Annotated in this window: 39 protein-coding genes, 2 tRNA genes, 3 rRNA genes and 2 riboswitches (1 of these 46 running past the window's edge); of the genes, 28 read left to right on the top strand and 16 right to left on the bottom strand. The window is 63.4% G+C overall.

Annotated features, from left to right (window positions below; translation table 11 throughout):
- From brxC to BB334_RS00165, 8 genes are all read left to right on the top strand, one after another.
- Positions 1-2,657, top strand: partial view of a BREX system P-loop protein BrxC gene (gene brxC, locus BB334_RS00200; RefSeq protein ID WP_068803137.1) — the 3' portion only. The gene continues 805 nt to the left of window position 1, outside the view; only the last 2,657 of its 3,462 coding nucleotides appear in the window; its start codon lies beyond the left edge, outside the window; the stop codon is at positions 2,655-2,657.
- Positions 2,654-3,349 carry a hypothetical protein gene (locus BB334_RS00195; protein ID WP_068803135.1) on the top strand — a complete coding sequence of 232 codons (696 nt, stop codon included), beginning with the start codon at positions 2,654-2,656 and terminating at the stop codon, positions 3,347-3,349. Before brxC ends, BB334_RS00195 begins: the two co-directional genes overlap by 4 nt.
- A complete protein-coding gene (locus BB334_RS00190; protein ID WP_198531149.1) occupies positions 3,301-6,750 on the top strand; it encodes an Eco57I restriction-modification methylase domain-containing protein in 3,450 nt (1,149 codons plus the stop codon). Before BB334_RS00195 ends, BB334_RS00190 begins: the two co-directional genes overlap by 49 nt.
- Positions 6,750-8,438, top strand: coding sequence for an AIPR family protein (locus BB334_RS00185; RefSeq protein ID WP_043743624.1), 1,689 nt, complete (start codon positions 6,750-6,752; stop codon positions 8,436-8,438). Before BB334_RS00190 ends, BB334_RS00185 begins: the two co-directional genes overlap by 1 nt.
- Before the next feature lie 69 nt (positions 8,439-8,507).
- Positions 8,508-10,817, top strand: a complete 2,310-nt coding sequence (pglZ, locus tag BB334_RS00180) for a BREX-1 system phosphatase PglZ type B (protein WP_068803132.1) — start codon at positions 8,508-8,510, stop codon at positions 10,815-10,817.
- Positions 10,818-10,858: 41 nt separating this feature from the next.
- Complete coding sequence (brxL, locus tag BB334_RS00175; protein WP_068803130.1) at positions 10,859-12,904, top strand: protease Lon-related BREX system protein BrxL; 2,046 nt, start codon at positions 10,859-10,861, stop codon at positions 12,902-12,904.
- Complete coding sequence (locus tag BB334_RS00170; RefSeq protein WP_158014325.1) at positions 12,904-14,343, top strand: DUF6880 family protein; 1,440 nt, start codon at positions 12,904-12,906, stop codon at positions 14,341-14,343. Before brxL ends, BB334_RS00170 begins: the two co-directional genes overlap by 1 nt.
- Before the next feature lie 65 nt (positions 14,344-14,408).
- Positions 14,409-14,993: a plasmid pRiA4b ORF-3 family protein gene (locus BB334_RS00165; RefSeq protein ID WP_068803126.1), complete on the top strand. Its 585-nt coding sequence runs from the start codon at positions 14,409-14,411 to the stop codon at positions 14,991-14,993.
- A 40-nt stretch (positions 14,994-15,033) separates the two neighbouring features.
- Here BB334_RS00165 and BB334_RS00160 read toward each other — a convergent pair whose 3' ends face one another.
- Positions 15,034-15,960, bottom strand: a complete 927-nt coding sequence (locus tag BB334_RS00160) for a DUF2726 domain-containing protein (RefSeq protein WP_068803124.1) — start codon at positions 15,958-15,960, stop codon at positions 15,034-15,036.
- A gap of 132 nt (positions 15,961-16,092) precedes the next feature.
- On the opposite strand from BB334_RS00160, the gene BB334_RS17320 reads away from it, so the two are divergent.
- Positions 16,093-16,350, top strand: coding sequence for a helix-turn-helix domain-containing protein (locus BB334_RS17320; RefSeq protein ID WP_083200208.1), 258 nt, complete (start codon positions 16,093-16,095; stop codon positions 16,348-16,350).
- Positions 16,351-16,813: 463 nt separating this feature from the next.
- Here the strand turns inward: BB334_RS17320 and BB334_RS18330 are convergent, their stop codons facing one another.
- Positions 16,814-16,981: a hypothetical protein gene (locus BB334_RS18330; RefSeq protein ID WP_198531148.1), complete on the bottom strand. Its 168-nt coding sequence runs from the start codon at positions 16,979-16,981 to the stop codon at positions 16,814-16,816.
- Positions 16,982-17,386: 405 nt separating this feature from the next.
- Positions 17,387-17,905, bottom strand: coding sequence for a retropepsin-like aspartic protease family protein (locus tag BB334_RS00155; protein WP_068803121.1), 519 nt, complete (start codon positions 17,903-17,905; stop codon positions 17,387-17,389).
- A 172-nt stretch (positions 17,906-18,077) separates the two neighbouring features.
- Here BB334_RS00155 and BB334_RS00150 point away from each other — a divergent pair, with 172 nt between their 5' ends.
- The 3 genes from BB334_RS00150 to BB334_RS00140 are packed head-to-tail and all read left to right on the top strand — an operon-like array spanning position 18,078 to position 22,297.
- Positions 18,078-18,575: a helix-turn-helix domain-containing protein gene (locus BB334_RS00150; protein WP_068803119.1), complete on the top strand. Its 498-nt coding sequence runs from the start codon at positions 18,078-18,080 to the stop codon at positions 18,573-18,575.
- Positions 18,572-21,052, top strand: coding sequence for a VIT and vWA domain-containing protein (locus BB334_RS00145; RefSeq protein WP_068803117.1), 2,481 nt, complete (start codon positions 18,572-18,574; stop codon positions 21,050-21,052). Before BB334_RS00150 ends, BB334_RS00145 begins: the two co-directional genes overlap by 4 nt.
- A gap of 48 nt (positions 21,053-21,100) precedes the next feature.
- Positions 21,101-22,297 (top strand): RtcB family protein, encoded by a 1,197-nt coding sequence (locus BB334_RS00140; RefSeq protein ID WP_068803114.1) that lies wholly within the window; start codon positions 21,101-21,103, stop codon positions 22,295-22,297.
- A 243-nt stretch (positions 22,298-22,540) separates the two neighbouring features.
- Here BB334_RS00140 and BB334_RS17315 read toward each other — a convergent pair whose 3' ends face one another.
- From BB334_RS17315 to BB334_RS00120, 6 genes are all read right to left on the bottom strand, one after another.
- Positions 22,541-23,839, bottom strand: a complete 1,299-nt coding sequence (locus BB334_RS17315; protein WP_157748567.1) for a TniQ family protein — start codon at positions 23,837-23,839, stop codon at positions 22,541-22,543.
- Positions 23,836-24,165, bottom strand: a complete 330-nt coding sequence (locus BB334_RS18560; RefSeq protein WP_158014324.1) for a helix-turn-helix domain-containing protein — start codon at positions 24,163-24,165, stop codon at positions 23,836-23,838. Before BB334_RS18560 ends, BB334_RS17315 begins: the two co-directional genes overlap by 4 nt.
- Before the next feature lie 419 nt (positions 24,166-24,584).
- Positions 24,585-26,378, bottom strand: a complete 1,794-nt coding sequence (locus BB334_RS17310; RefSeq protein WP_083200207.1) for a TnsD family Tn7-like transposition protein — start codon at positions 26,376-26,378, stop codon at positions 24,585-24,587.
- Positions 26,311-27,834: an AAA family ATPase gene (locus tag BB334_RS00130; RefSeq protein WP_108722481.1), complete on the bottom strand. Its 1,524-nt coding sequence runs from the start codon at positions 27,832-27,834 to the stop codon at positions 26,311-26,313. Before BB334_RS00130 ends, BB334_RS17310 begins: the two co-directional genes overlap by 68 nt.
- Positions 27,827-30,262 (bottom strand): hypothetical protein, encoded by a 2,436-nt coding sequence (locus BB334_RS00125; protein WP_158014323.1) that lies wholly within the window; start codon positions 30,260-30,262, stop codon positions 27,827-27,829. The genes BB334_RS00130 and BB334_RS00125 overlap by 8 nt, the downstream gene beginning before the upstream one ends.
- Complete coding sequence (locus BB334_RS00120; protein WP_043746815.1) at positions 30,262-31,125, bottom strand: PDDEXK family nuclease; 864 nt, start codon at positions 31,123-31,125, stop codon at positions 30,262-30,264. Before BB334_RS00120 ends, BB334_RS00125 begins: the two co-directional genes overlap by 1 nt.
- A gap of 408 nt (positions 31,126-31,533) precedes the next feature.
- On the opposite strand from BB334_RS00120, the gene BB334_RS00115 reads away from it, so the two are divergent.
- Positions 31,534-31,971: a helix-turn-helix domain-containing protein gene (locus tag BB334_RS00115; RefSeq protein WP_068803108.1), complete on the top strand. Its 438-nt coding sequence runs from the start codon at positions 31,534-31,536 to the stop codon at positions 31,969-31,971.
- On the top strand, positions 31,968-32,567 hold the full coding sequence (locus BB334_RS00110) for a hypothetical protein (RefSeq protein WP_068803106.1): 600 nt from the start codon (positions 31,968-31,970) through the stop codon (positions 32,565-32,567). Before BB334_RS00115 ends, BB334_RS00110 begins: the two co-directional genes overlap by 4 nt.
- A 462-nt stretch (positions 32,568-33,029) precedes the next feature.
- On the opposite strand, the gene BB334_RS00105 is transcribed toward BB334_RS00110, so the two are convergent.
- Positions 33,030-33,614: a superoxide dismutase gene (locus BB334_RS00105; RefSeq protein ID WP_068803104.1), complete on the bottom strand. Its 585-nt coding sequence runs from the start codon at positions 33,612-33,614 to the stop codon at positions 33,030-33,032.
- Between the two features lie 151 nt (positions 33,615-33,765).
- Positions 33,766-35,106: an exodeoxyribonuclease VII large subunit gene (gene xseA, locus BB334_RS00100; RefSeq protein ID WP_068803102.1), complete on the bottom strand. Its 1,341-nt coding sequence runs from the start codon at positions 35,104-35,106 to the stop codon at positions 33,766-33,768.
- A gap of 369 nt (positions 35,107-35,475) precedes the next feature.
- On the opposite strand from xseA, the gene BB334_RS00095 reads away from it, so the two are divergent.
- From BB334_RS00095 to BB334_RS00060, 8 genes are all read left to right on the top strand, one after another.
- Positions 35,476-36,084: a MotA/TolQ/ExbB proton channel family protein gene (locus BB334_RS00095; RefSeq protein WP_068803100.1), complete on the top strand. Its 609-nt coding sequence runs from the start codon at positions 35,476-35,478 to the stop codon at positions 36,082-36,084.
- Positions 36,085-36,096: 12 nt separating this feature from the next.
- Complete coding sequence (locus BB334_RS00090) at positions 36,097-36,513, top strand: ExbD/TolR family protein (RefSeq protein WP_068803098.1); 417 nt, start codon at positions 36,097-36,099, stop codon at positions 36,511-36,513.
- A gap of 10 nt (positions 36,514-36,523) precedes the next feature.
- Positions 36,524-37,543 (top strand): tetraacyldisaccharide 4'-kinase, encoded by a 1,020-nt coding sequence (gene lpxK / locus BB334_RS00085; protein WP_068803096.1) that lies wholly within the window; start codon positions 36,524-36,526, stop codon positions 37,541-37,543.
- Positions 37,524-37,718 carry a Trm112 family protein gene (locus BB334_RS00080; RefSeq protein WP_068803094.1) on the top strand — a complete coding sequence of 65 codons (195 nt, stop codon included), beginning with the start codon at positions 37,524-37,526 and terminating at the stop codon, positions 37,716-37,718. The genes lpxK and BB334_RS00080 overlap by 20 nt, the downstream gene beginning before the upstream one ends.
- Positions 37,719-37,744: 26 nt before the next feature.
- Complete coding sequence (kdsB, locus tag BB334_RS00075) at positions 37,745-38,530, top strand: 3-deoxy-manno-octulosonate cytidylyltransferase (protein WP_068804349.1); 786 nt, start codon at positions 37,745-37,747, stop codon at positions 38,528-38,530.
- 92 nt (positions 38,531-38,622) lie between these two features.
- Positions 38,623-39,276: an adenylate kinase gene (gene adk, locus BB334_RS00070; RefSeq protein WP_068803092.1), complete on the top strand. Its 654-nt coding sequence runs from the start codon at positions 38,623-38,625 to the stop codon at positions 39,274-39,276.
- A 108-nt stretch (positions 39,277-39,384) separates the two neighbouring features.
- The gene (locus BB334_RS00065; protein ID WP_068803090.1) at positions 39,385-40,662 is read left to right on the top strand and encodes a 6-phosphofructokinase; all 1,278 of its coding nucleotides are present in this window, start codon (positions 39,385-39,387) and stop codon (positions 40,660-40,662) included.
- Between the two features lie 22 nt (positions 40,663-40,684).
- Positions 40,685-42,022: an SLC13 family permease gene (locus BB334_RS00060; protein WP_068803088.1), complete on the top strand. Its 1,338-nt coding sequence runs from the start codon at positions 40,685-40,687 to the stop codon at positions 42,020-42,022.
- Positions 42,023-42,062: 40 nt separating this feature from the next.
- Here BB334_RS00060 and BB334_RS00055 read toward each other — a convergent pair whose 3' ends face one another.
- Positions 42,063-44,672, bottom strand: a complete 2,610-nt coding sequence (locus BB334_RS00055) for a glycosyltransferase (protein ID WP_068803087.1) — start codon at positions 44,670-44,672, stop codon at positions 42,063-42,065.
- A gap of 229 nt (positions 44,673-44,901) precedes the next feature.
- Between BB334_RS00055 and BB334_RS00050 the strand changes: the two genes are divergently transcribed.
- The gene (locus BB334_RS00050; protein WP_232756611.1) at positions 44,902-45,279 is read left to right on the top strand and encodes a hypothetical protein; all 378 of its coding nucleotides are present in this window, start codon (positions 44,902-44,904) and stop codon (positions 45,277-45,279) included.
- On the opposite strand, the gene BB334_RS00045 is transcribed toward BB334_RS00050, so the two are convergent.
- The 4 genes from BB334_RS00045 to gcvT all read right to left on the bottom strand — a co-directional run bounded on the left by BB334_RS00045 (position 45,235) and on the right by gcvT (position 51,501).
- Positions 45,235-46,854: a glycoside hydrolase family 17 protein gene (locus tag BB334_RS00045; protein WP_068804345.1), complete on the bottom strand. Its 1,620-nt coding sequence runs from the start codon at positions 46,852-46,854 to the stop codon at positions 45,235-45,237. The two genes, BB334_RS00050 and BB334_RS00045, sit on opposite strands and share 45 nt — an antisense overlap.
- A gap of 108 nt (positions 46,855-46,962) precedes the next feature.
- Positions 46,963-49,866 (bottom strand): aminomethyl-transferring glycine dehydrogenase, encoded by a 2,904-nt coding sequence (gene gcvP, locus BB334_RS00040; protein ID WP_068803085.1) that lies wholly within the window; start codon positions 49,864-49,866, stop codon positions 46,963-46,965.
- A gap of 68 nt (positions 49,867-49,934) precedes the next feature.
- The gene (gene gcvH / locus BB334_RS00035) at positions 49,935-50,321 is read right to left on the bottom strand and encodes a glycine cleavage system protein GcvH (RefSeq protein ID WP_068803083.1); all 387 of its coding nucleotides are present in this window, start codon (positions 50,319-50,321) and stop codon (positions 49,935-49,937) included.
- An 88-nt stretch (positions 50,322-50,409) separates the two neighbouring features.
- Positions 50,410-51,501: a glycine cleavage system aminomethyltransferase GcvT gene (gcvT, locus tag BB334_RS00030; protein ID WP_068803081.1), complete on the bottom strand. Its 1,092-nt coding sequence runs from the start codon at positions 51,499-51,501 to the stop codon at positions 50,410-50,412.
- A 62-nt stretch (positions 51,502-51,563) separates the two neighbouring features.
- A riboswitch (glycine riboswitch) is annotated at positions 51,564-51,700 on the bottom strand.
- A riboswitch (glycine riboswitch) is annotated at positions 51,701-51,784 on the bottom strand.
- 434 nt (positions 51,785-52,218) lie between these two features.
- Here gcvT and BB334_RS00025 point away from each other — a divergent pair.
- The 5 genes from BB334_RS00025 to rrf all read left to right on the top strand — a co-directional run bounded on the left by BB334_RS00025 (position 52,219) and on the right by rrf (position 57,412).
- Positions 52,219-53,757: ribosomal RNA gene (locus tag BB334_RS00025) — 16S ribosomal RNA — on the top strand.
- A gap of 74 nt (positions 53,758-53,831) precedes the next feature.
- Positions 53,832-53,908, top strand: a tRNA-Ile gene (locus BB334_RS00020).
- A gap of 29 nt (positions 53,909-53,937) precedes the next feature.
- Positions 53,938-54,013, top strand: a tRNA-Ala gene (locus BB334_RS00015).
- A gap of 289 nt (positions 54,014-54,302) precedes the next feature.
- Positions 54,303-57,188 (top strand): 23S ribosomal RNA (locus tag BB334_RS00010).
- A 110-nt stretch (positions 57,189-57,298) separates the two neighbouring features.
- Positions 57,299-57,412: ribosomal RNA gene (rrf, locus tag BB334_RS00005) — 5S ribosomal RNA — on the top strand.
- Together the 16S, 23S and 5S rRNA genes with 2 tRNA genes alongside form the textbook arrangement of a ribosomal RNA operon.
- Positions 57,413-57,671: the final 259 nt, after the last annotated feature.

Raw genomic sequence — 57,671 nt, 5'->3', positions numbered from 1 at the left:
AGCAATACATCGGTTCGGATGCCGAGAAAGCCTACAAGGTTCAGGAAGTCACCGAGTCCCTCTCCAAGCATTTCAACGGGCAGCTTCTGTTCGTGGGCACTGGCCAATCCGCGTTGTCGGGCATGCCCAACCTGCAGCGTCTGATGGGACGCTTCCCCGTGCAGGTCACCCTGGGCGATTGGGACGTCGAGAACGTCACCCGCAAAATCATCCTCGCCAAGAAGTCGACTGCAGTACCGGAGGTTGACCGTGTCTGGCGCGACAACCTAGGTGAAATTTCCCGCCACCTGCGTGGCACCAAGCTCGAGCACGTCACCGACGACGAGGCGTTCATCACTGCGGACTACCCCATCCTGCCCGTGCGCCGCCGCTTCTGGGAAAACGTCCTTCGCACCATCGACGCCACCGGCACCGTTGCCCAGTTGCGCAGCCAACTCCGGGTCGTCCATGAGGCTGCGCTCGAAACCGCCGAACTACCGCTTGGCCATGTCGTCTCCGGCGACTTTCTCTACGACCAGATTGCCGCCAACCTGGTCTCCACCGCCCAGCTCTCTCGCGAGATCTTCGATAGCGTGCAGCGCTTCGCTGCCGGCGATGGCCCGTCTCAGCTCAAGGCCCGACTGCTCAAGCTCATCTACCTCATCAACAAGCTGCCGCCCGAAAAGGCGATTGCAATTGGCCTCAAGCCCACCGAGGACGTCCTGGCCGACTTGCTGGTCACCGACCTCAAGAGCGGATCGTCCGAGCTTCGTAAGACCATCCCAACCTTGCTTGACGCGCTCCAGGAGAAAGACCACCTGGTGATGGCGCTCGACGGCCCCAATGGCGCCGAGTACCACCTGCAGACCCGCGAATCGAGCGCATGGTACGAAGAGTTTCGTGCGCAGGAGTCCCAGCTCAAGGCCTCCCCCCAGAACATCGAGGTCAAGCGGGCAGACTTCTTCAAAGCGCGTTTCCGCTCGGTGTTGACCAAGGTCCGTGCCGTCCAGGGCTTAGCCCCCGAGGTACGAACGCTGACCGCATGCTTCGACGAGTCGCTGCCGAAGGACAACGACAAGGCGCTTTACCTGTGGATTCAGGACGGCTGGCAGACAGATGAGAAATCGGTAATTGCCGAAGCCCGCGCGAAGAGTGCCGAGAACCCGACGCTCTTTGCCTTCATGCCGGCCCAGAGCAAAACGGACCTCGCCAACGCGATCGTCACCCTCGAGGCAGCAAAAGCCACGCTAAGCCGCAAGGGCACGCCGAACACGGAGGAGGGGCGTAACGCGCAGCGCTCGATGGAAAGCCGTCAGCGCAATGCCGAGAAGGAAATCGAGACGCTGCTCAACACCCTGTTCGCGGGTGTCCGCGTGTTTCAGGCTGGCGGGCAGGAAGTCACCCAGGGCAACGACTTGGCCGATCGCCTCAACACCGCCGTCAAGTCCTCGGTCATTCGGCTGTATCGCGAGTTCGATGTCGCCGACCAGAAGGGCTGGGACAAAGTGCTGGACGAGGCGCGCAAGGGCAACGCCGAGGCCATGCGGGCAATCGGGCACCTCCAGGAGCCAAAATCACACGCGGTTTGCCAGAAGGTTTTGAGCTTTCTAGGGGGGGGCAAGAAGGGCGCAGAGATTCGCGACAACTTCGAGTCGCCGCCCTACGGCTGGCCGCGCGACACCATCGACGGCGCGCTCTACATCCTGCTCACCACGGGCGAGCTCAAGGCGCGCGACATGGCCCACCGCCCGGTCGATGCCAAGTCGCTTGAGCGCAGCAAACTCACCCAAGCATTCTTCGAGCCTGAATCGGTCAATATCTCGCCGGTCCAGAAGATCAGGATTCGAGGTCTGTTCCAGAGCCTGGGCGTCGGCTGCCAGCCCAACGAAGAGCTGCTCAAGGCGCCAATCCTGATTGCCAAGCTCAAGGAGCTGGCGCTTTGTGCTGGTGGTCCTGCACCTCAACCCGAGCCCCCCAGGTCCGATGCCATTGTGGCGCTGGAACAGGCTTTGGGTAATGGTTTGCTCCTGGAGCTGTTCTCACGGGCAGAGGCGCTGATCGCGCTCGCCAAACAGTGGGAACAGACCGCCAAGCTCATCAAACAGCGCCTGCCGCTGTGGCACCAACTCGACGCGCTGCTGGAGCATGCCCGCGCGCTCGGCCCCTACGTCGAACTCAAGGCCGAGGTTGGAGCCATCACCGCGCAGCGTAGCCTGCTCGCCGAGCCTGACCCGGTCCGGCCGCTGCTGGAGCGCACCACCGACCTTCTGCGCCAAGCACTCAACGCCAAGCTCGACGCCTATCGCGCCGAGTATGAGCAGCAGATGGCCCAACTGGACGCTGACAGCAATTGGCAAAAGCTTGACGACGCTCAGCGTTCCGAGCTTATTCGCACACATCACATCGACGCACCCGCACGCCTCGACATCTCCACCGCCGACAAGCTCGCCGATGCCCTGGACGACTGCGACTTGCAGCGCTGGATCGAGCGCACCCAGGCGCTCACGACCCGCTTCGGGGCCGTCCGTATGGATGCGGCCAAGCTGCTCAAGCCGAATGTGGTTCAGGTGAAGCTACCGCAGCGGACCCTGAATGACGCGGGCGAGGTGAAGGCGTGGTTGATGGAGGTAGAGCGACTGCTACTCAAGGCGATTGAGAAGGGGCCTGTCGCACTATGACGGTGATGCCGTGGGATAAAGCGAAACTCTCCGAAAAGACCCTTGAGCTCAATTTCGCCAGCCAACTCAATTACGCTTGTGGTGGCAGGCTTCTGTGGTTCGGCCTCACTCAAATGCAAGAGGCAGAGCAGGGCTTTGACATCGCCACTCGTATTGGAAAGGGGCTTTTCATCGTACAGATGAAGGCTTCGACGCATGTGCTGAAATCAGGTGAGCGCCAGTTCAAGGCTCCGCATGAGCAGCTAGAGAACCTTCGCAAGCTTACAGTCAAAGGCGGAGGGGTAATACCAAAGGGCTGCATCTATTATGCATTCCCCGTCATTGGGACACCGGCCGAGCTGTCCAAGCACACGAGTGTCTTGGCCAATACTTGGTTGTGCGATGTCGCAGACATTCCGTCACTGGGAGCTCCAACCACCGCCAGAGGGAGTCTGCGGCAAGACGGAAATCATTACGTCAAGGTTTCGCCGGGAGTCGCTCCCTTGGATTCAAGCAAACCAGGGGTCGCCACTTTTCATTCGGACCCGGTAGACGTTGATGTCATCAATGGGGAGAAGCTCGTTTACGTCATTTCACGCGACGGAGCTTCGTCCGGCCTCCTGGATGCGATGACGCATAACCAGTTCCGTGATTTTTGGGACCTGTGTCAGCAGTTTCACCGCAAGGCTTTTGCGGTCGCTTTTCTGGGATAACCATGTCAGCTCTCGTCAAATCCCTGCGCACCCAACTCGAAAACACCGTCAAGTCCGCCCGCGACATCGCCGAGACCGCCGCCCGTGCCGCCCTCCAGCAACTCGCGGTGGGCGAGGGCCGGGTGCCGGACTACCTGAACGACGCCCAGCGTGCACTGCGTCGCCGCCTGCGCGCCCACGGTCGCAGCCTGGGCGATGCCAAGCATGGCGACGACACCCAGGAACTGCGCCGGCTGGTGTGGGAGGTGGCCTACGAGCATTGGCACCGCATGCTGTTCGCCCGCTTCCTCGCCGAGAACGGCTTGCTGCTGTGGGAGCCGGGCGCGGCGGTGTCGCTGCAGGACTGTCGCGAGCTGGTCGACCACCACCCCGAGATGGCGATGGGCGCGCGCAGCGAATGGGAGCTCGCCGGCAAGCTCGCCGCCCGTATGCTGCCGCAGGTGTTCAAGCCCCAGCACCCGGTGTTCGAGCTGGTGTTCGCGCCCGAGCATCAGCGCGAGCTGGAACGCCTGCTCGCCGCGCTGCCGCCCGAAGTCTTCCAGGCCAGCGACAGCCTGGGCTGGGTGTATCAGTTCTGGCAGGCGCGGCGCAAGGACGAGGTCAACGCCTCCGAGGTGAAGATTGGCGCCGATGAGCTGCCCGCCGTCACCCAGTTGTTCACCGAGCCCTACATGGTGGACTTCCTGCTGCACAACTCGCTCGGCGCCTGGTGGCTCACCCGCCACCCGGACACACCCTGCCCGGTGCCGCTCACCTACCTGCGCACGCTGGACGACGGCCTCCCCGCCCACTCGGGGGGCGGGGCTGGGGGTGGGGGCAAGACTCCCGCAGCCGGCAAGTTCGAGGGCTGGCCCGACACCCTGGCCGACTTCAAGCTGCTCGACCCCTGCTGCGGGTCGGGGCATTTTCTGGTGGCCGCCTTCCTGCTACTGGTGCCGATGCGGATGGCGGCGGAACACCTCACCGCCCGCGAGGCTGTGGATGCGGTGCTGCGTGACAACCTGCATGGTCTGGAACTGGACCCGCGCTGCGTGGAAATCGCGGTGTTCGCGTTGGCGCTTGCCGCCTGGCGCTTCCCGGACGAGGCTGGCCAGCCGCTGGGCGTGCGCGCGGACATGCCCGCGCCCAACATCGCCTGCTGCGGGCTGAAGGTGGCCGCGCGGGCGGCGGACTGGATGGCGTTGGTCCCCGACGAAGTGCCCAACGCCGCCTACCTGCGCCAGGAGCTGCGCCTGCTGCACGACAGCTTTTCGCAAGCGCCGCTGCTGGGCAGCCTGCTCGACCCGGCGCGCAGCCTGAAGAACGACCTCGCCACCACGAGCTTTGACACCTTGCGCGCGTTGCTGGAGCGGGCCCTGTCCACCGAGCGCCCGGCCACGCTGTGGGGCGAGGGCAACGAGGTGCAGGATGAGGCCTGGGACCATGCCCTGACCGCCCGCGGCCTGCTCGATGCGGCGCGGCTGCTGGATGCGCGCTACCACCTGGTGGTGACCAACGTGCCCTATCTGGCGCGCGGCAAACAGTCCGACGCGCTGAAGGCCTTCTGCGAAACCCATTACCCGGACGCCAAGAACGACCTCGCCAACGTGTTCCTTGAGCGCTGCCTGGAACTGTCGCAGCGCGGCGCGGGCGGTGTGGTGCAGATTGTGATGCCGCAGAACTGGCTGTTCCTCACCAGCTATAAGAAGCAGCGCGAAAGTCTGCTGAAGCGGGTGCAGTGGAACCTGCTGGCGCGGCTGGGGCCGGGCGCCTTCGAGACCATCAGCGGCGAGGTCGTGCAGGCCGTCCTGCTCACCCAGACCCATGCGCCGGCGGACGAGGCGTTTGCCTTGCGCGGCGTGGATGCCAGCGGGACTAAGGGGGCGGCGGAGAAGGCCGCGCTGCTGCGGGAGGGGGAAGTGGTGTCGGTGGCGCAGAAGGGGCAGTTGGGGAATCCGGATGCGAGGATTGTGCTTGAGAGCGGCAACGGTGGAGTCTTGCTCGCTAGCGTTGCATCGTCGCCGAATGGTATGCATGGGGGTGACTCACCGCGCTTCCGGATGCAGCACTGGGAGGTCGTTTTGCCGTCCGAAACCTGGGGGCTCTTTCAATCTCCAGTTGATGAGACGGTGCTGTTCGGCGGGCGCGACTCCGTTTTCTATTGGGCCTACCGGGGGGAGGTTCACCGAAATAATCCCAATGCTCGGATACAAGGTGAGTCCAGCTGGGGAAGACGAGGCGTTGTCGTGCGCGTTATGCGCGATTTGCCCTGCACAATTTACACAGGCGAAATGTTCGACATTAGCTGTTCCCCTGTTACGCCGAACGATGAGGCAAATCTGCCGGCTATCTGGTGCTTCTGTTCCTCCCCCGACTACAACGAAGCCGTCCGCCGGATAGACCAGAAGCTCAACGTCACGAACGCCACGCTGGTAAAGGTCCCCTTCGACCTCACCCACTGGCAACAAGTCGCCGCCGAACGCTACCCCAACGGCCTGCCAAAACCCTATTCCGACGACCCCACCCAATGGCTGTTCCACGGCCACCCGCAGCCCGCCACCGACCCGCTGCAGGTCGCCGTCGCCCGCCTGCTAGGCTACCGCTGGCCGGCCGAGACTGACGCGGATATGGAACTCGCCGATGAAGCCCGCCAGTGGATTGCGCACACCGACAAGCTCGCTGCCCACGCCGACGACGACGGCATCGTCTGCCTGCCCGCCGTGCGCGGTGAAAAGCCCGCCCACGAGCGCCTGCTCGCGCTGCTCATCGACGCTTGGGAAACCGTCACCCCCGGCAGCTGGAAAGCCTCCACCCTCGACCGTCTGCTGGCCGAGGCAGACTGCGCCGGCAAGAGTCTGGAAGTGTGGCTGCGCGAGAAGTTCTTCGAACAGCACGCCAAGCGCTTCCACCACCGCCCCTTCATCTGGCATGTGTGGGACGGCCTCAAGGACGGTTTCGGCGCGCTGGTCAATTACCACAAGCTCGACGCCCGCAACCTGGAGCGCCTCATCCACACCTACCTGGGCGACTGGATTCGCATCCAGGAAGCGGGCGTGGCCAGCGGCCTCGACGGCGCCCCGCAGCGGCTGGCCGCCGCGCAGGCGCTGAAGAGGAAGCTCGAAGCCATCCTTGAAGGCGAAGCGCCTTTTGATGTCTTCGTGCGCTGGAAACCGCTCGCCGAGCAGCCCATCGGCTGGAACCCCGACCTCAACGACGGCGTGCGCCTCAACATCCGCCCCTGGATGACCGCCGGCGTGCTGCGCCACAACAAAGGCCCGAAGCTCAACATCAAGTGGGACAAGGACCGCGGCAAGGACGTGGAAAGCGCGCCGTGGTTCGCGGTGTTCAGGGGCGACCGCATCAATGACTATCATCTAACGCTGGCGGAAAAGCGGGCGGCGGCAAGCAAGGAGAAGGAATAATGAATCTCAATGCATCTATCATCGATCAGCGTCTTAAGGGCGTGCAGGATGAAATCCGTGAATGGGCCAGGGATGAGCTGAAGCTGACCGATGAAGGCCGGTTGCGGTCGTTAGCATTTGTGTATCTGTGCGTGAAGACCATGCTCGACCTGGATGCACGCGAAGCATTCGATTGTGTGACCGATGGCAGTGGCGACTTTGGCGTGGATGCGATGCAGGTGACGGAGGAGGTGGACGGCGAGTTCGTCGTCACCGTTTTTCAGTCCAAGTACGCAACGAGGCTCGAGGCCGATGGCAATTTCGATGAGGGCGGCATCAAGGCGCTCATCAATGCGATCCGCCACATTTTCGATCCTCAAGCTGAACTGGGCACCATTAACGACAGGTTGCGGGTGCGGGTTGAGCAGGCGCGCGCGATGGTGCGCGACGGTTTCATCCCACGGGTGCGTGCGATTGCCTGCAACAACGGCCTGCGCTGGAACGATCAGGCTCAACGCCTGATCGAGCTGGCGGGGTTCGGCGAGCAGGTGACTTGGGAGCACGTCAATCACGATGTGCTTGTCGGCATTTTGCAGCGGCCCAAGCAGGTGGACGCGACCTTACGCCTGGTCGGGAAGGCCAATGTTGAGGACATGAACTTCAGCCGGGTGTGCGTGGGTCGCATGCCTGTGACCGAAGTGGGGGCCTTGATGAAGGCGCACGGCGAACGCCTGCTGGAGCGCAATGTGCGGCGCTATCTCGGCTTGCACGGTAACCGGGTGAACGAGGGCATCCGTGCCACCCTGCGCTCGAGCGCGCCGGAAAATTTCTACTTCTTCAACAACGGCCTCACCATCATCTGCGACCACTTCAAGTACAACGGGCTGCAGGGCGGGGATTATCAGGTGCAGGCGGAGAACCTTCAGATCGTCAACGGTGCGCAGACCTGCATGACGATCTACAAGACGCTGGACGAGATGGCAGAGCGTGGCGAATTCTTGCCGGCGCAGGCCAGCGTGCTGGTGCGGGTGTATGAACTGCCGAAAGAGAAGGAAGACATCGTTCACCAGATCACGCACGCGACCAACAGCCAGAACCCAGTCGATCTGAAGGACTTGCGTGCCAATGATGAAATTCAGCGTCAGCTCGAAGCCAGTATTGCCTCGCTGGGTTTCAATTATCGGCGCAAGCGGACGGATGGCGCGCCGAAGTCCACCGATATCACAGCGGGTGCGGCCGCCGAGGCGCTGCTTGCGGTATGGCGCGCGGCACCGCATCAAGCCAAATTCTTGACTCGGGAGCACTTCGGGAAGCTCTACGACAATGTGTTTCCGGCCGACGTGAATGGGGCGCAGGTCATTGTGGCGGTGTTGCTCTATCGCATTGCCGAAAACCATCGACGTAGGCCTAGCTCAGATGACGCACTGTTGGTGCGCTACGCCTCGTGTTTCATCGCGATGCGAATGGGGCAGCGTATTCTGAAGGCGCTAAAGCTGCCGCTGTCGGGATTGACCCATCGTGTCTTCGATGAGGCCAAGCGGTACATCGAGACGCACGGGGAGGATGATTTCGCGCGTTCGGCCGAGGACATCCAGCACGCGCTTGACGATTTGTACGGCAGTAAGGCGGTGTCCACGCTCCAGTTGTCGGCCACCTTCCGCCGTGGCGACCTAATCCAGAAGATTCTGGAGATGCCACTGTTGGGATAATTGTCGATGACACGCACGCCGTTTCTGGTGAGTTCGCAGACTGGTGATGGGTTTCTGCAGGAAGGCTGAATGAATATTCTCAAAGCCCTTGCCCAGGCCCTGAAAGAGGCAGGCAGGTTCAATAAATCGGTGCAAGCACAGCCAGAGGCGATACTCTGGACGGACGCAGAGCGCCAGTGGGTTCCGGTCGTAAAGGCCTTGCGAGCCTCGGGTCGGCCCGTTTTGATGCTTGGTGAGTATGCGCCCGAGGCGCTTCAAGGTCCGGCCATCTGGCTGAAATGTGCTTTGGCCGGCAAGCTCGATGGTGTGGCGCTGGATGGTGTGCCGGTGGTGTACCTGCCGGGCGTCTCGCGGGCCGACCTCCGCGCCATTGAGTCCTGCCCACGCCACCTTCAACCTCTCGCTGAGTTGCAGTATCGCGGTGTGTTCTGGACTCAGGTCAATGCCAAGGACTGGACGCTCAACGCTTTCCTGACGTCGAAGAATGGTGGTCTGGGATTGGACGTTACTCAAGACCAAGCGACACAGAAAGCTTTGCTACGCGCCCTGTCGTCTGGCGAGCTTATGGGCAAGGCGGTCGAGGAACTGCGAGGTCGCTTGATTGATGCGGCCTGGTTGGACAGCCTGCTGGCACCGAATCCGACGCGGGACATCCTTGTATGGATGAACGACGCCAAGGCCACCGAGTGTGCCTGGCAGGGGGGACGCTGGGAGGTGTTCGTCAGCCGTTGCCGCAAGGACTTCGGCTTCGACCCGGCCAAGGATGGCGAGCTGACCGCGGCAGAGAAGCTGGCAGCCAGGGCCGGCTCGTGGGGTGCGGTCTGGGAGTTGTACAAGGACGCCTATCCGAGCTTCCCCGCGGTCGTCGAGTTGCTCTCCAGGGTGCAGTACCGCATGGGCGACCTCTTCGCCGATACTTCGGCCTATCCCAAGGCGAACGACGAAGGTGAGTCTGACCTGCGCTACCGGCTCAATGCATTGAGCGCGATGACGGCGGTTCAGGCGCGTGCTGCGATTCTGGATGCCGAGAAGCAGCACGGCGAGCGCCGGTCTTGGCTTTGGGCTCAGATGGGGAAGGCGCCGCTTGCGCGCGCGCTCGGGCATCTCGCGTTCGTAGCGCAACACACCGAGGCGGCGGCGTTCGGGAACTCGTTGGAGGCCCAGGCGGAGCGCTATCGAGAGGAGGCTTGGCGGGTCGATGCTGAAGCGCTGCAGGCCTTGGCTCAAGCGCACACCAAAGCGGACCAGGATGCCGTAACGGTCGCACTGCGCGCGGTATATCTGCCTTGGTTGGAAGCCTCGAGTTTCGCGTTCCAGAAGGCAGTGGCCGCGTCCGGCGGGCTCAATCCTGGCGGCGTCTCGAAATTGAGTGACCCCGCGGGCACCTGCGTGGTGTTTGTTGACGGTTTGCGCTTCGACGTCGCACAGATGCTGGCGAGTCGTTTGGGGGCGCTGGGGCAGGTCGCGCTGAATTCGGGCTGGACCTCGCTGCCCTCGGTCACCGCATCGGGCAAGGCCTGGGTGTCCCCGGTTGCGAATCTGATTGCGGGCAAGGCCGACGATGCGGATTTCGAGCCCAACGTGGCCGCGACCATGAAGCCCCTGAACACGTACAACTTCCGCAAGCTGCTGGCAGACGCGGGATACGCGCCCCTGTCCGGTAGCGAGACAGGCGACCCGACGGCGAAGGCCTGGGTGGAGTGTGGCGACCTGGACCACTTCGGGCATGAGCATGGACTGCGGCTGGCCCGCGATATTGACGGCCAGTTGGCCGAGATTGTCGAACGCCTGCAGGCGCTGGCCGATGCGGGCTGGCGGCGGTTTCGCATCGTCACCGACCATGGCTGGTTGCTGGTGCCCGGCGGCATGCCCAAGGCGGAGCTGGCCAAATCGCAGGCCGAGACCCGCTGGGGGCGCTGCGCGGTGTTGAAGGACAGTGTGACTGCAACGCCGCTGACCTTTGGTTGGGACTGGTGCCCGCAGGTGCAGATTGCCTTCGCGCCGGGTATTGCGAGCTTTGTAGCCGGTGCCGAGTACGCGCACGGCGGGCTGAGCCTGCAGGAATGCCTGGTGCCCGAGCTGACGCTCGAACTGGAGGGCGGTGCGCCGGCGACCAACGTCTCCATCTCCAAACTTGCCTGGCGTGGTCTGCGCTGCAACGTCGAGGTGTTACCGCCGTTACCCGGATTGAAGGTAGATATCCGCACAAAGGCTGCAGCGGAAGAGTCCTCCATCGCCGCGGCGGTCAAGGACCTGGTTGAGGGGAAGGCTTCGCTGGCAGTGGCGGATGATTCGAACGAGGGGGCCGCGGCGGTCCTGGTGGTGCTCGACAGCCAGGGTAAGCTGCTGGCCAAGATGAATACGACTGTCGGCGAGTAAGTCGCCTGCGCTACGAACGAGAACAGAGCAAGAAGAACACGATGAATCTCGATGACCTCGACCGCAAGGCGGCTTCCGCCTTCGATGGCTTTATCGTCCGCAAGGACCTGGTCCGAACCTTCAGCCGCCAGTTCCCGGTGCCGACCTATGTGGTCGAGTTCCTGTTGGGCCGGTACTGCGCGACGACGGACGAGGCTGAGATTCAGGAAGGCCTGGAAATCGTCCAGCGACAACTGCAGTCGCGCACGGTGAAGGCCGGGGAAGAGGAGCTCTTCAAGGCGCGGGCGCGTGAGACGGGCTCGGTGAAAATCATCGACATCATCACTGCGCGCCTGGATGCGAAGAGCGACTCCTATGTTGCGTCCCTGCCCAGCCTGAGGCTGAACGACGTGCGTATCTCGCCCGAGCTCATCAAGGAGCACGAGCGCATGCTGACCGGCGGCTTCTACGCTGAAATCACACTCGGCTACGACGCCGCGATTGCCCAGGAGAAGGGCGGGCGGCCGTTTGGCATCGACGCTCTGCGTGCGATTCAGCTCTCCAAGCGGGATGTGCTGACCTCTCTTGCCGAGGGGCGCAAGCAGCTGACCACAACCGAGTGGCGGGACTTTCTGCTGCGCAGCGTTGGGTTCGAGCCCGATGGGCTGAACGACCGCGCGAAGGATGCGCTGCTGCTGCGCATGGTGCCGTTCGTGGAACGCAACTACAACCTGGTCGAGCTCGGACCGCGCGGGACCGGCAAGTCGCACCTCTTCCAGCAGGTGTCGCCCTACGCGCACCTGATTTCCGGGGGCAAGGCGACCGTGGCCCGGATGTTCGTGAATAACTCCAACGGCCAGCGCGGCTTGGTCTGCCAGTACGACGTGGTCTGCTTCGATGAGGTGTCAGGCGTGTCCTTCGACCAGAAGGACGGCGTCAACATCATGAAGGGCTACATGGAGTCGGGCGAGTTCTCGCGCGGAAAGGAGAGCATCCGGGCCGACGGCTCCATCGTGCTGGTCGGCAACTTCGACGTGGATGTCGAGCATCAACAGCGTATCGGCCATCTGCTTGGCCCGCTGCCACCCGAGATGCGTGACGATACCGCCTTCATGGACCGGATTCACGGCTTCCTGCCCGGCTGGGACGTGCCGAAGATGAATCCGGCGCTGTTCACTCAGCACTTTGGCTTGGTGAGCGATTTCCTGTCCGAGTGCTTCACGCAACTGCGCAACCAGAGCCGGGTGTCGACGATGCAGGGCCGGGTGTTCCTCGGCGGAGCCCTGTCCGGTCGGGACATCAACGCGGTGAACAAGACCGTGAGTGGCTTGTTGAAGCTGCTGCATCCGGACGCAGATGAAGCGGTCAGCGATGAGGACCTCGAGTGGGCGGTGCGGCTGGCGCTGGAGGTGCGCCGGCGGGTGAAGGAGCAGCAAAAGCGCATCGGCGCGGCCGAGTTCCGCAACACCCACTTCAGCTACACGCTCGGCGCGGAAGGGGTGGAGAAGTTCGTGACCACGCCGGAGTTGCGCAGCCAGGAGGGCATCGGCGATGAACCGCTTGAGTCGGGCCAAATCTGGACGCTCAGCCCTGGTGGTGCGGACGAGCACCCGGGCCTGTTCCGGCTGGAGGTGACCGAGGGTCCCGGAAGCGGTGTTCGCGTGCTGAACAAACCCGTGCCGCCTGCGTTTCAGGAGTCCGTGCGCTGTGCGGAGCAGAACCTCTACACCCGCGCAACGCAGTTGGTCGGCGACCGTGACCCGCGTTCGCATGAGTTCTCGGTACAGCTTCGAGGGTTCGATGCAGCCAAGAGTGGGGCCAAGACCGGTGTCGCCTGCCTGATTGCCTTGTCGAGCGCCTTGCTGAGGAAGTCGGTCCGCGGTGGATTGATTGTGGTTGGTGAGGTGACCATCGGGGGCACCATCGAGCCCGTTCACAACGCCGTGACCATCGCCGAAATGGCGGTTGAGAAGGGTGCGAAGTCGCTGCTGATGCCGGTTGGCTGCCGGCGGCAGTTGTTCGACCTGTCGGACGACATGGCGACTAAGCTGGACATCGAGTTCTACCAGGATGCGCGGGATGCGTTGTTGAAGGCGCTGGTGGATTGATGACGCAGAAGGATGACTGGCAGTCTCAAGAGGCGCGGCTTGAGGCCTACCTGCAGGGGTTGGATGTTGGCGCACTGCGCAAGCTAATGCTCGAAGCATCCTGGCGTGATGACGCCCTGCGCCAAAAGCTGTTGATGGCTGCGACCGTGGCGGATAGCGCCGGTCTTGCCGACTTGCGTAAGGTGGTCAAGCAGGCTACCCGCACCAACGGCTTCGTGGAGTATCGCGAGGCGGGAAACTACGCCAATCGCCTGGAAGACCTTGCGGAACTGCTGTCACAGCGCATCGCCGACGGTCAGCCGGAACTCATCGAAGTCATCGAGGAAGCCATCGCGCTCGCGGAAGAGGCCTTGCAGCACATCGACGATTCCGGCGGCGTGGTGATGCCGGCGGTGGTTGAGCTGCGAAGAGTGCATCTGGCGGCCTGTAACGCCCTGCATCCCGACCCCGTTGCCCTGGCCGAGCGCCTGTACGGTTTCCAGATGAACGGCAAGTGGGACACCTTTCATGAGGTGCTCCCGGACTACGCCGAGGCGCTGGGCGAGGAAGGGCTGGCCGCATATCGGCAGCGGGTCGAGCGCGACTGGCTGGCCCTGCCGACCCTGGGCCCCGACCACTATCGCAGCGACTGGAGCACGCGACGCTTCCAGGTGGAGTCGGCGATGAAGGATATCGCCCGCTGCACGAATGACCTCGAGTTGCTGGTGGCCATCCAGGCAAAGAATCTGTCGTCCCCGTCGTGCTTCCTGACGCTGGCTGCATTGTTTCGTGACCAGGGCCGCAAGGACGAGGCGCTGCGCTGGGTAGAGCAGGGGATTGCGGCGTTTCCGAATGAGCGCAATGACGACCTGCTGAGCCTTGCCATCGAGCTGCAGCTGGCGCTTGGGCGGCATGCGGAGGTGGAGCGACTCGCCTGGCAGCGCTTTGAGCAGGCCCCTGGCTGCGGTCCATTCTTCAAGCTGATGGAAGTGGCTGGTCTGATTGGTGGCGAGGCAGCGCTGCGCAAGCGGGCGCTCGACTTCCTGTGGCAGAAGGTCGCTGAGGAAGAAGCCGCCGATAGCCGCGTTCGCCGCAGTCCATGGGATAAACCCCGCCGGGGCGACATCGTCTCCATCTTTCTGCGCGAGGGTGATGCCGAGGCCATGTGGGATGCATTCAGCGGGGGACGGGTCGATGTTGGCCTGTGGGAGCCGGTGGCCGATGCGCGGGGCAAGACCCACCACGAGGAGGCGATAGCGCTCTACAAGCGCCTGCTGCCGCATTTGGTCGAGGGCGGCTCGCGCGGTTCCCACTACGGGGAGGCCTTCGCCATCGTCAAGAAAATTCGCGCGCTGCGGGTGGCGCACAAGCAGTTGGGCATGTTCGGCGACGAACTGGCGGAGATCCGGCTGGAGTGGAAGCGCAAGCGGAACTTCATGAAGCTGCTGGACGCGCTGTGACCCCCGAACTGCTCGAGTTGCGCCTGCCGTTGTAATTGCTGGTAGTGAGGAAACAGGGAGGTTGGATGTCGCGAAAATCCGTCGTGAAGGCCTACACCCTTCGCATCGAGCTCCAGGAGGTTGAACCGCTTATCTGGCGGCGACTGCTTGTCGATGGCGATACGACGCTGAGCAAGCTTCATCACTACATCCAAGCTGCGATGGGCTGGACCGACGCACATCTCCATGAGTTCGAGATTGGCGGCAAAACCTACGCAACGCCGCACCCAGAAGACGACCCGGAGCGGGACATCGTCGATGAGCGCAAAGTCAGATTGGACCGTTTAGCGACCACCGGCGACCACTTCTCCTACCTCTACGATTTCGGCGACAGCTGGCAGCATCGTGTTGTGGTCGAGCGTGTTGAGTCTCTTGACGGAGACCAGCGCGGCTACGCCTATGTGTCGGCGGGGGAGAGAGCTTGTCCGCCTGAGGATGTGGGCGGTGCAGCGGCTTACATGGACTTCGTGGAGCAGATTTCCCGGCGGCCGCTGGATGATGAAGGGCGTCGGCTCCTGCGATGGGCCGGGGAGGACTTTGACCCCGCGCGGTTTGATCGGCACGCCGCCAATGCGACCTTGCTTCGGATGGCCTGGAATCGGTGGGGATGAGGCTGGGCAGGTGATGGCTGTGAAGGGCAGCGGTCACGCCTCAGACAGGGACAAACTTGGTTGCGCTGGACCGCGTTCGCAAGCGCCGTCCGACATCGATGTTTGGAGCCACTTCATCAGTCAGGAATGCGTACCAGTCATCCGTTGTCATCGTCTCTGGGGAATCCGCACGCAGACGAAAAAAGGGGAGCCCAACGAGGCCGAAAATCGCGTTCTTCATCTCATCACGGGACTTGATCTCGGGCCGATCGTGATATGAACTATCGAGTTCGAACGCGGCAACCGGGTCTCCTTCGTCCGGCACGACCAGCACTGCATCGACTCTGCAGTTCTTAGCGTAGGCCCAGGTCGACTTGCCGACGAGTTCGCGCAGACGACTGAACTCGATCATCTGGTCAAGTGGATAATTCGGCAGCGCAAGTAGCGCGGGAAACCTCAATGACAAGGCCTTGAGAAACGACCTCTCCTGGCTACTCCTGAAAACCGATCGTCGGATTCCCATTGCGTCGGACGCGTTCGGATCACCGAAGCGCATGAGCGTGCTACTGACGACGCGTCGCACCTCGATAACGGGCTCGGAAAGGGCCTTGGCTGGTTCCTGCTGCTTTCGATTGCGATGTTGGCGTCGTGCGGGCCAACGTCGATCCTCATCGCGAAGTGTCCTCGCGATAGCGTGCAGCGAGTTTGAACTCAAACGCTCTGCCAGGCTGAGGACCGTCGAGTAAGGAGCGGATATCTCTGTGCCGAGAAGGAGCCGTTCGTACTCCCTCAGTAGCTCTTCGGCGGCTTGCGGTGCTTCTAGGAGGAGACACAAGGCCTCGCCGGCAAGGGCCTTCAAATAGTCGTCGTTCTTCCGGAAAACCTGAACCTCACCGTCGAGAAACACAGTGACAAAGGCGGCGTGCTCGCGCCGATGCAGATGCCCACGCAACGTCCGAATGACGCTTGCCTTATCCCTTAACTGCACGAAGTCTCGTCGTCTAAGTCGTCAGAATCGAGTGGCAATAGTACGTGTCGGCGCGCCCGTTGTCACTCATAGAGCGTCGCCTCATAGTGGCCCTCACCCCTAGCATCAGTCGAAAATTCATTTCCGACTGCTGTGACTTCTTCCTCCGACCCCAGGGTCCTCTTCGGTAAGCACCTTGCCGAGCTTCGCCGAAGCCGCGGATGGTCCCAGGAATACCTCGCGCTTGAGAGCGGTCTCGCGCGAAGTTACCTCGGGGGCGTCGAGCGCGGACAAAGGAACATCGCGCTTCTGAACATCATTCGGCTGGCCCAGGCGCTGGGACTCCCTCCTTCAAAATTGCTTGAGTTCGACGATCGAAACGCCGTGGCTGCTGAGTCGGTCGCGAGCTAGAAGTCGGTTAACTAACTGCGCTCCGAGTCAAGACCAGTCGATACGGGGGCCGCGCTCTGTGGTCTTGTTTCGTTCGTCATCATCACCATGCAAGTACAAGCTCGTGGTAGAGCTGGATTCGTGACTCACGTTGTCGCTGAAGAGCCGAGGGACGACCTCGGCTCCGGGCATGTTCGAACCGGCCGTCTGACGAAGCCAGTGCGCGGAGGCAGTGCTGAGGATGTTTGAGCGCGATCCGAGTTCGTCATCAAAAGCCTCGCCTCGCTTCGCAATACGCTCAAAGACCTCTTCCACGAATTAGTGCACCGCCCCGCGCGTCAAGGCTCGACGCTACCCGCCTACTGGAGGGAGGAAGAGAGTCGCGTGGCCAGAAAGGGTAGGTTGTCAATCCACACTCCCGGCGGTAGGGCTCCAACTCCACCATCAGTTCGTCAAGGACATGAAGGCTCTCGTGTACCGCGGCTCAACGCCAGCCCAGCCAACTTGGGCGGATGGGCAGGGGCTCGCTCGACTTGTGGCGAACGGGCGCGCTGGTGTGTGCAAGTGGAAAGGGATTGGGGACGAACTTGCCAAGCGCCTCGCGCTGGCTGGGGGTCAGGCGCCGGTCGCCCGTGGATTGCGTGCTGATCATGGTGATGCTCCTCGCCCCCTGTTGAGCCGGCGTGACCGGCCTCGCGGGGGCGAAGAGGCGGTGACGCTTTAGCCGGTATTTTTCATCCGCCCCGGCAAGTTGTCGTTAATGCCGGCGGTTGGGCGCTGGGCGCCCGTGAGGTGCTGCAAAAAGCAAAAGACCCGATGGCCATGCAGGCTCAGCGGGTCTTGTGTGGCCGCTTTAGCTGCATTTATTAGGCGCCCGCAAGCTGTGTTCTCAAATCGGCGCGATGGATTGATTAAAACGGAGGCGGGCGTGGGCTGTCAACCCAGGGGTGGATCGGCGGGATCCAGTGCTTCGTCTTCGTGCTGTGGGCCATCAACGTACAACCACGCCCCCGGGCCGATGAACATAGCAGGGGCGGCATCGACACACCTGGAATGACTATCCAGCGGGTTTTCTGAGCACGAGCACATCGCCGCGCTGGGTGAACTCGAGGTGCTTGAGGACGCTCATGCCGAGCAGCACATCATCATCGCGCATCCCGGGGTTCAAATGCGCCGGCGCACCCGCGAAGCGAAATGGCCCGATATCCAGGGCGTCAATTCTGGTTGCGCGAACCGTCACCGCTCCGTTGGCCGTCGAGACCGTCGACGGGGCGCCTGGGCGCAGGCCGAGGCGTTGGGCCAGGTGCGCCGGCACGGAGGTGTGCGTCGCGCCCGTGTCGAGCAGGAAGCGCACCGGCTGACCGTTGATGAGGCCGGGGGAGAAGTAATGTCCGCTGCGATTGCGGCGGAGCACCCACTCGTCGACGCCGGGCGCGACGGTCAGCGCGTGGTTGGGGTCCTCGCGCTTCATGATCGCGCCATCGAACGTCACCCAGCCGAATCCGAGGAAAGCCAGGGTCGCCAGGAAGCCCATGCGCCGTCCGAGTCTGCGGGTGGCTTGATCAGGATTGCTCATCGTTCTTCGTCAGGGATGCTCGAGGGTTGTTCACTCAACTTCGTGCGTAGGGGAGCTCAGAGGGTTCCGCCCCTCGATCCGGACGACAGGATATCAAGCGGCCGTCGGCCCGTCCTCGCACGGTCCATTCTCGCAGTTGTATATGAACACCAAAGGTGTATAAACTGACTGCATGAATACGGCTCGAACAGTTACGTCCGACAACCCCTCGCCCAGCTACCCGCTCGCCGATCTCTGCGTCCTGGTCGACTTGCCGCCTCGCACGGTCCGCTACTACGTGCAGATCGGCCTGGTCGACCGCCCGCAGGGCGAGACCCGGGCGGCCCGCTACGGGAGCAAGCACCTCGAGCAACTGCTGCTGATCAAGAAGTGGACGGCGGCAGGGGTGTCCCTTGAGCGCATCCGCGAGTTGCTGCACGGTGGCCCGCCGCCGGTGCCGCCTCGCGAACGCGCCATCGGCAGCGTGTCGGTGTGCAGCCATCTGGCGGTGGCCAACGGCGTCGAGGTGGTGATCGATCCGCAGCGGGCGGGGCTGAGTCCCGAGGCGGTGCGTCAGTTCGTCGAGGGCGTGATGACTGCCTTCAAGGCGGCACAGGGCGAAGACGACGGTGCTTCGCCGGCGGATCCGGCGAACACGAACAAGAACGAACGACAGGCGAGAGAACCATGATGAAGCAGCAATCGGCACGGCTCGAGACGCGCGCGGGTGAGGCACTGACGCTCAAGGGCGTGCGCTTTGAAGGCAGCTTGCGTGGCACGCTTTTCGAGGCGAACCTCGAGCAGCGCTTTGCCAACCCGTTCCAGCGCCATGTCGAGCTCGTATGCACCTTCCCGCTGCCTTGGGCGGCCGTCCTGCTCGGGGTCGAAGTCCAGATCGGCGATCGCCGCCTGTCCGGTGCGGTCGTCGAGCGAAAGCAGGCCGAGCAAGGCTATGAGGACGCCCTTGCCGAAGGCAACACCGCCATCCTGCTCGAGCAGAACTTCGATGACAGCTACACGCTGAACCTGGGCAACCTCGCACCCGGGGAGACCTGCGTGGTGCGGCTACGTTACGCCCAGGTGCTCCAGTTCGAGCAGCATGGCCTGCGCCTGGTGGTGCCCACGGTCATCGCCCCGCGTTATGGCAATCCCGTGGCCGATGCCGGCTTGAAGCCGCACCAGGTGGTCGAGCATGATCTGATGGTCGTGCATCCGTTCGAACTCAGCCTGCGCGTCGAGGGCGCCCTCGCACGCGCCCGCATCGGCTCGCCGAGCCATCCGCTGTCGATGCGCCTGAAAGGTGAGGGCGAGACGACGGCGATGGTCGTGTCGCTTGCACGCGGTGGCTGTCTTGATCGCGACTTCATCCTCGTGCTCGATGAGGTCGCACAGGATTCGCTCGCCCTGTGCGCGCAGGACACGGTGCAGCCCGACGCGGTCAGCGTGCTGGCGAGCTTCTGCCCGCGCGTGCCAGCGGCGGAACATCCGCTCGCAGTGAAGATCCTGGTGGACTGTTCCGGCTCGATGCAGGGCGACAGCATTGCCGCCGCACGTCGCGCGCTGCAGGCCATCGTCGCTGGCCTGCACGAGGGCGAGCGGTTCTCGCTGTCGCGGTTCGGCAGCACCGTCGAGCACCGCTCGCGCGCGCTGTGGCGAACGAGCCCCGCGACCCGGTTGGCCGGGCAGCGCTGGGCGGCCGGGTTGCAGGCGGACCTGGGTGGTACCGAGATGGAGAAGGCGCTGGACTCCACGCTGGCGCTGGCCGGCGCTGTAGCGGCAAGCCTCGGTGCTGAGGAGAGGGCTGCGCCGGTCGATCTGCTGCTCATCACCGATGGCCAGATCCACGCCATCGAGCGCACGGTGGAGAAGGCGCGTGCCCTGGGCCACCGGGTGTTCGTGGTCGGTATCGGCAGCGCTCCGGCCGAGGGTGTGCTGCGCCGCCTGGCCGAGGAGACCGGCGGGGCCTGCGATTTCGTCGCACCCGGAGAGACTGTGGAACCGGCCGTCCTGCGCATGTTTGCGCGCCTGCGCTCGCAGCGCATGGCGCCCCTGGAGTTGGTGTGGCCGGCCGGTGCGAAGCCCGTGTGGATGAGCGCGCTACCCGGCTCGGTGTTCGACGGCGACGCGGTGACCGTGTGGGCACGCTTCGCGCAGGTGCCGGATGGGACGGTGCGTCTGGTCGGGACGCGCACGCACGCCGTGGCGCCCGAGTCGCTGAGCGAGGCCAGCCTGACTGCTGCCGAACATGATGCGGCGCTCAGCCGGATGGCCGTGGCCGCGCAGATCGAAGGCCTGCTCACCGCTGAGGGCGTCCATTCGCCTCAGGCGCTCGAGCTCGCCGTCGCGTATCAGTTGGTCAGCCCACTGACGCACTTCCTGCTCGTCGAGACGCTTTCCGAAGCTGACAAGCCGGCGGACATGCCCGATCTCGTTAAGGTGCCCTCAGTGCTGCCCGCCGGTTTTGGCGGGCTCGGCAGCCTCGACTTCTGCGACGAGCCCTGCATGGCGCCGCTCAGCGTGAATGAGGCGCCGGAGCACTACAGCTCACCGGCTGCGGCAAGCGGTGCGTATCTCGACTTCGACGATACCTTCGATGCGCCTGTGGTGCTGCGCTCGGGTCGACGTGCGGATCGCAGCGATACGCCCAACAAGGCTGGGACCTATGACATCCCGGCTTTCCTGCGCCGAAGCTCGAACCAGGACGCCGGGCAGCCACCCCGGGACGACCCGCGTTACTGGCGTGCCGAGCCGCATTACACAGGTCTTACCCCGCTGGGCCTGACACAGTGGCTGCGCAGTCACCCGCAGGCCGAATGGCCCCAAGGTTATGCCGAGCTGCGCCGAATCGGTGTCGGTGCGGCGGTGCTCGACTGGCTCGAGTTCGTGCTCGCTGAAGGGGAGGGCGAGGCCCGCGTAGTCGTCTGCTTCGTTCAGGTGATGGCGCAGCGCGATCTGCACGAAGCGCTGCTGTCGGACACCGGCACGCTGGGTCGGCTCAAGGCGTTGGCGCAAGGTGTGGCAGCGGGCGCGGCGCTGAAGGTCAGACAGGACGATCCTGCGGCCGAGCCGATCGTCGCGCGCCTGCAGGTGTTTGTAGGTACGCTCCGCGCGCAGAGCTGGCCCGACTGCGTGTTTGACCTTCGGGATGAGGTGACGGCGCTTGGTTAGCCCATTGCAGGTGCCACGCGTCGACAAGCAATTGGGAGGAACGACCCCATGCCCGTGAAACAGGTTCTCGACGGGAACGCCACGCCGGTCAAGATCTGGACCGACGACATCGACGAAGGCTCGAAGGCGCAGCTCGCCAACATCGCGAGCCTGCCCTTCATCCACCACCACGTTGCCGCCATGCCCGATGTGCACCTGGGCATCGGCGCGACCATCGGCTCGGTCATCGCCACCCACCAGGCCATCATCCCGGCGGCGGTGGGTGTCGACATCGGCTGTGGCATGGTCGCCGCGCGGCTGTCGCTCACCGCCAGCGACATCGACGAGAAGCGCCTGAAGAAGGTGTTCGATCAGATCAGCCGCGACGTGCCGGTCGGCCGCGACCAGCATGCGGACGGTCGGGTGCTGGTCGAGGCTGTGCGGCCCTTCGAGTCCGGCCTCAAGGCCCTGACCGAGCGCCACCCGCAACTGCTCAAGGCCTTCGGCAAGTTCTCCAAGTGGGCGAACCAGATGGGCACGCTCGGGGGCGGCAACCACTTCATCGAGGTCTGCCTGGACGAGCATGCGCAGGTCTGGGTGATGCTGCACTCGGGCAGCCGTGGCATCGGTAACGCCATTGCGACGTACTTCATCGAGCTGGCGAGAAAGGACATGGCGCGCCACATGATCCACCTTCCCGACCGCGATCTGGCCTACTTTGCCGAGGGCAGCGAACACTTCGCCGATTACGTCGAGGCGGTGCACTGGGCGCAGGAGTACGCGATGGCCAACCGCCAGGCAATGCTCGATCTCGTGCTCGCGGGGCTGGCGCGGCACCTGCCGCCGTTTACGGTCACGACCGAGGCGGTGAACTGCCATCACAACTACGTCGCCCGCGAGCACCACTTCGGCGCTGACGTGTGGGTGACGCGCAAGGGCGCGATCCGTGCGGGGGAGGGCGAGCTCGGCATCGTCCCCGGCAGCATGGGCGCGCGCAGCTACATCGTGCGCGGCAAGGGCAACGCTGAGAGTTTCTGCTCCAGCGCGCACGGTGCCGGCCGGCGCATGAGCCGCACGGCCGCGACCAAGCGCTTCACCGAGGCCGACCTCGTCCGCCAGACCGAAGGGGTGATCTGTCGCAAGGACAAAGGCGTGGTCGATGAGATTCCCGGGGCGTACAAGGACATCGACGAAGTGATGGCCAACCAGCGCGACCTGACCGAGATCCTGCATACCTTGAAGCAGGTGGTGTGCGTGAAGGGGTAGACGTGGTGACCAAGGACGGGTGGGCTCGGCGCTTTGCGAGGTGCGCAACCCTGATTGAGCAGGCAGACGGCGTGCTGAATGCTCATCAAATGCAGCGTCTGGATGGCTGCATGGGCGATGTGTGACCTGCAGGTTCGTGGGCGCCAGGGGTCGATGAGCGCCGCCTGCATGCTGTTGAACGACCTGCGGTCCGGTGTAGAACTCCACAGAAGTTCGAGTGGCAGCGATATGCGAACGGTTAGCTTAGCCCCGGCGAATCAAGGGCACGAGGAGGTCAAGGTCAAACCGGAGCAGATCTACGAGGTCTGTGACCGACGCGCCAGCCGAAGTGCAAGCCGAGTCGATGTTCGCGCCAGCTTTGAAAGACATTAAAGCCGCTCGGTTGCGTGCCTTTCCAATGAGGCTCGCCGGTGGAAGATTCAGCCGCACCAAGAGTGATCTTATCCAGGTGCACGAGCCCCCCAGTAGCTTTGCCATCGCCGCGTTACTGAAATTCGAACGGAAATAGGCCTCGGCGACTTCAGTGGCCGTGTGAGCCCCGGCCGGTTTGCTCCCACTGGGACGCGAGCGCTTTGCGCGAACTTTCAGCGACTCTGGTGCCTCCTGCGCGTTGGTCAAGTCCGAGAGCGCCTCGTCCGCGTCACTGTAAAGAGCCGCCAGTGCGACGGCGTAGGCCTCGGGTCGGCAGATGGTCGCAGGCTTCATCACGCCGTCCAGGGACGCGGCAAAGACTCCTGGCCTTGTTTTCTGGCTGAGAAAGGACGGGAGAAGGCGAGCGATCCAGTCCCTCGGCGCTGTCTCGAGTACCAAGTCAGAAAGAATCTTCCGTTTTCCTGTTAACGCCCTCCGCAGCCCTTGCTGTTTCGCACGGGCCGCAATTATGCCGCTGGCTTGTCTCACGGGCATACTCTCGCATCTCGCCATCAGGGCCGTTGAGATGGCAGCGTACCGTTCTACGACCTCGTTCTGCGGGCCAGGCCATTCCGTTGAATCTGATGGAGCAGCCGTCCAAGAGAATCTCTGGATTCGGGAGATGTGGCGTGTGTCGAAACCCGTGGAGATCAGTGGTTGCGCATGCTTCTCGCACCATTCGACCCCAGGGATGTGGTGACTTACCCGTATGATCGGAAATCCCCAATATGCCAGGTCTTCTTGCTTGCAAGCATCGCAGATCCTGAAGGATGGCACTTTGACCCGGAGTGCTTCATAACGTAGGTGGCTCTCCCGATTTTCGCCATGGGAATGGGGTGTCGCGCCGCACGTGAAGGCCTGCTGAAAGGGGGCGAGTGTGTGAAACCGTAAAAACTCCGAAACGTCCACATCGGCGACCCATGCGAGAAACTGCGCCTTGGGGACTTTGGGATCAACTACACCATCGGCGGATACGGCAGCGATCAACGACTCGAGAGAGTCGGCTTCATTCAGCACCAGGACGCGCAGTGCGTAGCTGTGTGCCAGTTCGTCGGGCAGGATGGTTGGACGCTGCAGCCATCGCGGATGTAAGGTCCTCCCGACGAGGCGGACGGCATCCTCGACAATCATTTCGGATCGCCAGTCTTGTAGAGCGTAAGCAACGGCGCCAATGATCGGATGACGGCCCCAAGCGCCCGCGCCTGTTCTTCCGAACCATCCCAGATAGATGCGATCGCGCTGACCAGCTCCTGGTTCTGTGCCACTCGGAGTGTCGAGATGGGGCTCTTCCGGCTGACCACATATGCGCATATACGCCGATAAGCTTTTGCGGTCGGAGAAACCCCTCCCGACAACACGCGGCTGACATGAGGTTGTGTCACGCCCGTCGCCAAGGCGATCTCGTCCTGATGTATGCCCATTGACCTGACGAGTCGAGAGAGTTCCTCGATGGGCAAGGTAGATTCAGTCCCGTGCATGACCACAAAATACATAAAAGTATATGCGGATGCAAGGGGAATCTATCTCTCCGTGAGCCTGCTATCGATCACCAAGGATCGATCCATTCCAAGAACCGCGTATAGAGCATGGACATGGTTATGCTTTGGTCGGGCGATCGGAGAGCGATACGGATCAACTGAGCCGTGGCGCTCTGGGCGAATTTCGGATTCGGGCATCCTTCGCAAGGAATCGGTTAGCCAACATTGCCTGGACCACTCAAGGAGTGGGGTTCCGGTTGGGCCCGCGATTGTATTTTGGCTGCCGACCTTCAGAGCCTGACGTTTGGCGAAGCGGGGGAGGGCCTTCCCGGTACCGGTGGTTTCCACAGACGCTGACTTGGGCTACGAGAACGATAATGCACGCCGACGCGCGCTCTTCAGTTAGCGGCTCTGAGGTCGCGTAGGTCGTCTAGAAGGCTTTCGATGTATTTCCGGGATTCGGGGAGGCGCTCAAGGCGTGGCTTAAATGGCAGCTTGGGCAGTCGCCGGAGGATTGCAGGCGCCTTTAGAATCTCATTGGCGGACAATTCCAGGCTCTCGGCGACGATCTGCAAGGCCGCCAGGCATTGTGCGTCGCGTCCGGACCAATCGACCCGAGGGACACGCTTGTGTTCAGCCATGCCAGTGCGTACGGATTTTCGAACTCGACTGCGCAGCCATAGTCGGTCATGGCGAAGGAGCCAACTGTATCCGATTCCAGTGGTCGCCCGGACGACTGGCATCGTTGCCTCGGGGTTCAGCGCGAGAAAGTCATCGAGGCGATCTCGCTCGATCTTTCGACGACGTTCCAAAGCGCTTGCCTTCCAGGTTGCACGCAGCGTGCTGTTGTCGTTGAGAATTCGGTCGACGGTCGACTTCGACAGGGAGGTCTGGGCGCAAACGTCACGCAGTGGGTGTCCTGCCTCCAGTAAGGAGACCACCAATCTCCTAACCGTATTGGTTACCACTCGCGGCCGGCGTGAGATATCGGCCAGACCCAGGCGCCCGATCCAGCGCATCGCGGTGTTGATGTCGACACCCTCAGCGGTGCACAACGCCCGAAGGGAACCTTGGTTCGTCCGGTAGCCGTCGGCTATACGATTCAGCGCTGAAGCGAAGTCAGTTGGGGGTAATTCGTCGTCGCGCGACGTAAGGAGGTCGGTGCAGTTGAAGGAGAGCGACAACTGACTCTCCCACCGATAAGCCGAGACAAATCTTTCCCAGTCCCCGAACAGGAATTCAATTAGCACCAAGTGGGTCAACGTCGGTATGCCGTTTCGTGGCTTCCTGATGAGCCTTAACAAACTGCTTGAACAGGACGTGGAGACGACCCGATGGAAGGGTGAGAGCGACGAGATTGGCCGGAAGTGTGCAGTCACTGCGCTAACGAAGTCGTTGGCACGGATGAAACCTGCTGGAGTCAGCAATCCCAGTTGCGTGAGGCCAAATCGATAGCATGCCTGCAGTGAAGCCTCGTTAAATCCGCCCGGCAGCGACTTGGTGAGTGTCGCGGCGCTGAGAGCAGAGAAGCGGCGAAGGATGGGTAAGGCATCAGGTGTCAGCTCCAATGCCGTTGCCCGCACATTCAGATCCTGATCACCGGGCAAGAAAAGCTGGCTCCGGCCGAGGCCATTGAGCCTCACTTCTGAGGTGAGGAGGAGTTCGTGATGAATCGGACACAGATAAGATGCAGGAAGTTGATGAATGCGATGCCAATGGGCGCGACCATCGCGATTGATATCTACGTCAGTGCAGGTCTTGCAGAAACTAAGTGGGTAATTGGCGCCAGCCGGACTTGCCGGTAAACCGAGTATGAATTTAAGGCGATTTACCGTGTTTCCTGCCATTGCAATGATCGCGCGATCAACAACGTCCTGATTGCGGAATGCCGTGAAGTAGGGAAGCACGGAGTGCTGCATCGCGAGCACCTCAGGTGTCCCGAAAACGCCGCGAGTTCGTCGGGAGAACTCGTCCAGATGGCTCGGGAAGTCATGCCGCAGTCCGGCGACTGGACTTCCAAACAAGGTGGCGCAGGTTACTTCGGCCCTTGAATCGGCGCGCAAGCGCTGCGTGGCGGTGAGCAGCGAATATAGTGTCTCTCCCTCGTACAGTGCTGGAAGCATGTCACGACGTTTTTTCAGAGCTCTCACGAAGCTCTGCGAGGCCTTCAAGCGCGTGCTGGACCAGTCCATTCTTGCGCATGTCTTCTTCCTTGAGCGTCTTTTCGAGGCGTTCGCGCTCCTTGGCAGCGTTGGCTTCGCGGGTCTCTTCTGCAGCTAACTTCGACTTGCCTGATTTCTTGCGAGGCCTCGGTTGCTTCGGGGGGTGCGTCGGTTGCCGCGCCGAAGCGGTAGCGGAAGCGCTCTCGTCGGCCGGGAAGCCCCAGATCTTTCTGTAAAACGCTGATGCGACATCCGGATAATGCGCAAACAACTCGGGTTTGCGGTAATTGAAGCCGTCGGCTAACGGCCGCAGAGCGTCGAAGTCCGTCGAGTTGTAAGCCGATTTAATATCCTCGGGGGTCACATATTCGCGACCGTGCAGGAGAAGTGCCTGCAACTGGGCGCTTGTCCAGAGCGTAAGGCCGAGGCGCGCGATGCTGCCACTGCGCTGAAGCAAAGTCTGGATGCACTCCTCAGGCCGCTGCGGTGACTCCTTCAGGAGGTAGTAAGACATGATCCCGTCGACAAGCGTCTGCGCATCGGCATCGGCAAGAAGCTTGGCGTGCTGGGTACTCGGTGATCGGGGGTCACCGGGAATCAGCGACCCCGGGGGCGAAAACCGTGCACCTGGAATCAACTTCAGGCGCGAAAGGTCCTGACTGTACTCGACCCAGTCAAATGCTCGCTCATTGCCCACGAAGACGGTCGGGATTCCACTATTCATCAGTTGCAGCAGGAACAGTTGGATCAGGTCGGCGTGCCCGCATTGCACGAGGTTTCTCAGTTGCCCCTCGTCTATAAATAGGATGCCCGTGTGGTGCGCTATGAGTCTCGCAATCAGTGCAACCGTCAGCTGTTCAACGGTGCGAAATTGTTTCTTAAGGGACGCCGCGTAGTTTGTTCCCAAGGCGCGGTCCATTTGCAGCAGGGTTCCAGTAATAAATCCGCCGCGCGTGCCGTCCGCGCTCATGTCGACTTGCAGGTAGATCAATTGTAGCAAGTGTTTGAAGCCAGCAGCTTCGCACCCGGCACGCTCAACAGCCTGCTGCGGATAAAGTGCGCAAAACCGATCCGCTGTGACGGATTTTCCGGTCCCGGTGGGGCCCTTGACAACGTGGATGGCCATGCCCTTGCTCGGCAGCTTGGGTGGCTGGGAAACCGAACGTCCCGGATTCATTAACGTCTGCCAATAATCGAGGCGTGCGGCGTTATTGAGTGGATTTCGCCGATCAAGCCCGGTCAGCAGCATGCCTTGCCAGGCGAGCGCGCACTGGACACTGACAGATGTAGGTTGGAGAGGAGACTTCTCCGAATTGAGAAGACCAATTCGAGTTGCTATATCAAGTGACTTGACGTCGATTCCGGCAAGTGGATCGAAGGCGAGTGCCGCCGCGATGCTGTCGAGGTCGGGGAAACGCGGGAGACCGTCGGTAAGGGGATTTCTTTGCCTTATCCAAGTGCTGCTAGCTTCGGTACTGTCAGGCATTGCGGCTCCTTTCTGCGATACGTCTCAAGATGCTCTGGACCAGAGGCGATGCGCTGGTCGTCGGGCTCGGCGGCAGCGCCTGAGTCGCGACGCTCGGAGGTTCGGCCTCAGGAGCGCGGCCTTCGGTGTCATCAGGCGAAGGAGGTTGGGCGGGCTCATCGGTTGGCTGGGAGTCAGCCTGGATAGGGTCAGTAGCTGGCAGTACGGGCATTCCAAAGACTAATGCTGCCTTCTCAGTTTCCCGGGTGGCTCTCTTGTCACGCTTCATCCCCGCCTTGGAGGGCTTCTTCGGCGCTTCGTCGAGGTCCCGCTGGTAGGCTGCCTTGGATTCTTGATTGGTATGGTCCTGGGCGTCCTCCAGGGCGCTCATGGCATCATCGCGGCCGACGCGAGCGTTGAAGCGGTCGAGGCTGCAGGTGTCTATCAGGTCCAACATGTCGGGCAGGGAACACTCAACGAGGCGCTCCGAGTCGTCGCTGTTTACTTTGGCGTCCAACTCCATCAGTTGGCCGCTGACTGGGTCCCGGTAGTAAATGTGAGAGGGGTGGTACGGGTCGTGGAGGAAATCGTCGTCCCAACTCTCGGGAGCGACGCGGCCGCGCATGACCCTCGCGCGGATGGTGCGCTGCACGAAATCCTTATCGCGGGCAATGTAACGTACGGGTTCGATGAATTCGCGCCTGTCGCCGCGGTCCGGGCGTAGCAACTTGACGCCATTCTTGGTGAATGTTCCGCGAATGGGCATAAGCAACTTCATGCGCGCCTCTTGGATGCCGATCAAGCTGGTTGCCACTTTGCCACGAGAAATATCCCATCGCGTTAGATTCAGGCGGGTGAGTGGGATACCCTGGGCGACCAGCTCGCGATGTGCAGCCAGCGTCGGAATTAAGTCCAGCGGCATCGTGTTGTGGGCGTGGATCACGCGCGCTGTTTCACGAATGGCTTCGATGATCGTATGGCAGGCGTCCTCGTCGGCTGATGCTTCTCCGCGCTCTTTTTTCTTGCCGTGCGTCGTTCCATGCATGTTGTGGTCGGACGCGCGATGAACGATGTGGTGAGCGCTCTCGACAGTGGAGTTCATGTCTGAGCGAGCAACAGGGACGAATTGGACACCACAGCTGATTGCCTGGAGGCATTTCTCTACAGCCGTGCAGCGCAGGTCCGTGTTGTCTGCAACCAGGCGGGCAAACTGTATCTTCAACCAGTCATCAGGGTTCTGTTCCTCCAGCCCAAGCCACGCGAGCCACTCAGTCTTGTCGGAGATTGCATGTAGCATTGCCAGTCGCACTGTTGTGGCGCTGGGTGCATCGAGACCCAGATAAAAGCCCGGGATGTAGCCATATTTGGAGTCGATGATCAGGATGCGATGTGCGCCACCGATTCGCTTGATGCGATTGAGGACGCTCACAAAGTTGATGTCGACGCCCGTGGAGTCCATGGCGCCGAGCTGGCCGACCGCGGTCACGTTGTCGTTCGCGGAACCCAATAGCGCGTGATCGATCCGCGCCATGGTGAATTTTGTGAGTTGGGTTTTCCAGGCCTCGTGGCCAGGCGAGCGCTGGCGTCCCCAGGTTTCGAATTGCCTGCGTGTTGGCCGCTGGTTCGCGGGGTAGAGCGTGTGCACAGCCTGGCCGCGCTTGTTGGTCGTGATATCGGAATAGAATTCGCGCCAAGTGCGGCGCAGCGCCTTCGCGACGGTCTTCCCGCGAATGTAATAGTTGCGCCAGCCGAATCCGCATATGTCTTTGTCGTGATCGGAGAGCACGAACCCTTCCTGCCCGCTATTTCCGGCTTTCGTCGGCGCGTTGCAGCGCCCGAGTTTTTTTCGTTGCGTACGCTCTTCTCCGCGTGCCCCGCGGGCATCATCGAACGGCGTTAGCGCACCCCTAGTGCTCCCTCCGGCCCAGTACTGATTCAGTAGGTCGTTGATCTGACGGGTCAGCCTCTTAACAGCAAGATCGTTTTTCTTTGACAACTCGGCGGCACGGGCTGCGATTGTCGCCACGCGAAACTGTCGGTCGAGTAGCCGAGTGCGGCTGTCAAAGTCACGGACCAGCGGCTCGATCAGGGCCCAGCGCTGCTCGCGCTTTTGGCGGGTTCCTGATTTTTCCTGCCCAGCCCTGCAGTACTTTCGATCAAGCTCTTCATCACTTGCAGTCGAGTCTGGACGGGGTGCCACTCCACCTTCGACGATTCGGCAACGCTTTAGAGCGAGGTCCTTTTCAACATCTGAAAGCCGCAAAGTGATCGGGCCTTGAAAATACTTCCTGCCCCGCGAGGTGATCGGTTCCACTGCAATTAGAACGACTCGGTCGCGTTCCCCTTGTTCTACCAGCAATACCCGCATGGTCTTTGCGATGAGCACCTTGGGCTGGGTGGGCGTGAGGATCTCGCCGGGAATGGGAACTCGTTGCGATGCTGCCGTCATTATGACCTCCCAAGAGCGTGTCGGGTGAGGACGTCCCGGACAGCTTTGCGCAGGCGTCGGCCGCCCCGAGGTGGTGGCTTCGCGGGATGGATATCGCGCGACAAGTCGCAGTCGATGGCCTGAGTCCAAAGGCAGTGATGGAGTAGGGTGGTCGCGTCTGCATGGCTTATGCCGCATGCCTCTGCGGCGAGCCTGATGCTGTCGGCAATGGGCTGTGCTTGTAGGTCTTGGGCATGCCCCACCAGAAGGTTGTCTCGCGCAGACGCGAGTCGACTGTTAGGGGCCAGCGTTGCCGCGCGCCGGTATAGATCGAGATTGGCGAAGAGCGGCCCGGCGTACTGAGTTCTATCGGCAACGATGTAGCCGACGCCGAGCTGTCGCGCGTAACGGCGCTCCCCTTCAAGTTTTTCCGGGCCACGGTCCAGCGGGTCAACGTGCTGGTATCTATCGGAATCTAGTGGCTTGATGCTGGCCAGCACCGTACGTTGGGCCGGCACCTCGATCCAAGGTAGGGTGAGGCAGAGGTCAATTGACCATATGTAGGGGATGTCAGTACCAACAAAAGTCCCATGGCCGATGCCCGCGTCGCGGCAAATCTTGATCATTCCAGGTGACCGTGCAAGCAACGCGTCATCCTCGAAGTTACGCCCGTGTTCAGGGTGAAAATGCGGCCAGGGCCAGGCTGGGAACTGCTCACGAATCAAGGCACCGGCCCAGCTAAACAGCAGGGCCATGTGGTATTCGGAGTAAGAAAAGAAGTGGCAGCGGCGTCGGAACGGGGGGAGCGTTTCTACCACCTGCACCGACACCGGTGAGGTGTTCCAGCGCTTGATCTGCAGGATTGGCTGGTAGAACTCGTCCAAACCGCTTCCGTGGCCGGCGGCGATCAGGGTTGCGACACGATCCCAAGTTACCTTCGGCGCGCGAGCCATTTAAGTGGCCCAGTGACGGTCATGTTGGCGCTGACGCATGTCGCAGCGCATCGGCACGCAGACTTGATTCCTCGTTGAGCAGGTCATCGATCATCTCCTCTACGCGATGGCGTTCCGGCCCGACTAGCAGGCGGTCGAAGCGGGGCGCGTGCGGCCTGCAAAGAGTCGTTAAGCACATCGCCGTGCGGCTTCTTCTTTGGCTGCCATCCTTCCCGCGGCTGCATGAGTCACACAATAAGTATTAACAAGTTAATACTATTCTGACGCATGTAGCAGAAAGTTCAAGTTCTTTCTCAATAGTCCAGTAGAATTTTTTCGAGATGGACGGATGAGGCTCAAATGAACGAACCAATCGAACAAGCCGGCAACCTGAGCGATGGCCGCCCGACGTTTCAAGAGCGGCTTCGCCTCGAGCGTGAGCGGCTCGGGATGTCACAAGAGGCCTTTGGCATGCTGGGTGGCGTCAGCAAGGCCTCCCAGTGGATGTATGAACAAGGACGTCACTGGCCAACCACTGAGTATCTGGAGTCCCTGCGGCAGCACCGGGTCGACGTTGGATACTTGGCTACCGGCATCAGGCAAGACACGGAAACACTGCGCCACGCGCTCGGCTTCGTGCTCAAGCTCGCCCGGCAGGAAGGCAGGAGTTTCTCTGATGAGCAACTCGTTAGCGTCTTTCTGGCGGTAATCGAGGCTGCCAGCGGCGTCACGCGTCCCGACCTCGGGGACCGTAATGCCGCATCGGGGACAGAAGTCACTCAGGGAGGGGGGCGATGAGCGCCGAAGATGAGGATCTCCGGTGGATCAGGTCGGAACTGGCGAAGCTCTCTCGCGGAGCTAAAGGCCCCGAGAACTTGGGGGCCGCGATGATCGACCGTCTGGCCGCGGGCTACGAAGATCGGATTGCCGCCGAGCGGGTCGTCGAAATTTTCGCGCGTCGAAACTGGAAGCAGCGGCTTTGGGGTGTGCTTCGCCGTGAGCCAGTCCCAGACGCCCGTGTTGCGCTTTGTTCCACCTTTGTTGATGCCCTGTTCGCTCGTGGCGAGATCACCAAGCAGGAGCAGCGGGTGATCAATGTCTTCCGTGTCGTACGTTTTGCTAACGACGGAAGAACCGAGGTCGCTCTGCCCTCATGGACCGCGTATCGTCGAGCAAAGGTAATGATGGCGGTATTGTCCGCAACGTCATTGGTTGCCCTCTGGCTCGCGTGGGACGTTTTTTCGACCAGCGTCGTTGGGATCGCGATTAGCTCGACCCTGGGATCCCTGCTGGGGTGGATTGCGCGCGAAATCTATGACTCGGCCTGGGGTCGGGCACGGGTTGCACATGTTCTGGCGTCACGCTATCCCTGGCTGGTCCTAAGGGCTGAGTGATTGGCCACAGGGCAGCTTCTTGGGACGAAAGTCGACGGATAAGCGCCGTGCTTGCTCTGCTCAAAGTCTTTGATTGGCGAGAGCGCACTTGCCGATTTCTGGCGGAAGAAAAAGCTCGCTCCCAGCCACGAAATGCAGACTAGTCTTGCTCCCGCGCGCCACGGACGGCAGTACTTTCAGCGTCAATCGAGATGGGTGATCACCGCAGAGCACCACCCTTTCAACGAGGACTTGTTCGCGAGTGCTGCCACCACAGCCTTGTCTGAAGCCGCTATGTCCGGGTCGAGTACGGAGCCAATCCCTATCAGCTAAGCCACATACAGCGGCGTCGAATGCAGTAGTAAAAGAAACGGGCGTCTATGACGCCCGCTTGTTTTACGAATATATTGCCAACGCTTCTGGAAAAGTTACGAATATATTGTCCATGTTACGAATATATTGTCCAGAAACACGCGGACTCGATCAGGCGAAGTTCTTCGCCGCGAAGTCCCAGTTCACCAGCTTGTCGAGGAAGGTGGCGACGAAGTCGGGGCGACGGTTGCGGTAGTCGATGTAGTAGGCATGTTCCCACACGTCGATACAGAGCAGCGCGGTGTCGCCGGTGGTCAGCGGGGTACCGGCGGCGCCCATGTTGACGATGTCGACCGAGCCGTCGGCCTTCTTCACGAGCCAGGTCCAGCCGGAGCCGAAGTTGCCCACGGCGGAGGCCTGGAAGGCCTTCTTGAATTCCTCGTAGGAACCCCACTTGGCCTTGATCGCGTCGGCGAGCGCGCCATTCGGCTCGCCGCCGCCGTTCGGCTTCATGCAGTTCCAGAAGAAGGTGTGGTTCCAGACCTGGGCCGAGTTGTTGTAGATGCCGCCGGCCGGCGCCTTCTTCACGATGGCTTCAAGGTCGAGGTTCTCGTACTCGGTGCCCTTGATCAGGTTGTTCAGGTTGGTGACGTAGGCCTGATGGTGCTTGCCGTGGTGGAACTCGAGCGTCTCGGCGGAAATGTGCGGCGCGAGGGCGTCCTTGGCATAGGGCAGGTCGGGAAGGGTGTGTTCCATACGTTTTCTCTCCTGACAATCGGTTTCTGTTGGAATAAAGCCAGACTATCTTAGTCGGGATTGTCCGGCGCTGACAATCGCAGGCCGTTCCATCATAGGTGGATCGACGCACTTTCGAAAGTTCGGCGCGGCGTCGGGGGCATTCGCCGGTTCAGTCGCGGACGCGGGAGACGGTACCGTCGATGCCGCCTTCGGCCAGCTCCACGCTGAATACCTCACCTGCCGACAGGCCGTGGCTCGAGCGCAGGATGCGGCCCCCGGCGTCGCGTGCGATCGCATAGCCACGGCCGAGCACCGCCTGCGGGGCGAGGTGCTGCAGATGGGCAGCGAAAGCGTTGAGCCGCTCGCGGCGCGCCTGCAGCATCTGCGCTGCAGCCCGCGCCATGCGAAGCTTGAGGGCGGCGACACGGTCGCGCTCGCGCCCGAGCTGCGGGCGCCGCGCCGCCAGACGCGTCTCGAGCCGTCCCTGGCGTTCGCGCGCTCGCTCCAGCTGGCGTGCCATCGCAGCCTGCAGACGCTGGCCGAGCACACGGCTGTCGCTGCGCGCCGCGCGCAGCCGTTCGCGCGGATGCAGCAGGCGCAAGGCGGCACGGTCCAGCCGTTGCGCGAACCCGAGGAGGCGGCGCTCGAGCGCGCGCGACAGGCGGGGCGCAAGCGCGGCGAGGTCGGCGCGCGCGGCGTGGAAGCCTGCCGATGCGTGCTCGGCCGCGGCGGTGGGCGTCGTAGCGCGCAGATCGGCGGCGAAGTCGGCGATGGTGAAGTCGGTCTCATGGCCAACGCCGCAGACCACCGGCAGCGGGCAGTTGCGAATCGCCCGTGCCAGCGCCTCGTCGTTGAAGGCCCAGAGGTCCTCGATACTGCCGCCCCCCCGCACCAGCAGGACGAGGTCGATGCCGTCCTCGAGGGCGCGCGTACCGGCGCGTTCGAGCGCTTCGACCAGTCTTGCCGGGGCGTCGTTGCCCTGCACCGGCGCGGGGTAGAGCACCAGCGGCAGATGAGGCGCGCGGCGCCGCAGCGCGGCGAGCACGTCATGAAGCGCGGCGGCCGCCGCCGAGGTGACGATACCCACGCCGCGCGGAAAGCGGGGCAGCGGGCGCTTGAGGGCGGGATCGAACAGCCCCTCGGCGGCGAGCTTGGCCTTGAGACGGTTGAAGGTCTCGAACAGGTTGCCGATCCCCGCCGGACGCAGTGCCTCGACGTTGAGCTGGTAGTCGCCGCGCGCCTCGTAGAGCGTGACCAGCGCCCGCGCCTCGACCCGCATGCCGTTCTCGGGGCGGAAGGGGAGGAGCTGCGCGCGGTTGCGCCACATCGCACAGCGCACCTGGGCGTTCTCGTCCTTGAGGGTGAAATACACATGGCCGGAGGCCGCGCGGGTGAGGTTCGAGACCTCGCCCGCGACCCACAGGATGGGCAACGCAGACTCGAGCGCCTGGCGCGCGAGCCGGTTCAGGGCGGATACCGTAAGTACCGGAGGGGGCGGGTTTTCCTGCATGCGGGAGGGCTGGCGCTGGGCGGTCGACGGTCCGGGATTGTAGCGGAATCCACAGCGTCTCCGGGCTGTCAAGGGTCAGTCGCTAAGTCCTTGATGAATCAGAGAGTGAGGCATAACTGTATGATTAAAAAGGAGATTTGTATTGCACAATTTTGCATCTAAGCAGGTGAATCGCTTGTGTCGCCGGCCTTTCGGGGCGACATTCAGTATCTGTCCACAAACTTATCCACAGCTTCTGTGGATTACTGGGAGATTGCAGCCAAGTTAAGTTCAGATGAGGGTTCGCCGGCGCCAAACGGGGTGGCGGCCTTGCTCCACCTGCGGCGGGGCGCTAGAGTTCCGCTTTTTTTCCGGACGAGGTTCCAGCGCGTGTTCGCGATCATTCAGGCTGTCGGCTGGCCGATCTGGCCCCTGTTGTTGGCATCGGTGATAGCCGTCGCGCTGATCGCCGAGCGCCTGCTGAGCCTGCGTCGTTCTCGGGTGGTGCCGCCCGGATTGCTCGACAAGGTGCTCGTCGATCTGCGCGGACGCGGCGTTACCGGGGAGATGATCGCGCGGGTCGACGCGCATTCGCCGCTCGGTCGCGTGCTCGCCGCCGGGCTGCGCAACGTCAGCAGCCCGCGCGAGATCATGAAGGAAGCGATCGAGGACGCCGGGCGCGCGGTGAGCCACCAGCTCGAGCGCTACATGACCACGCTGGGAACGATCGCCGCGATCAGTCCGCTGCTCGGCCTGTTCGGCACCATCGTCGGCATGATCGACATCTTCGCCTCGCAGGGCGTCAATGGCGCCAATCCCGCCCAGCTCGCGCAGGGCATCGCGATCGCGCTGTACACCACCGGCCTCGGCCTCATCATCGCAATTCCGTCGATGATCTTCTGGCGCCACTTCCGCGCCCTGATCGATTCCCTGGTGATCGACATGGAGCAACAGGCGATCAAGTTGGTCGAAGTGGCGCACGGCGAGCGCCGGGTCTGAGGACGGACCGCGATGAACTTCCGCCGCGGCAGCCGCAGCGAGGCGCCCGAGGTCAACCTGATCCCGTTGATCGACGTCGTGCTCGTCATCATCATCTTCCTGATGCTGACCACGACCTTCTCCAAGATTTCCGGTCTGTCGATCGACCTGCCCACCGCCGAAGCCGACGGGGCGGCCACCGCCAACGAGATCGTGGTCGCGGTCACTGCGGCGGGCGATGTGCTGGTCGATGGCCAGCCGGTGGAGGCGAGCAGCGTCGAGACGATCGCCGCTGCGCTCGGCAAGGCCGTGCCCGCAGGCACCGGCGAGCCGGTGGTCGTGGTCAACGCCGACGCCAAGACGGCGCACCAGCGCGTGGTCGATGTGATGCAGGCGGCACAGCGTGCCGGCCTGCCGCACATCAGCTTCGCCACGCGCACACCGCAGTGAGGCTCTGACGGTGGCGGCGAAGGCACCTGCCTTCTGGTTCCGCCGCAACCATCCGGCGGCACTCGCCCTGCTGCCGCTCTCCCTTCTGTTCCGCATCCTTGCCGCCCTGCGCCGTCGGCTCTACCGCGCCGGCGTGCTCTCCAGCGTGCGTCTGCCGGTACCGGTCATCGTGGTCGGCAACATCGCCGTCGGCGGCAGCGGCAAGACGCCGGTGGTCGAGTGGCTGGTGCGCGCGCTCGTCATCGCGGGGCGGAGGCCCGGCATCGTCAGCCGTGGCTACGGCAGCAGGCAGGACGGCGGGGTCGCGCTCGTGCCGCCCGACGGCGACCCCGTGCGCTACGGCGACGAGCCGGTCCTGCTCGCGCGGCTGTGCGGCTGCCCGGTGGCGATCGGGCGCGACCGGCCGGCCGCGGCGCAGGCGCTGCTGCAGGCCCATCCCGAATGCGACGTGCTGATTTCCGATGACGGCATGCAGCACTATCGCCTCGCGCGCGACCTCGAGCTCGCCGTGGTGGACGAACGCGTGCTCGGCAACTGCTGGCCGCTGCCGGCGGGACCCCTGCGTGAGCCGCTGTCGCGGCTCGCCACGGTCGAGCTGGTGATCGCCCATGGCGATCTGTCGCCAACGCTGCGCGAGGCGCTGCATGCCGCCCCGGTTTTCCCGATGCAACTCGAGGGCGCCGCCTTCCGTTCCCTGACCGTGCCGGACCGGCTGCTGCCGGCGGCCGCGCTCGCCGGGCGCAGGGTTCATGCGGTGGCGGGCATCGGGCGTCCGCAACGTTTTTTCGACCAACTCGCGTCGCTGGGGCTCGATGTCGTTCCCCACCCATTTCCCGATCATCATCGCTTCGTTGCCGCCGACCTCGACTTCGGTGGCGCTCAGCCGATCGTGATGACGAGCAAGGATGCGGTAAAATGCGCCGCTTTCGCGCCCGACGATTGCTGGGAGTTCCCGGTGCGGGCGCAGATCGGCGCGGGCGCTGCCGAACTCATCCTGGAGAAGCTGAACGATGGATCCCCGACTGCTTGAAATTCTCGTCTGCCCGCTCTGCAAGGGGCCCCTGGACTTCCTCCGGGACAAGCAGGAGCTCGTGTGCAAGGCCGACCGCCTCGCCTTCCCGATCCGCGACGGCATCCCGGTGATGCTCGAGGAGGAGGCGCGGACGATGAGCGCAGAGGAAGTCGACGCGCTGCGCAAGGCCTGATCGTGGCCGGCCAGCCTGTGGCCGCGCTGCCGGCCTTCCGCATCGTGATTCCGGCGCGCTACGCGTCTACGCGCCTGCCCGGCAAGCCGCTCGCCGACATCGGCGGCAGGCCGATGATCGTGCGCGTGCTCGAACGCGTGCAGGCGGCGGGCGCGGTGGAAACCTGGGTCGCCACCGACCACGAGGCGGTGCGCGAGGCGGTCGAGGCCGCCGGCGGGAAGGTGGTGATGACGCGCAGCGACCATCCGAGCGGAACCGACCGGCTCGCCGAAGTGGCCGCGACCCTCGGCTGGGGCGATGACGACATCGTGGTCAATGTCCAGGGTGACGAGCCGCTGATCGACCCCGCGATCGTCACCGCTGCGGCGCTGGCACTGGCGGACGACACCGAAGCGGCGATCTCCACTGCCGCCCATGCGCTCGCCGACGCTGGCGAAGCCTTCAATCCGAACGTGGTCAAGGTGGTGTGCGACGGTGCCGGGCGCGCGCTGTACTTTTCCCGCGCGCCGATCCCGTGGGCGCGCGACGCCTGGGCGACGGTGCGCGACACCCTGCCGGCCGGCCTGCCGATGCTGCGCCATGTCGGCCTCTATGCCTACCGCGCGGGCTTCCTGCATCGTTACGCGGCGCTCGAACCCTCGCCGATCGAGCAGTGGGAAGCGCTCGAGCAGCTGCGCGCGCTGTGGCACGGTTTCCGCATCCGCGTCGTCGAACTCGCCGAAGCGCCCGCCGCCGGCGTCGATACCGTCGAGGATCTCGAGCGGGTACGACGGCTCCATGCCGCCGAGGGCGGCGATGGCGCTAGAATATGAACCGAGCGGCTGGAGTGCGTGATGCGCGCTCCGGCCTTTCTTTGCCAATGAAACGGCCCGTCGAAGCGGCCGAAACGAGGGGAGGGTAGGACATGCGTCTGATTCTGTTGGGGCCGCCGGGAGCGGGCAAGGGTACGCAGGCGAACTTCATCAAGGAAAAGTTCGGCATCCCGCAGATTTCGACCGGCGACATGCTGCGTGCCGCGGTCAAGGCCGGCACCCCGCTCGGCATCGAGGCGAAGAAGGTCATGGACGCCGGCGGCCTCGTCTCCGACGACTTGATCATCAACCTGGTGAAGGACCGCCTGAAAGAGGACGACTGCAAGTCCGGCTACATGTTCGACGGCTTCCCGCGCACGATCCCGCAGGCCGACGCGATGAAGGATGCCGGCGTGCCGATCGACTTCGTGCTCGAGATCGATGTGCCCGACAGCGAGATCGTCGAGCGCATGAGCGGCCGTCGCGCCCACCTCGCCTCCGGCCGCACCTACCACGTCAAGTACAACCCGCCGAAGGTCGAGGGCAAGGACGACGTCACCGGTGAGGATCTGGTTCAGCGCGACGACGACAAGGAAGAAACGGTGAAGAAGCGTCTCGACGTTTACCATGCCCAGACCAAGCCACTGGTGAAGTACTACAGTGACTGGGCGGCCTCGGGTGATTCGAAGGCGCCGAAGGTGCGAAAGATCTCCGGCCTCGGCCCGGTCGAAAGCATCACCCAGGCGGCGTTCGACGCCCTCAAGTAAGGAAGCGCGAGCGCGCTGGAGCGGTGACGCGGCCGGTACCGGAGGACGGTGCCGGCCGTTTTCCTTTTGGGTCGCGCCCCGCGCGCGGCCAGTGCAACCGAGGTATCGATGTCGTCCATCAACATTCTCTACGCCCAGTCCGGCGGCGTGACCGCGGTGATCAACGCGAGCGCGGCCGCTGTGATCCGGCGCGCGCGCGAGTTGCGCCCGGCCACCGGGCGGATCTTCGCCGCCCGGCGCGGCATCCTCGGGCTGATCCGGGAGGAGCTGGTCGACACCGATGCGTTCGATGAGGACGCGCTCGAGCGCCTGGCGCAACGGCCGGGCGGCGCCTTTGGCTCGAGCCGCTACGACCTGCCGGACGCGGCTGCGGAGCCCGCGCTCTACGACCGCATCTTCGCCGTCCTCGCCGCACACCGGATCGGTGCGTTCCTGTACAACGGCGGCAACGGCTCGATGGACGTCGTCGCGCGGCTGTCGGCCGAGGCCCGCCGCCGCGGCTATCCGCTGGTGTGCGTCGGCGTGCCGAAGACGGTGGACAACGACATCGAGGGCACCGACTGTTGTCCCGGCTTCGGTTCGTCGGCGAAGTTCCTCGCCACCTCGATGCTCGAGGCGGGGCTGGACATCGGGTCGATGGCGGCCCGCGTCGGCCGTGTCTTCGTCATGGAGGTGATGGGGCGCAACGTCGGCTGGCTGGCGGCGGCTACCGCGCTGGCGGCGCCGGCGACCGCGGACGGCAGCCCGGACCCGGATCATCCGCCGCACATCATCCTGATGCCCGAGGCGGGTTTCGACGAGGCGCGCTTCCTCGCCCGGGTCGAGGAGATCGTGCGTCGGGTGGGTTATTGCACGATCACCGTCGCCGAGGGCCTGACCAGCGCCGACGGCGCGGCGCTGATGGAGCAGGTGAGGGACGCGAAGGGCTATGTGCAGCTCGGGGGGGCCGGCGGCGTGGTGGCGCGACTCATACACGACCGGCTCGGTTACAAGTACCACTGGGCGGTACCCGACTACCTGCAGCGTGCCGCCGGCCACTGGGTATCGGCGACCGACCACGCGCAGGCGCTCGCCGTAGGCGCCGCCGCGGTGGATTACGCGCTCGCCGGTCGCGACGGCTGCATGGCCGCGATCCGCCGCCTCGCGGACAGCCCCTATCGCTGGGAGGTGGTGCCGGTCGACGCGGCCACGGTCGCAAATCGCGAGCGCCGGGTGCCGGCCGAGTTCATCAGCGCCGACGGTCTGCATGTGAGTGCGGCCGGCCGCCGCTACCTCGAGGGGCTGATCGAGGGCGAGCGTGCGGTGCCGAGCGTCGGTGGCCTGCCCGACTATCGGCTGGTCGAGCTGGTGCCCGAGGCGCGCACGCTGCCGCCCTTCGCCGGGTAGGCGCCGACGCTGTGGATCCGACATGAGCCGCACGCTACGGCTGCTTGTCGGCGTCGCGCTTTTCGCCGGACTCGAACTCTGGCTCGGCGCAGAGCTCGGACGCGCCGGCTCTGGCCTGGCGCTGGTGGCGACGGTGGCCTGGCTGTGGGTCAGCGAGGCGCTCCATGTGAGTGTCACCGCAGTGCTGGTGCCGCTGCTCGCGACGCTGACCGGCGTGCTCGCGTTCGACGAAGCCTTGCTGCAGTTCGCCGACCCGGTGATCTTCCTCTTCTTGGGCGGCTTTGCGCTCGCCGCCGGCCTGCAGCGGCAGGGGCTCGACCGCTGGATGGCGGCGAAGGTCATCGGCGCCGCGGGCGACCGACTCGACGCCGCCTCACGCTGGCTGTTCTGGCTGACCGCGGCGCTTTCGATGTGGATCAGCAACACCGCCACGGCGGCAATGATGCTGCCGCTCGCGCTCGGCCTGCTGTCCTCGCTGCCCGCCGAACGCCATCGCTCGACCCACGCCTACGTGCTGCTGGGCGTCGCCTTTGCGGCGAATATCGGCGGCATCGGCACCGTGGTGGGCAGTCCGCCGAACGCGATCGCGGCGGCGGCGATCGGCCTGAGTTTCGCGCAGTGGATGGCGTGGGGCGTGCCGCTCGTGGTGGTGCTGTTGCCGCTGATGGCTTTCGCCCTGCGCCGCGCGCTGCGTCCGGAACTCGACGTTCGGGTGGCGCCGCCTCCCGCCGCCGCGAGCTGGACAGCGGCGCAGAAGCGCATGCTGGGGGTGTTCGCCCTGGTGGTGACGCTGTGGATGCTGGGCGCGCCGCTCGGGGCTCTGATCGGTCTGGAACGCGGCTACGACGCCGCGGTGGCGCTGTTCGCGCTCGTGCTGTTGTGCGCCCTGCGCCTGGCCGAATGGAAGGACATCGAACGCGGTACCGACTGGGGCGTACTGCTGCTGTTCGGCGGCGGGCTGACCCTGAGCAAGGTGCTGAGCGACAGTGGCGCTGCGGCGTGGCTCGCGTCCCTGGTGGGCGGGCCGGTGGCGGCGATGCCGGCCCTGGTCTGCGTGGCGGCGATGGTGCTGTTCGCGATGCTGATCACCGAAGTGACCAGCAATACCGCGAGTGCGGCCCTGCTGGTGCCGCTCTTCATCGGCCTCGCACCGCACTTGGCCCCGACGCCGTTGGCGGTCATGGTCGCGGTGGGCTGCTCCTGCGCCTTCCTGCTGCCGGTGGCGACGCCGCCCAACGCGATCGTGTTCGGCGCCGGGCAGCTGTCCCAGCGCACCATGATCCATGGCGGACTGTGGGTGACCGTGCTGGTCTATCCGGCGCTGGTCGCCGCGGCAGCCGTGATGCTCGCGTTGTGGTGAGGGCGGCGGCGCGGCGACGCCCCGTGCGCCACGGCGGTCCTCAGGCGCTCGCCATGTCGGGGCTGCCGGCCCGCTCTTCACGCTCCGGCAGGTAGGCGGCAACCTGGCAGGCGATCGCTGCCAGGTAGGGGATGCACTGCAGCAGCAGGATGCCGATCCAGAGCTGGGCTTCGAGGTTGTCGGCGCCGCGCAGGTGGATGAGGCCGAAGACGCCGAGCAGCAGCGCGACCAGCATGCCGAGCTCCTCCCGGATCGGGCCGAAGAAGGCGAGCGCGCCCGAGGCCCGCCAACCCTTGGGCGTGCGCACGAACACGCCTTTCTTCTTCACCAGCCCGGCGAAGACGCCGCGCGCCACGGCGTGGGCGAGACCCACCGACAGGATCGAGGCGCCCAGGATGTCCTTCCATGGGCAGGCCATGGTGCGCCGGTAGAGGATCGGGCCGAGCGCCGCCTTGAAGGCCATGAAGCCGAGGATCGGCAGGGCGAGCGCGATCACCGGCAGGCCGAAGGCCTTCGGGAAGAGCAGGATGCCAAGGGTCCACAACAGGCTGCCGAAGGCGAACACCAGCTGCAGCGCGTCGCCGAACCAGGCGAACCAGCCGGTCAGAAAGTGGTAGCGCTGGGCGAGGTCGAGGGTGCTCCTGCCGAGCATCGCCGGCAGGTGGGCCTTGAGGATCTGCATCGCGCCGAAGGCCCAGCGGAAGCGCTGGCTCTTGATCGCGGCGAAATCCGAGGGGGTGAGGCCGCGGCCGAGGATGTGGTCCACGTAGCGGGTGTCGTAGCCCTTCTCGATCAGGCGCAGGCCGAGCTCGGTGTCCTCGCAGATGCACCATTCCGACCAGCCGCCGACTTCCTCGAGCGCGAGCCGGCGCACCAGGGTCATCGTGCCGTGCTGGATCAGCGCGTTGCGCTCGTTGCGATGGTGCATGCCGATGCGGAAGAAGCCGTCGAACTCCCAGTTGCACATGCGGCGGAAGGGCTGAGTCTCCCAGTCGCGGTGGGCCTGCGGCGCCTGCACCACGGCGACGTCGGACTTGTCGAAGTGCGGGATCAGCACCGCCAGCCAGTCGGGGGCGACCACGTAGTCCGCATCGACCACGCCCACCACCTCGGCGCGGGGGTCGGTCACCTTGAGGCCGTAGTTGAGCGCACCGGCCTTGAAGCCCGGCCAGTTGTCGAGGTGGAAGAATCGGAAGCGCGGCCCGAGTTCGGCGCAACGCTTCTCGAGCGGTTTCCACAGCGCCTCGTCCTTGGTGTTGTTGTCGAGGATCAGCACCTCGAAGTTCTTGTACTGGAGGGCGGCGAGGCTGTCGATCGTGGCGATGACCATCTCGGGCGGCTCGTTGTAGCAGGCGAGGTGGATCGAGACGAAGGGCTGGCGATCCTCGCTATGCGGGGCGAGCGGCATGAAGCGCCGGCGCCATTCGCGTTTGAACAGGATCTCGCCGAACTCGAAACCGTGCGACAACAGCACCGCTGCCGTCAGCGCGGTGGCGCCGATCAGGACCACCAGTCCGATCAGGTCGCGCTGGTTGAGGTAGTACTCGACCGGGACGTTGATGCCGATGATGAGGGTCGACACGCAGGCCTGGATCATGCCCGCGAGGAAGAGGCGGCCGAGAACGTTCCAGTCGGACAGGAAGAAGGCGATCAGCAGCATCGGCAGGAAGGCGAGGGCGGCCGCGTTGCTCGCCTTTTTGGCCCAGTGCGGGTCGCGCTCGATGATGCCCTCGAGCGCGTACTTCTGCTCGCGGTCGGCGTTGTACATGCCCCAGTAGGCACCGGCCCAGCCCTCGAAATCGAACTTCCACGGCTGGTCGATCGCCTCCATCAGGAAGTAGTCGAGGCGCGGCGTGCGCGAGTGCGTGAGGAATTCACGAATGAATCGCGCCTGGTTGTCGAGGGTCGGTTCGGCGGCGCCGATCACCGGCCCCTTGCTCGGCCACCCGATCTCGCCGATGACGATTTTCTTTTGTGGGAAGGCCTTCGCGACCTCGTCATAGCGCTGCAGCGCGTACTCGACCGCTGCCTCTACCGGCACGCCCTCGTGGTAGGGCAGCAGGTGCACCGTGATGTAGTCCACATGGCGCGCGAGTTCCGGGTTCTTAAGCCACACGTGCCAGGGCTCGGCGGTCGACACAGGCTTGCGCTGCACCTTCCGCGCGCGGTCGAGGTAGCCGATGAGCTCGTCCACGGTCAGATCGCCGCGCAGGATGGCTTCGTTGCCCACCATCAGGCGTTCGACGTGGCGCATCTTCTTCGATGCCTGGAGCAGTGCCACCAGCTCGCGCTCGTTCTTCTCCTTGTCGGGGTCGAGCCAGGCGCCCGCGGTCACCAGCAGGTCGCGTTCGCCGGCGAGTCCGAGCAGGCTGGGCATGTCGGTGGCGCCATAGGTACGCAGTGCGTCCGAATTGCGTGCGAGAAGGTCGAGGTCGGCCGCCAGCTGCTCGTCGGTCGGGAACTCGCCGCGCAGCGGGCTCTGGTCGCGCTGGAAGCCGTTGTAGGCGAAGCCCTTGATGCTCTGGCTGGTGCCGATGAATTCGGCGCCGCGATTGAAATATTGCCAGATCCAGTATTGCGCGAGCGCGACCAGACCGGCGACGGCCAGCGCGACGGCGAGACGATAGACGAGACTTGCAGCTTTTTTCATGAAGGAAGGGGGTCCGTTAGGCGGATGCCGAATGGGCGGAAGGGAAAGGCCGCATGCCGTGGCAGATTCTGCGCGCGGCGTCATGTGCGACAATTCGGGATCCGCTTCCGATCGATGCCGGAATTCATTTTATGCACAAATTCAGGCCTTTACGAGGGCTGCTCGACGCACGTTTTGCAACAGGGCTTGTACTCGGAGGCACGCCGCTGATTCCTATGGAGAATCGGGCTTGAAGCCGAATAATTTGGCCAATACGACCTGGGTGTCGATTGCCCTCAGCGGGTTCGCAGTGCTCGGTCTGGCTGTCGGACTCCGTTACGGGCTGCTCGAGAACGGGTTGTTGCCGCGCGATTGCGATGCCGCTGGCGCGCCGGTGCTGGCCTGCGGCTTCAAGTGGGCGCTGGTCCAGTCCTTCCTGCACCAGCGGCTCGGCATCGCCGGGCTCGTTTTCGGACTCGCCGCCTTCGCGCTGGCGCGCAGGCGCCTGGCGTGGGCGGGCTGGCTGCTCGGGCTTGCCGGGCTGGTCCTGTACAGTCAGGACTACGCTGCCGTCGGCAGCCTGTTATCGCTGCTGGTGCTCGCGCGGCCGGCGCAACAGCACCGGTAGGGCGAAGGCGAGGCCGGCGAGCAGCCAGGCCAGCGCCTGCGGGTTCATCGGCTCGGGCAGCCAGCGCCCGAGCACCGCAAGCGCGAGCACTCCGGCGCAGATCCGTTCCGCCCGTCCGGCGCCGGCGCCGAACCAGCCGATCACGCCGAAGACGGCGGCCGGTGCGAGATAGAGCAGGGTCGGGAAGTCGCGGTAGCGTGGATCGACGAACAGCAGCAGTGCCGCTACCGCGGCGGCGAACAGCAGCAGGCCGCGGGCGAGTGCGAGCCATTCATGCGCGCGCAATCCCTCCGGTGCGTGGCGCAGGCGCTGCCACGCCGCGGCGGCCGTGCCGGGTGGGACGCCGTCCCAGCGTGCGATCGCGAGCGGCAGCAGCGCGGTAATCAGGGCGACCCCGCCGAGCACGCTCCATTCGAGGAGATTGCGGTAGGCGAGCAGCGCATGTTCGAAATGCAGCGCTGCCGTCAGGCCGACCAGCGCGCCGCTGGCGGCGACCGCTGCGGCGCGCAGACGTCGGGCGGACGTGCGAACGCCGACGGCGAGCAGCAGCGCGGCCAGGCCGCCCACCACCGCGCCGGCAAGCGGCGCGGCGAGGCTCTCGCGCTCGGCGACCGGCCCCGCGAGCGGGAACTTCGGTGCCAGTGTGTGGGCGTCGAGCATGCCCCAGAAGCCGCCGACGGTGCCTTCCAGCGCGCGCTTCCAGGGCTGGTCGATCGCCTCGATCAGGTTGTAGTGCCAGCCGCGGGCGTGGGCCTGGTGCACGAATTCGCGGATGTAGCGCGCCTGGTTCACCCGCGACGGCCGCGAATCCTCTCGCTGCCGTCCTGCGCTCGGCCAGCCGGTCTCGCCGATCAGGATGCGCTTGCCGTCGAAGTGCTCGCCGACCTCGGCACGGATGCGCGCCACGTGTGCGAGCGCGACCTCGATGTCGACCGGCTCGTCCTCCCAGAAGGGCAGGATGTGCACGGTGACGAAATCCACCTCGGCGGCGAGGGTGTCGTGCCGGATCCAGAACTCCCATACGTCGGCGTAGGTTACCGGCACCTCCGTGCGCGCTTGTGCGTGCGCGATCAGGGCGCGCAGCTCGTCCTCGGTGCGCTCGCGGCGCAACAGCACCTCATTGCCGACGATCAGCGCCTGCACCACGTCGGCATTGGCATTGGCGAGCTCGATCGCGCGCTCGAGTTCGAGCGCGTTCTTCTCCCGGTCGTAGCCGATCCAGGCGCCGAGCAGCACGCCGATGCCGAGTTCGCGCGCCACCGCGGGCACCTGCTCGAGGCCCTGGTCGATCGAATACAGCCGCACGCAGTCGGTGATCTTCGCGAGCGCGGCGAGATCCTCGTGCACCTGTTCGAGGCCGATCCGCATTGCCGGGTCGAAGGGGGTCTGCCCCGGGCGATGGAAGGGCGCGTAGGAGACGCAGTGCAGCTTCTCGCCCTCGGCGAGGTGCAGGTCGTGCATCGTCTGCGGCCGGGTCTGGAGACCGAGCCAGACGAGCAGGCCCGCGAGCAGCGCGAGTTGGCTCAGCAGCAGGACCCGCCAGGGCGTGCGCGGGAGGGGGCGGGGAGCGGGCATGGTGTGGTGGTCGATGGCGGACTGTGCCCATGAAAAAGCCACGCCCGCGGGCGTGGCTTCGGGGCCGGACTCCGGGATTCTACTCCGGCGGCGTGGGGCGGATGCGACTCAGTCGGCGTACTCGTCCATGGGCACGCAGGCGCAGAACAGGTGACGATCGCCATAGACGTCGTCGATCCGGTTGACGCTCGGCCAGAACTTGTTCGCCGCTACCCAGGGCAGCGGGAACACCGCCTGCTCCCTGCTGTAGGGACGGGTCCATTCGCCAACGAGGTCTGCCTGGGTGTGCGGCGCGTTCTTGAGCAGATTGTCCTCGGCGCTCGCGGCACCGGTCTCGATCTGGCGGATCTCCTCGCGGATCGCGAGCATCGCGTCGACGAAGCGATCCAGTTCGGCGCGGCTCTCGGACTCGGTCGGCTCGACCATGATCGTGCCCGCCACCGGGAAGGACATCGTCGGCGCGTGAAAGCCGTAGTCCATCAGGCGCTTGGCGATGTCCACCTCGGAGATGCCGGTGGCCGCCTTGATCGGGCGAATGTCGAGGATGCACTCATGGGCGACGCGGCCGCGGCTGCCCGCGTAGAGCACCGGATAGGCCTCCTGCAGGCGGGACGCGAGGTAGTTGGCGTTGAGGATCGCGGTCTCGGTCGCCTTCTTCAGGCCCGTGCCGCCCATCATCGCGATGTACATCCACGAGATCGGCAGGATACTGGCCGAGCCGAAGGGGGCGGCGGCCACCGCGCCCTGGTCGCGATTGGGCCGGTCCTCGTCGCCGGTCGGCTGCACGACGTGGTCGGCCATGAAGGGCGCCAGGTGGGCGGCGAGCCCGATCGGTCCCATGCCGGGGCCGCCGCCGCCGTGCGGGATGCAGAAGGTCTTGTGCAGGTTCATGTGGCTGACGTCGGCGCCGATGCGGGCGGGCGAGGTCAGGCCGACCTGGGCGTTGAGGTTGGCGCCGTCCATGTACACCTGGCCGCCGTTGGCGTGGACGATGTCGCAGATCTCGCGGATCGCCTCCTCGAACACGCCGTGGGTGGAGGGATAGGTGATCATCAGCGCCGCCAGTTCGCTCGCGTGCTGCTCGGCCTTGGCGCGCAGATCGGCGAGGTCGACGTTGCCGTTGTCGTCGCACTCCACCACCACCACCTTCATCCCGCACATCTGCGCGGTGGCCGGGTTGGTGCCGTGCGCGGACTTCGGGATCAGGCAGACCTTGCGCTGGGTCTCGCCGCGGCTGGCGTGGTAGCGCGCGATCGCGACGAGGCCGGTGTACTCGCCCTGGGCGCCGGAGTTGGGCTGCATGCAGATCGCCGGGAAGCCGGTGATCGCGCGCAGGTAGTCGGCCAGCCCCTCGATCATCTCGAGGTAGCCGGCAGCCTGCTCGCGCGGGGCGAAGGGGTGCATGTTGGCGAACTCGGGCCAGGTGATCGGGATCATCTCGCTGGTGGCGTTCAGCTTCATCGTGCACGAGCCGAGCGAGATCATCGAATGGTCGAGGGCGAGATCGCGGTTCTGCAGCTTCTTCAGGTAGCGCAGCATCTCGTGCTCGGTGTGGTGGGTGTTGAACACCGGGTGCGAGAGGATGGCGTCGTCGCGCAGCAGCGCAGCCGGGATCGCACCGCCCGCGGCAGCGACGCGTGCGTCGAGCGCGGCGAGATCGGCGCGCGCGCCGAAGCAGGCGAGCACTGCCGCGATGTCCGCCAGCGTGGTGGTCTCGTCGACCGACAGCCCGAGGCGGGCGTCGGAGGCGCGACGCAGGTTGTAGCCGGCCTCGTTGGCGGCGGCGAGGATGGCGTCGGTGCGTGCGCCGGTGTCGACTTCGACGGTGTCGAAAAAGCAATCGGCGGCAAGGGCGAAGCCGGCTTCGCGCAGCCCCTCGGCGAGCATCGCGGCGAGCCGATGGATGCGCGCGGCGATCGTCTTCAGGCCGCGCGGACCGTGATAGACCGCGTAGAAGCCGGCGATATTGGCGAGCAGCACCTGCGAGGTGCAGATGTTGGAGTTGGCCTTTTCGCGCCGGATGTGCTGCTCGCGGGTCTGCAGCGTCATGCGCAGCGCGGTCTTGCCGCGCGCGTCCTTCGATACGCCGATGATCCGGCCCGGCATCGAGCGCACCGCGCTCTCACGGGTGGCGAAGAAGGCGGCATGCGGGCCACCGAAGCCCATGGCGACGCCGAAGCGCTGCGACGAGCCGAGCGCGATGTCGGCTCCCATCGCGCCCGGGCTCTTCAACAGCACGAGCGCCATCAGGTCGGTGGCGACGGCGACGACCGCACCCTGCGCCTTCAGCGCTGCGATCGTCTCGCCGAGATCGGTGATCTCGCCATGGGCATTCGGATACTGCAGCAGCGCGCCGAACACCTCGTGTTGGCCGGCCTCGGCCGCCTTGCCGAACACCAGCTCGAAGCCGAAGTAGTGGGCGCGCGTCTTCACCACGTCGATGGTCTGCGGGAAGCAGTCGGCGTCGACGAAGAAGGCGTTCGACTTCGACTTCGACGAGCGCCGCGCCATCGTCATCGCCTCGGCGGCGGCGGTGGCTTCGTCGAGCAGCGAGGCATTGGCGAGGTCGAGGCCGGTGAGGTCGATCACCATCTGCTGATAGTTTAGCAGCGCCTCCAGCCGCCCTTGCGAGATTTCCGCCTGGTAGGGCGTGTAGGCGGTGTACCAGCCCGGATTCTCGAGCACGTTGCGCAGGATCACCGCTGGCGTGTGCGTGCCGTAATAGCCCATCCCGATCAGGGACTTCCTGATCACGTTCTTTGCCGCAATCGCCTTCAGACGGTCGAGTGCGACATGCTCGGGTTGCGCATCGGCGAGGGGCAGCGGCTGCTCGAGGCGGATCGCCGCGGGCACGGTCTGGTCGATCAGCTGGTCGACGTCGGCGACCCCGATCGCCGTGCACATCTGGGCGACCTCGTCGGCATCGGGGCCGAGGTGGCGGTGAACGAAGGCGTCGCGTTGTTCGAGCTGGGCGAGGGGGGAGGAGAGAAGCGTCTGAGGGCTGGCGGTCATGGCAGTGGCTGAAGAAAGCACGAAGGGGCGAACCGGTCGCCCCTTGCTGGGTTTGCGGACAGGCGTGGTCAGGCCTGGGCGATTTCGGCTTCGTAGCCGGCCGCATCGAGCAGGCCGGCGAGGTCGGTGCCGTCTTCCGGCTTGATCCTGAAGAGCCAGGCGCCATAGGCGTCGGCGTTCAGGCTTTCGGGTGCATCGACCGCAGCGTCGTTGGCCGCGACGATCTCGCCCGCGACCGGCGCGTAAATGTCGGAAGCGGCCTTGACCGATTCGATCACCGCACAGGCTTCACCCGCAGTGACCTTGCGACCGGCTTCGGGCAGTTCGAGGAAGACGACGTCCCCCAGCGCTTCCTGAGCGTGGTCGGTGACGCCGACCGTCAGCGTGCCGTCGGCTTCGGTGCGGATCCATTCGTGGGACTTGGTGTACTTGAGGTCGGTGGGGATATTGCTCATGGTTCTCTCCTGTCGGCTTTCGAAAGGCGCAGGGCGGCGCTGTGCCGCCATCGCCGGATTGGGTTGAGGGCGCGCGCGGCGTCCCGCGTCAGACGAGGGCCTTGCCGTTGCGCACGAAGGGCAGCTTCACCGTGCGCGCCTTGAGACGCTTGCCGCGGATCTCGACTTCGACCTCCTCGCCGGGCTGAGTTTCCAGCGGCACGCGAGCAAAGGCAATCGAGCGCTCCAGCGTGGGGGAGAAGCTGCCGCTCGTGGTCTCGCCCTCGCCACCGGCGGCGAATACCTTGATGTGCGCGCGGAGGATCCCTTTGTCCTCGAGGATCAGGCCGAGCAGGCGGCGGCTGGCCGGGTTGGCCTGCAGTGCGGCGCGGCCGACGAAATCACGCGCGTCGTCGCGCAGGTCCACCGTCCATGCGAGGCCCGCGTCGAGCGGCGAGACGGTATCGTCCATGTCCTGGCCGTAGAGGTTCATGCCGGCTTCGAGGCGAAGCGTGTCGCGCGCACCCAGACCGCAAGGCTTCACGCCGGCGCCAAGCAGTGCGTCCCAGGTGTCCGCTGCCCTCGCCGCGGGGAGCGCGATCTCGAGCCCGTCCTCGCCGGTGTAGCCGGTGCGGGCGATCATCAGTTCCCCCGCACGAATGCCGACGAAATGTGCTGGCGCGGCGCTGGCCGAGCCGAGCTCCGGAATCGCGAGCGCAGCCTTCGCGAGCGCATTCGGACCCTGGATCGCGATCATCGCCAGGTCGCGGCGTGGCGTGAGCGTCGCGTCGAGGTTGTCGCCGGTCAGCCGTGCCTGCATCCAGATGAGGTCCTTGTCGGCGGTGCCGGCATTGACCACGATCCGGTAGTCCGTGTCACCGAAGCGGTAAACAATTAGGTCGTCGATGACGCCGCCGGCCTCGTTCAGCATGCACGAGTAGAGCGCCTTCCCCGTCTCCTTCAGCTTGGCGACGTCATTGGCGAGCAGTCCGCGCAGGAAGCGGGTGGCATCGGCGCCGGTGAGGTCGATGGAAAGCATGTGGGAGACGTCGAACATGCCTGCGTCGCGCCTGACCGTGTGGTGCTCCTCGATCTGCGAGCCGTAGTTGACCGGCATGTCCCAGCCGGCGAAATCGACCATGCGGGCGCCCGCAGCGAGATGGGCGGCATGAAGTGGGGTCTGTCTGGCGGAACTGGTCATGGTGGGCAAGTGTGTCCTGGTCTGGTGAACGAAAAAAGGGGCAGGGCTGGTGCTAGACCAGTCCTGCCCCGTCTGTCCCTTGTACCTGAGAGATTTCGTCTGTCGCCGTATACATTCATGGAAGTACGGATCCCGAGACGAGTGCCCCTTCGGTGGATGCGCAGACGTTCTCGTCGTACGCATCACTCTCCAGATTTGCAATTCGCGCGCGGTCCATTTGCCTGAGCGGTTCCGGGTGTTACGCCTTCGGCGGCTCGCAGGAGCTCTCTCCCGCGCGTCGCCGCGACAATAGCATTCGCGATTACGTGCGGCAACCTATGGAAGGGCGAGTCTTGGGCGGTCAATCCCGGTCGCGCACAGCCCTCCTGTCATTTTTCTTTTTTCTTGCGCTTTTGGTTTGGGTGTCTATAATGCGCAGCTTCTTTCGTCGCTGCGGTGATTTATCTGCGGTGCGGGGGGGGTGGAAGGGGGTTGGTTCTGTCGGTGGGGCTTTGGCGGTTGCGCTGAAGAATTTACCGGTTGGGGCTTGACGGGGTGGTTTGATCTGCTCATAATCTCGCTTCTTCGCTGCACGGGTTGCGGCGGTTCTTTAAAAAGATGAACAACCGATAAGTGTGGGTGCTTGGTTGCTGCGGTGAAGCTGCGTTTGTGCAGTTTTGTTTCGCAAGGATCGAGTGCTCATACTGTAAGTCAGTATTTTGAGTACTTTGCTGGATTGAACTTAAGAGTTTGATCCTGGCTCAGATTGAACGCTGGCGGCATGCTTTACACATGCAAGTCGAACGGCAGCGGGGGCTTCGGCCTGCCGGCGAGTGGCGAACGGGTGAGTAATGCATCGGAACGTGCCCATGTCGTGGGGGATAACTACGCGAAAGCGTGGCTAATACCGCATACGCCCTGAGGGGGAAAGCGGGGGATCTTTCGGGACCTCGCGCGATTGGAGCGGCCGATGTCGGATTAGCTAGTTGGTGGGGTAAAGGCTCACCAAGGCGACGATCCGTAGCTGGTCTGAGAGGATGATCAGCCACACTGGGACTGAGACACGGCCCAGACTCCTACGGGAGGCAGCAGTGGGGAATTTTGGACAATGGGCGCAAGCCTGATCCAGCCATGCCGCGTGAGTGAAGAAGGCCTTCGGGTTGTAAAGCTCTTTCGGCCGGGAAGAAATCGCATTCTCTAATATAGGATGTGGATGACGGTACCGGACTAAGAAGCACCGGCTAACTACGTGCCAGCAGCCGCGGTAATACGTAGGGTGCGAGCGTTAATCGGAATTACTGGGCGTAAAGCGTGCGCAGGCGGTTTGCTAAGACAGGTGTGAAATCCCCGGGCTTAACCTGGGAACTGCGCTTGTGACTGGCAGGCTAGAGTACGGTAGAGGGGGGTGGAATTCCTGGTGTAGCAGTGAAATGCGTAGATATCAGGAGGAACACCGATGGCGAAGGCAGCCCCCTGGGCCTGTACTGACGCTCATGCACGAAAGCGTGGGGAGCAAACAGGATTAGATACCCTGGTAGTCCACGCCCTAAACGATGTCGACTAGTCGTTCGGAGCAGCAATGCACTGAGTGACGCAGCTAACGCGTGAAGTCGACCGCCTGGGGAGTACGGCCGCAAGGTTAAAACTCAAAGGAATTGACGGGGACCCGCACAAGCGGTGGATGATGTGGATTAATTCGATGCAACGCGAAAAACCTTACCTACCCTTGACATGTCTGGAACCTTGGTGAGAGCCGAGGGTGCCTTCGGGAGCCAGAACACAGGTGCTGCATGGCTGTCGTCAGCTCGTGTCGTGAGATGTTGGGTTAAGTCCCGCAACGAGCGCAACCCTTGTCACTAGTTGCCATCATTTGGTTGGGCACTCTAGTGAGACTGCCGGTGACAAACCGGAGGAAGGTGGGGATGACGTCAAGTCCTCATGGCCCTTATGGGTAGGGCTTCACACGTCATACAATGGTCGGTACAGAGGGTTGCCAAGCCGCGAGGTGGAGCCAATCCCACAAAGCCGATCGTAGTCCGGATCGTAGTCTGCAACTCGACTACGTGAAGTCGGAATCGCTAGTAATCGCAGATCAGCATGCTGCGGTGAATACGTTCCCGGGTCTTGTACACACCGCCCGTCACACCATGGGAGTGGGTTTCACCAGAAGTAGGTAGCTTAACCTTCGGGAGGGCGCTTACCACGGTGAGATTCATGACTGGGGTGAAGTCGTAACAAGGTAGCCGTATCGGAAGGTGCGGCTGGATCACCTCCTTTCAAGAGAAGAAGCCGCGGTGATCAAGTATCCACAACTTATCGGTTGTTCAGGCCCATAGGCCTCGAGGTGTAGCGGGTCTGTAGCTCAGCTGGTTAGAGCACCGTCTTGATAAGGCGGGGGTCGTTGGTTCGAACCCAACCAGACCCACCAAGGGATTGGTTGTTCGACGCAAGACACGGGGGGCTGTAGCTCAGCTGGGAGAGCGGCGGCTTTGCAAGCCGTAGGTCGTCGGTTCGATCCCGACCAGCTCCACCAGTGCGTGTCGTGTGTGTGGCGGCGCGTGTGGGGTGCTCGAGGTGCGAGAAGTAAGCCCTGCCGATCGTTGGGTCGGCATGGCTTACTTCTTGGGACGCTGCGTGAAGCGGTGTTTCGGCAGTAGGCTCTTTAACAAATTGGAAGAAGGTGTGTAGCGTGCATCGAGCCGGTGTGCGCTGCATGTTGTGTGATTGCATCGGTGGCTTTCGTGCTTGTCAGCGACGAAGGTCACCACACAAGCGAGTTAGCCTATAGGCTGGGCCTTCGATGAGAGGGTCTAAGGTTATAGGATCAAGCGACTAAGTGCATGTGGTGGATGCCTTGGCGATCACAGGCGATGAAGGACGTGTAAGCCTGCGAAAAGCGTGGGGGAGCTGGCAATAGAGCTTTGATCCCACGATGTCCGAATGGGGAAACCCGGCCCGTTAAGGGTCATCCCTGGCTGAATACATAGGCCAGTGGAGGCGAACCGAGCGAACTGAAACATCTAAGTAGCTCGAGGAAAAGAAATCAACCGAGATTCCGCAAGTAGTGGCGAGCGAACGCGGAAGAGCCTGCACGACTAAACCATCAGGTTAGCAAAACGGTCTGGAAAGTCCGGCGATATGGGTGATAGCCCCGTATGCGAAAACCAGGTGGCGGGTCTGAGCGTGCGACAAGTAGGGCGGGGCACGAGAAATCCTGTCTGAAGATGGGGGGACCATCCTCCAAGGCTAAATACTCGTGATCGACCGATAGTGAACCAGTACCGTGAGGGAAAGGCGAAAAGAACCCCGGGAGGGGAGTGAAATAGATCCTGAAACCGCATGCATACAAACAGTAGGAGCCTCCTTGAGGGGTGACTGCGTACCTTTTGTATAATGGGTCAGCGACTTACGTTCAGTAGCGAGCTTAACCGAATAGGGGAGGCGTAGCGAAAGCGAGTCTGATAAGGGCGCTTCAGTTGCTGGGCGTAGACCCGAAACCGGATGATCTATCCATGGCCAGGATGAAGGTGCGGTAACACGCACTGGAGGTCCGAACCCACTAATGTTGAAAAATTAGGGGATGAGCTGTGGATAGGGGTGAAAGGCTAAACAAATCCGGAAATAGCTGGTTCTCCCCGAAAACTATTTAGGTAGTGCGTCGTACGGACACTTGCGGGGGTAGAGCACTGTAATCGTTGGGGGGGTCATTGCGATCTACCCCGCGATAGCAAACTCCGAATACCGCAAAGTGATATACGGCAGACAGACAGCGGGTGCTAACGTCCGTTGTCAAGAGGGAAACAACCCAGACCGCCAGCTAAGGTCCCAAATACATGGCTAAGTGGTAAACGAGGTGGGAAGGCACAGACAGCTAGGAGGTTGGCTTAGAAGCAGCCATCCTTTAAAGAAAGCGTAATAGCTCACTAGTCGAGTCGTCCTGCGCGGAAGATGTAACGGGGCTCAAGCCATGAACCGAAGCTGCGGATGTGTCTTTGACACGTGGTAGGGGAGCGTTCCGTAGGCCTGCGAAGGTGTCTCGTAAGGGATGCTGGAGGTATCGGAAGTGCGAATGCTGACATGAGTAGCGATAAAGGGTGTGAAAAGCACCCTCGCCGTAAGCCCAAGGTTTCCTGCGCAACGTTCATCGGCGCAGGGTGAGTCGGCCCCTAAGGCGAGGCAGAAATGCGTAGTCGATGGGAAACAGGTCAATATTCCTGTACCAGGCCATGATGCGATGGGGGGACGGAGAAGGTTAGGCTGGCCGGGTGTTGGACGTCCCGGTTTAAGCGTGTAGGCGTGCCCGATAGGCAAATCCGTCGGGCTGAGCCAAGGCGTGATGACGAGGATCCTCGGATCCGAAGTAGCTGATACCCTGCTTCCAAGAAAAGCCTCTAAGCTTCAGTCATGGCGTGACCGTACCGCAAACCGACACAGGTGGGCTGGTAGAGTATACCAAGGCGCTTGAGAGAACTCAGGAGAAGGAACTCGGCAAATTGATACCGTAACTTCGGGAGAAGGTATGCCCCGTTAGCTTGTAGGCGAACAGCCGAAGGGCGAAGGGGCCGCAGAGAATCGGTGGCTGCGACTGTTTATTAAAAACACAGCACTCTGCAAACACGAAAGTGGACGTATAGGGTGTGACGCCTGCCCGGTGCCGGAAGGTTAAGTGATGGGGTGCAAGCTCTTGATCGAAGCCCCGGTAAACGGCGGCCGTAACTATAACGGTCCTAAGGTAGCGAAATTCCTTGTCGGGTAAGTTCCGACCTGCACGAATGGCGTAACGATGGCCACACTGTCTCCTCCTGAGACTCAGCGAAGTTGACATGGTTGTGAAGATGCAATCTCCCCGCGGCTAGACGGAAAGACCCCATGAACCTTTACTGTAGCTTTGCATTGGACTTTGACGGGACTTGTGTAGGATAGGTGGGAGGCTTTGAAACCGGGACGCCAGTTCCGGTGGAGCCAACCTTGAAATACCACCCTGGTGTCGTCGAGGTTCTAACCCAGGCCCGTGAATCCGGGTCGGGAACAGTGCATGGTGGGCAGTTTGACTGGGGCGGTCTCCTCCCAAAAGGTAACGGAGGAGTACGAAGGTCACCTAGGTACGGTCGGACATCGTACTGATAGTGCAATGGCAAAAGGTGGCTTGACTGCGAGACCCACACGTCGAGCAGGTGCGAAAGCAGGTCATAGTGATCCGGTGGTTCTGTATGGAAGGGCCATCGCTCAACGGATAAAAGGTACTCTGGGGATAACAGGCTGATTCCGCCCAAGAGTTCACATCGACGGCGGAGTTTGGCACCTCGATGTCGGCTCATCACATCCTGGGGCTGTAGCCGGTCCCAAGGGTATGGCTGTTCGCCATTTAAAGTGGTACGTGAGCTGGGTTTAAAACGTCGTGAGACAGTTTGGTCCCTATCTGCCGTGGGCGCTGGAAGTTTGAGAGGGCCTGCTCCTAGTACGAGAGGACCGGAGTGGACGCACCGCTGGTGTACCGGTTGTGACGCCAGTCGCATCGCCGGGTAGCTATGTGCGGAAGAGATAACCGCTGAAAGCATCTAAGCGGGAAACTCGCCTCAAGATGAGACTTCCCCGGGGCCTCGAGCCCCCTGAAGGGTCGTGGAAGACCACCACGTTGATAGGTGGGGTGTGGAAGCGTGGCAACACGTTAAGCTAACCCATACTAATTGCCCGTGAGGCTTGATCCTATAACCTTATACAGGCAACACTCGCCTGAACAATCACACAACAACGCAACAACACCTCCTTCCCAATTTGCGCCACGGGGAAAACCCCCCCCCTGGCGGACAAGTCAAAGTCTGACGACCATAGCCACCCGGTACCACGCCTTCCCATCCCGAACAGGACCGTGAAACAGGTGCGCGCCGATGATAGTCAGGATTGCCCTCGCGAAAGTAGGTCATCGTCAGACTAACTACAAAACAGAAAACCCAGTCATGAAGCATGACTGGGTTTTCTGTCGTTGACGCATTCGCGACGCGTAAGTGCTGCTCCGGGTCCATGCTGTCTCCGGTAGGCGTACGGTCGCGCGTTCGGCCCAGCCGGAGTTCCGGGGTTCGACACTTCCCCCCGATTTTCGCCCCTTTTCGGAAAGTGCCTCGTAAGCACCCGGCGAACCCGTCTTGCCGTTTCGCTCAGGCGCAGGCGACCGGCTGCCAGCGATGCGGCAG

Source organism: Thauera phenolivorans (genome assembly GCF_001696715.1).
Taxonomy (GTDB): Bacteria; Pseudomonadota; Gammaproteobacteria; order Burkholderiales; family Rhodocyclaceae; genus Thauera; species Thauera phenolivorans.
Note: the sequence above shows the minus strand (reverse complement) of the source record. Positions and strands in the feature narration are given on the sequence as shown.

Coding starts and splice junctions, on each gene's coding strand:
- BB334_RS00195 (WP_068803135.1), top strand. CDS start 2,654: ATGACGGTGATGCCGTGGGATAAAGCGAAACTCTCCGAAAAGACCCTT.
- BB334_RS00185 (WP_043743624.1), top strand. CDS start 6,750: ATGAATCTCAATGCATCTATCATCGATCAGCGTCTTAAGGGCGTGCAG.
- pglZ (WP_068803132.1), top strand. CDS start 8,508: ATGAATATTCTCAAAGCCCTTGCCCAGGCCCTGAAAGAGGCAGGCAGG.
- brxL (WP_068803130.1), top strand. CDS start 10,859: ATGAATCTCGATGACCTCGACCGCAAGGCGGCTTCCGCCTTCGATGGC.
- BB334_RS00170 (WP_158014325.1), top strand. CDS start 12,904: ATGACGCAGAAGGATGACTGGCAGTCTCAAGAGGCGCGGCTTGAGGCC.
- BB334_RS00165 (WP_068803126.1), top strand. CDS start 14,409: ATGTCGCGAAAATCCGTCGTGAAGGCCTACACCCTTCGCATCGAGCTC.
- BB334_RS18330 (WP_198531148.1), bottom strand. CDS start 16,981: ATGATCAGCACGCAATCCACGGGCGACCGGCGCCTGACCCCCAGCCAG.
- BB334_RS00155 (WP_068803121.1), bottom strand. CDS start 17,905: ATGAGCAATCCTGATCAAGCCACCCGCAGACTCGGACGGCGCATGGGC.
- BB334_RS00150 (WP_068803119.1), top strand. CDS start 18,078: ATGAATACGGCTCGAACAGTTACGTCCGACAACCCCTCGCCCAGCTAC.
- BB334_RS00145 (WP_068803117.1), top strand. CDS start 18,572: ATGATGAAGCAGCAATCGGCACGGCTCGAGACGCGCGCGGGTGAGGCA.
- BB334_RS00140 (WP_068803114.1), top strand. CDS start 21,101: ATGCCCGTGAAACAGGTTCTCGACGGGAACGCCACGCCGGTCAAGATC.
- BB334_RS17315 (WP_157748567.1), bottom strand. CDS start 23,839: ATGATTGTCGAGGATGCCGTCCGCCTCGTCGGGAGGACCTTACATCCG.
- BB334_RS17310 (WP_083200207.1), bottom strand. CDS start 26,378: ATGGACTGGTCCAGCACGCGCTTGAAGGCCTCGCAGAGCTTCGTGAGA.
- BB334_RS00130 (WP_108722481.1), bottom strand. CDS start 27,834: ATGCCTGACAGTACCGAAGCTAGCAGCACTTGGATAAGGCAAAGAAAT.
- BB334_RS00125 (WP_158014323.1), bottom strand. CDS start 30,262: ATGACGGCAGCATCGCAACGAGTTCCCATTCCCGGCGAGATCCTCACG.
- BB334_RS00115 (WP_068803108.1), top strand. CDS start 31,534: ATGAACGAACCAATCGAACAAGCCGGCAACCTGAGCGATGGCCGCCCG.
- BB334_RS00110 (WP_068803106.1), top strand. CDS start 31,968: ATGAGCGCCGAAGATGAGGATCTCCGGTGGATCAGGTCGGAACTGGCG.
- BB334_RS00105 (WP_068803104.1), bottom strand. CDS start 33,614: ATGGAACACACCCTTCCCGACCTGCCCTATGCCAAGGACGCCCTCGCG.
- xseA (WP_068803102.1), bottom strand. CDS start 35,106: ATGCAGGAAAACCCGCCCCCTCCGGTACTTACGGTATCCGCCCTGAAC.
- BB334_RS00090 (WP_068803098.1), top strand. CDS start 36,097: ATGAACTTCCGCCGCGGCAGCCGCAGCGAGGCGCCCGAGGTCAACCTG.
- BB334_RS00080 (WP_068803094.1), top strand. CDS start 37,524: ATGGATCCCCGACTGCTTGAAATTCTCGTCTGCCCGCTCTGCAAGGGG.
- adk (WP_068803092.1), top strand. CDS start 38,623: ATGCGTCTGATTCTGTTGGGGCCGCCGGGAGCGGGCAAGGGTACGCAG.
- BB334_RS00065 (WP_068803090.1), top strand. CDS start 39,385: ATGTCGTCCATCAACATTCTCTACGCCCAGTCCGGCGGCGTGACCGCG.
- BB334_RS00060 (WP_068803088.1), top strand. CDS start 40,685: ATGAGCCGCACGCTACGGCTGCTTGTCGGCGTCGCGCTTTTCGCCGGA.
- BB334_RS00055 (WP_068803087.1), bottom strand. CDS start 44,672: ATGAAAAAAGCTGCAAGTCTCGTCTATCGTCTCGCCGTCGCGCTGGCC.
- BB334_RS00045 (WP_068804345.1), bottom strand. CDS start 46,854: ATGCCCGCTCCCCGCCCCCTCCCGCGCACGCCCTGGCGGGTCCTGCTG.
- gcvP (WP_068803085.1), bottom strand. CDS start 49,866: ATGACCGCCAGCCCTCAGACGCTTCTCTCCTCCCCCCTCGCCCAGCTC.
- gcvH (WP_068803083.1), bottom strand. CDS start 50,321: ATGAGCAATATCCCCACCGACCTCAAGTACACCAAGTCCCACGAATGG.
- gcvT (WP_068803081.1), bottom strand. CDS start 51,501: ATGACCAGTTCCGCCAGACAGACCCCACTTCATGCCGCCCATCTCGCT.